62 protein-coding genes, 1 other RNA gene and 1 riboswitch (2 of these 64 only partly in view) are annotated in these 56,318 nt (G+C 49.0%); of the genes, 54 read left to right on the forward strand and 9 right to left on the reverse strand.

Annotated elements, in window-relative coordinates:
* Positions 1-173, forward strand: the final stretch of a protein-coding gene (locus HMPREF0980_RS18770) for a GNAT family N-acetyltransferase (protein WP_084002915.1). Its footprint begins 280 nt before the window's first position; the window shows 173 of its 453 coding nt (coding positions 281-453); its start codon lies beyond the left edge, outside the window; the stop codon is at positions 171-173.
* 13 nt (positions 174-186) lie between these two features.
* Here the strand turns inward: HMPREF0980_RS18770 and HMPREF0980_RS16775 are convergent, their stop codons facing one another.
* Positions 187-801, reverse strand: coding sequence for a GNAT family N-acetyltransferase (locus HMPREF0980_RS16775; protein WP_049730214.1), 615 nt, complete (start codon positions 799-801; stop codon positions 187-189).
* Positions 802-867: 66 nt separating this feature from the next.
* A complete protein-coding gene (locus HMPREF0980_RS16780) occupies positions 868-2,229 on the reverse strand; it encodes an MATE family efflux transporter (RefSeq protein ID WP_049730215.1) in 1,362 nt (453 codons plus the stop codon).
* 144 nt (positions 2,230-2,373) lie between these two features.
* Between HMPREF0980_RS16780 and HMPREF0980_RS16785 the strand changes: the two genes are divergently transcribed.
* The 15 genes from HMPREF0980_RS16785 (at position 2,374) to HMPREF0980_RS16855 (ending at position 12,334) form a co-directional block, all read left to right on the forward strand.
* A complete protein-coding gene (locus HMPREF0980_RS16785; protein WP_049730216.1) occupies positions 2,374-3,165 on the forward strand; it encodes a nitroreductase family protein in 792 nt (263 codons plus the stop codon).
* Between the two features lie 162 nt (positions 3,166-3,327).
* Complete coding sequence (rplM, locus tag HMPREF0980_RS16790; RefSeq protein ID WP_049730217.1) at positions 3,328-3,756, forward strand: 50S ribosomal protein L13; 429 nt, start codon at positions 3,328-3,330, stop codon at positions 3,754-3,756.
* Positions 3,757-3,784: 28 nt separating this feature from the next.
* Entirely contained in the window at positions 3,785-4,177 is a 393-nt protein-coding gene (gene rpsI, locus HMPREF0980_RS16795) for a 30S ribosomal protein S9 (RefSeq protein ID WP_006444354.1), read from the forward strand.
* Positions 4,178-4,637: 460 nt separating this feature from the next.
* On the forward strand, positions 4,638-5,057 hold the full coding sequence (locus tag HMPREF0980_RS16800) for a helix-turn-helix domain-containing protein (protein ID WP_049730218.1): 420 nt from the start codon (positions 4,638-4,640) through the stop codon (positions 5,055-5,057).
* Complete coding sequence (locus HMPREF0980_RS16805; protein WP_049730219.1) at positions 5,054-5,653, forward strand: ATP-dependent Clp protease proteolytic subunit; 600 nt, start codon at positions 5,054-5,056, stop codon at positions 5,651-5,653. The genes HMPREF0980_RS16800 and HMPREF0980_RS16805 overlap by 4 nt, the downstream gene beginning before the upstream one ends.
* 165 nt (positions 5,654-5,818) lie before the next feature.
* Positions 5,819-6,190 carry a GntR family transcriptional regulator gene (locus tag HMPREF0980_RS16810; protein WP_049730220.1) on the forward strand — a complete coding sequence of 124 codons (372 nt, stop codon included), beginning with the start codon at positions 5,819-5,821 and terminating at the stop codon, positions 6,188-6,190.
* A gap of 5 nt (positions 6,191-6,195) precedes the next feature.
* On the forward strand, positions 6,196-7,041 hold the full coding sequence (locus tag HMPREF0980_RS16815; protein ID WP_049730351.1) for an ABC transporter ATP-binding protein: 846 nt from the start codon (positions 6,196-6,198) through the stop codon (positions 7,039-7,041).
* Positions 7,041-7,697, forward strand: coding sequence for an ABC-2 transporter permease (locus HMPREF0980_RS16820; RefSeq protein ID WP_049730221.1), 657 nt, complete (start codon positions 7,041-7,043; stop codon positions 7,695-7,697). Before HMPREF0980_RS16815 ends, HMPREF0980_RS16820 begins: the two co-directional genes overlap by 1 nt.
* Positions 7,698-7,853: 156 nt before the next feature.
* Entirely contained in the window at positions 7,854-9,206 is a 1,353-nt protein-coding gene (locus tag HMPREF0980_RS16825; protein ID WP_049730222.1) for an MATE family efflux transporter, read from the forward strand.
* A gap of 120 nt (positions 9,207-9,326) precedes the next feature.
* Positions 9,327-9,692, forward strand: a complete 366-nt coding sequence (locus HMPREF0980_RS16830) for a DUF2089 domain-containing protein (protein ID WP_049730223.1) — start codon at positions 9,327-9,329, stop codon at positions 9,690-9,692.
* 40 nt (positions 9,693-9,732) lie between these two features.
* A complete protein-coding gene (locus HMPREF0980_RS16835) occupies positions 9,733-10,110 on the forward strand; it encodes an SHOCT-like domain-containing protein (protein ID WP_049730224.1) in 378 nt (125 codons plus the stop codon).
* An 11-nt stretch (positions 10,111-10,121) separates the two neighbouring features.
* Entirely contained in the window at positions 10,122-10,385 is a 264-nt protein-coding gene (locus tag HMPREF0980_RS16840; RefSeq protein WP_049730225.1) for a hypothetical protein, read from the forward strand.
* A gap of 109 nt (positions 10,386-10,494) precedes the next feature.
* The gene (locus HMPREF0980_RS16845) at positions 10,495-10,947 is read left to right on the forward strand and encodes a LytTR family DNA-binding domain-containing protein (RefSeq protein ID WP_049730226.1); all 453 of its coding nucleotides are present in this window, start codon (positions 10,495-10,497) and stop codon (positions 10,945-10,947) included.
* A 7-nt stretch (positions 10,948-10,954) separates the two neighbouring features.
* Positions 10,955-11,641 (forward strand): LiaF transmembrane domain-containing protein, encoded by a 687-nt coding sequence (locus HMPREF0980_RS16850; RefSeq protein WP_049730227.1) that lies wholly within the window; start codon positions 10,955-10,957, stop codon positions 11,639-11,641.
* A gap of 15 nt (positions 11,642-11,656) precedes the next feature.
* Positions 11,657-12,334, forward strand: a complete 678-nt coding sequence (locus HMPREF0980_RS16855) for a Crp/Fnr family transcriptional regulator (protein WP_049730228.1) — start codon at positions 11,657-11,659, stop codon at positions 12,332-12,334.
* A gap of 5 nt (positions 12,335-12,339) precedes the next feature.
* Here HMPREF0980_RS16855 and rd read toward each other — a convergent pair whose 3' ends face one another.
* Together rd and HMPREF0980_RS16865 are read right to left on the reverse strand one after the other, a co-directional pair.
* Positions 12,340-12,501, reverse strand: coding sequence for a rubredoxin (gene rd / locus HMPREF0980_RS16860; protein WP_049730229.1), 162 nt, complete (start codon positions 12,499-12,501; stop codon positions 12,340-12,342).
* Positions 12,502-12,550: 49 nt separating this feature from the next.
* Entirely contained in the window at positions 12,551-12,922 is a 372-nt protein-coding gene (locus HMPREF0980_RS16865) for a desulfoferrodoxin family protein (RefSeq protein ID WP_049730230.1), read from the reverse strand.
* A gap of 347 nt (positions 12,923-13,269) precedes the next feature.
* On the opposite strand from HMPREF0980_RS16865, the gene HMPREF0980_RS16870 reads away from it, so the two are divergent.
* The 17 genes from HMPREF0980_RS16870 (at position 13,270) to HMPREF0980_RS16950 (ending at position 27,018) form a co-directional block, all read left to right on the forward strand.
* Positions 13,270-13,452, forward strand: a complete 183-nt coding sequence (locus tag HMPREF0980_RS16870) for a hypothetical protein (protein ID WP_147629857.1) — start codon at positions 13,270-13,272, stop codon at positions 13,450-13,452.
* 14 nt (positions 13,453-13,466) lie between these two features.
* Positions 13,467-13,679 carry a helix-turn-helix domain-containing protein gene (locus HMPREF0980_RS16875; protein ID WP_049730232.1) on the forward strand — a complete coding sequence of 71 codons (213 nt, stop codon included), beginning with the start codon at positions 13,467-13,469 and terminating at the stop codon, positions 13,677-13,679.
* A 110-nt stretch (positions 13,680-13,789) separates the two neighbouring features.
* The gene (locus HMPREF0980_RS16880; protein ID WP_049730233.1) at positions 13,790-14,431 is read left to right on the forward strand and encodes a cyclase family protein; all 642 of its coding nucleotides are present in this window, start codon (positions 13,790-13,792) and stop codon (positions 14,429-14,431) included.
* 74 nt (positions 14,432-14,505) lie between these two features.
* Complete coding sequence (gene greA, locus HMPREF0980_RS16885) at positions 14,506-15,009, forward strand: transcription elongation factor GreA (RefSeq protein ID WP_049730234.1); 504 nt, start codon at positions 14,506-14,508, stop codon at positions 15,007-15,009.
* A 72-nt stretch (positions 15,010-15,081) separates the two neighbouring features.
* A riboswitch (TPP riboswitch) is annotated at positions 15,082-15,191 on the forward strand.
* 64 nt (positions 15,192-15,255) lie between these two features.
* Positions 15,256-16,077: a hydroxyethylthiazole kinase gene (gene thiM / locus HMPREF0980_RS16890; protein WP_049730235.1), complete on the forward strand. Its 822-nt coding sequence runs from the start codon at positions 15,256-15,258 to the stop codon at positions 16,075-16,077.
* Positions 16,064-16,705 carry a thiamine phosphate synthase gene (thiE, locus tag HMPREF0980_RS16895; RefSeq protein WP_049730236.1) on the forward strand — a complete coding sequence of 214 codons (642 nt, stop codon included), beginning with the start codon at positions 16,064-16,066 and terminating at the stop codon, positions 16,703-16,705. Before thiM ends, thiE begins: the two co-directional genes overlap by 14 nt.
* Positions 16,702-17,364 (forward strand): HAD family hydrolase, encoded by a 663-nt coding sequence (locus HMPREF0980_RS16900; protein ID WP_049730237.1) that lies wholly within the window; start codon positions 16,702-16,704, stop codon positions 17,362-17,364. Before thiE ends, HMPREF0980_RS16900 begins: the two co-directional genes overlap by 4 nt.
* 109 nt (positions 17,365-17,473) lie before the next feature.
* Complete coding sequence (gene thiD, locus HMPREF0980_RS16905) at positions 17,474-18,301, forward strand: bifunctional hydroxymethylpyrimidine kinase/phosphomethylpyrimidine kinase (RefSeq protein ID WP_049730238.1); 828 nt, start codon at positions 17,474-17,476, stop codon at positions 18,299-18,301.
* Positions 18,301-19,503, forward strand: a complete 1,203-nt coding sequence (gene cytX / locus HMPREF0980_RS16910) for a putative hydroxymethylpyrimidine transporter CytX (protein ID WP_049730239.1) — start codon at positions 18,301-18,303, stop codon at positions 19,501-19,503. Before thiD ends, cytX begins: the two co-directional genes overlap by 1 nt.
* A 316-nt stretch (positions 19,504-19,819) precedes the next feature.
* Positions 19,820-21,298, forward strand: a complete 1,479-nt coding sequence (gene abc-f, locus HMPREF0980_RS16915) for a ribosomal protection-like ABC-F family protein (protein WP_049730240.1) — start codon at positions 19,820-19,822, stop codon at positions 21,296-21,298.
* Positions 21,299-21,438: 140 nt separating this feature from the next.
* Positions 21,439-21,870 (forward strand): hypothetical protein, encoded by a 432-nt coding sequence (locus tag HMPREF0980_RS16920; RefSeq protein ID WP_049730241.1) that lies wholly within the window; start codon positions 21,439-21,441, stop codon positions 21,868-21,870.
* A gap of 19 nt (positions 21,871-21,889) precedes the next feature.
* Positions 21,890-22,210 carry an MGMT family protein gene (locus HMPREF0980_RS16925; RefSeq protein WP_049730242.1) on the forward strand — a complete coding sequence of 107 codons (321 nt, stop codon included), beginning with the start codon at positions 21,890-21,892 and terminating at the stop codon, positions 22,208-22,210.
* 104 nt (positions 22,211-22,314) lie between these two features.
* Positions 22,315-22,989, forward strand: a complete 675-nt coding sequence (locus HMPREF0980_RS16930) for a response regulator transcription factor (protein ID WP_049730243.1) — start codon at positions 22,315-22,317, stop codon at positions 22,987-22,989.
* Positions 22,977-24,239 carry a HAMP domain-containing sensor histidine kinase gene (locus tag HMPREF0980_RS16935; protein WP_049730244.1) on the forward strand — a complete coding sequence of 421 codons (1,263 nt, stop codon included), beginning with the start codon at positions 22,977-22,979 and terminating at the stop codon, positions 24,237-24,239. The genes HMPREF0980_RS16930 and HMPREF0980_RS16935 overlap by 13 nt, the downstream gene beginning before the upstream one ends.
* Before the next feature lie 73 nt (positions 24,240-24,312).
* Complete coding sequence (locus HMPREF0980_RS16940) at positions 24,313-25,191, forward strand: ABC transporter ATP-binding protein (protein ID WP_049730245.1); 879 nt, start codon at positions 24,313-24,315, stop codon at positions 25,189-25,191.
* Positions 25,191-26,429, forward strand: a complete 1,239-nt coding sequence (locus tag HMPREF0980_RS16945) for an ABC transporter permease (RefSeq protein WP_049730246.1) — start codon at positions 25,191-25,193, stop codon at positions 26,427-26,429. Before HMPREF0980_RS16940 ends, HMPREF0980_RS16945 begins: the two co-directional genes overlap by 1 nt.
* The gene (locus HMPREF0980_RS16950) at positions 26,386-27,018 is read left to right on the forward strand and encodes a hypothetical protein (protein WP_049730352.1); all 633 of its coding nucleotides are present in this window, start codon (positions 26,386-26,388) and stop codon (positions 27,016-27,018) included. Before HMPREF0980_RS16945 ends, HMPREF0980_RS16950 begins: the two co-directional genes overlap by 44 nt.
* A 90-nt stretch (positions 27,019-27,108) precedes the next feature.
* Here the strand turns inward: HMPREF0980_RS16950 and HMPREF0980_RS16955 are convergent, their stop codons facing one another.
* Entirely contained in the window at positions 27,109-28,212 is a 1,104-nt protein-coding gene (locus HMPREF0980_RS16955) for a hypothetical protein (RefSeq protein WP_049730247.1), read from the reverse strand.
* A gap of 203 nt (positions 28,213-28,415) precedes the next feature.
* Between HMPREF0980_RS16955 and HMPREF0980_RS16960 the strand changes: the two genes are divergently transcribed.
* The 7 genes from HMPREF0980_RS16960 (at position 28,416) to HMPREF0980_RS16990 (ending at position 35,880) form a co-directional block, all read left to right on the forward strand.
* Positions 28,416-29,129, forward strand: coding sequence for an IMP cyclohydrolase (locus HMPREF0980_RS16960; protein ID WP_049730248.1), 714 nt, complete (start codon positions 28,416-28,418; stop codon positions 29,127-29,129).
* Between the two features lie 14 nt (positions 29,130-29,143).
* Positions 29,144-30,322 (forward strand): phosphoribosylaminoimidazolecarboxamide formyltransferase, encoded by a 1,179-nt coding sequence (locus HMPREF0980_RS16965; protein ID WP_049730249.1) that lies wholly within the window; start codon positions 29,144-29,146, stop codon positions 30,320-30,322.
* Between the two features lie 148 nt (positions 30,323-30,470).
* The gene (locus HMPREF0980_RS16970; protein ID WP_049730250.1) at positions 30,471-31,463 is read left to right on the forward strand and encodes an effector binding domain-containing protein; all 993 of its coding nucleotides are present in this window, start codon (positions 30,471-30,473) and stop codon (positions 31,461-31,463) included.
* 94 nt (positions 31,464-31,557) lie between these two features.
* The gene (locus tag HMPREF0980_RS16975) at positions 31,558-32,955 is read left to right on the forward strand and encodes an NAD(P)/FAD-dependent oxidoreductase (protein ID WP_049730251.1); all 1,398 of its coding nucleotides are present in this window, start codon (positions 31,558-31,560) and stop codon (positions 32,953-32,955) included.
* A 154-nt stretch (positions 32,956-33,109) separates the two neighbouring features.
* A complete protein-coding gene (glmM, locus tag HMPREF0980_RS16980; RefSeq protein ID WP_049730252.1) occupies positions 33,110-34,456 on the forward strand; it encodes a phosphoglucosamine mutase in 1,347 nt (448 codons plus the stop codon).
* A gap of 216 nt (positions 34,457-34,672) precedes the next feature.
* On the forward strand, positions 34,673-35,113 hold the full coding sequence (locus HMPREF0980_RS16985) for a MarR family winged helix-turn-helix transcriptional regulator (RefSeq protein WP_049730253.1): 441 nt from the start codon (positions 34,673-34,675) through the stop codon (positions 35,111-35,113).
* A complete protein-coding gene (locus HMPREF0980_RS16990; RefSeq protein WP_049730254.1) occupies positions 35,110-35,880 on the forward strand; it encodes a sulfite exporter TauE/SafE family protein in 771 nt (256 codons plus the stop codon). The genes HMPREF0980_RS16985 and HMPREF0980_RS16990 overlap by 4 nt, the downstream gene beginning before the upstream one ends.
* Before the next feature lie 15 nt (positions 35,881-35,895).
* Here HMPREF0980_RS16990 and HMPREF0980_RS16995 read toward each other — a convergent pair whose 3' ends face one another.
* On the reverse strand, positions 35,896-36,738 hold the full coding sequence (locus HMPREF0980_RS16995; RefSeq protein ID WP_049730255.1) for a YitT family protein: 843 nt from the start codon (positions 36,736-36,738) through the stop codon (positions 35,896-35,898).
* Positions 36,739-36,898: 160 nt separating this feature from the next.
* Between HMPREF0980_RS16995 and HMPREF0980_RS17000 the strand changes: the two genes are divergently transcribed.
* The 7 genes from HMPREF0980_RS17000 to HMPREF0980_RS17030 all read left to right on the forward strand — a co-directional run bounded on the left by HMPREF0980_RS17000 (position 36,899) and on the right by HMPREF0980_RS17030 (position 43,269).
* A complete protein-coding gene (locus HMPREF0980_RS17000) occupies positions 36,899-38,014 on the forward strand; it encodes a 4-hydroxybutyrate dehydrogenase (RefSeq protein ID WP_049730256.1) in 1,116 nt (371 codons plus the stop codon).
* A gap of 61 nt (positions 38,015-38,075) precedes the next feature.
* Positions 38,076-39,383 carry a phosphopyruvate hydratase gene (eno, locus tag HMPREF0980_RS17005; protein ID WP_049730257.1) on the forward strand — a complete coding sequence of 436 codons (1,308 nt, stop codon included), beginning with the start codon at positions 38,076-38,078 and terminating at the stop codon, positions 39,381-39,383.
* A gap of 109 nt (positions 39,384-39,492) precedes the next feature.
* Positions 39,493-39,735 (forward strand): preprotein translocase subunit SecG, encoded by a 243-nt coding sequence (gene secG / locus HMPREF0980_RS17010; RefSeq protein ID WP_040435760.1) that lies wholly within the window; start codon positions 39,493-39,495, stop codon positions 39,733-39,735.
* Positions 39,736-39,827: 92 nt separating this feature from the next.
* Positions 39,828-42,002, forward strand: a complete 2,175-nt coding sequence (rnr, locus tag HMPREF0980_RS17015) for a ribonuclease R (RefSeq protein ID WP_049730258.1) — start codon at positions 39,828-39,830, stop codon at positions 42,000-42,002.
* Positions 41,968-42,435, forward strand: coding sequence for an SsrA-binding protein SmpB (smpB, locus tag HMPREF0980_RS17020; RefSeq protein ID WP_049730259.1), 468 nt, complete (start codon positions 41,968-41,970; stop codon positions 42,433-42,435). The genes rnr and smpB overlap by 35 nt, the downstream gene beginning before the upstream one ends.
* A 36-nt stretch (positions 42,436-42,471) precedes the next feature.
* A complete protein-coding gene (locus HMPREF0980_RS17025) occupies positions 42,472-42,708 on the forward strand; it encodes a hypothetical protein (protein WP_049730260.1) in 237 nt (78 codons plus the stop codon).
* A gap of 18 nt (positions 42,709-42,726) precedes the next feature.
* Entirely contained in the window at positions 42,727-43,269 is a 543-nt protein-coding gene (locus HMPREF0980_RS17030) for a zinc-ribbon domain-containing protein (RefSeq protein ID WP_049730261.1), read from the forward strand.
* A gap of 91 nt (positions 43,270-43,360) precedes the next feature.
* Here HMPREF0980_RS17030 and HMPREF0980_RS17035 read toward each other — a convergent pair whose 3' ends face one another.
* Positions 43,361-43,786 carry an Hsp20/alpha crystallin family protein gene (locus tag HMPREF0980_RS17035; RefSeq protein WP_049730262.1) on the reverse strand — a complete coding sequence of 142 codons (426 nt, stop codon included), beginning with the start codon at positions 43,784-43,786 and terminating at the stop codon, positions 43,361-43,363.
* Positions 43,787-43,986: 200 nt separating this feature from the next.
* Here HMPREF0980_RS17035 and ssrA point away from each other — a divergent pair.
* Positions 43,987-44,337: a transfer-messenger RNA gene (gene ssrA / locus HMPREF0980_RS18780) on the forward strand.
* A 41-nt stretch (positions 44,338-44,378) separates the two neighbouring features.
* On the opposite strand, the gene HMPREF0980_RS17040 is transcribed toward ssrA, so the two are convergent.
* The gene (locus HMPREF0980_RS17040; RefSeq protein ID WP_049730263.1) at positions 44,379-46,928 is read right to left on the reverse strand and encodes a winged helix-turn-helix domain-containing protein; all 2,550 of its coding nucleotides are present in this window, start codon (positions 46,926-46,928) and stop codon (positions 44,379-44,381) included.
* A 283-nt stretch (positions 46,929-47,211) separates the two neighbouring features.
* On the opposite strand from HMPREF0980_RS17040, the gene HMPREF0980_RS17045 reads away from it, so the two are divergent.
* Both HMPREF0980_RS17045 and HMPREF0980_RS17050 read left to right on the forward strand, forming a co-directional pair.
* Complete coding sequence (locus HMPREF0980_RS17045) at positions 47,212-47,544, forward strand: four helix bundle protein (RefSeq protein ID WP_049730264.1); 333 nt, start codon at positions 47,212-47,214, stop codon at positions 47,542-47,544.
* A gap of 30 nt (positions 47,545-47,574) precedes the next feature.
* On the forward strand, positions 47,575-53,859 hold the full coding sequence (locus tag HMPREF0980_RS17050) for an InlB B-repeat-containing protein (protein WP_049730265.1): 6,285 nt from the start codon (positions 47,575-47,577) through the stop codon (positions 53,857-53,859).
* 86 nt (positions 53,860-53,945) lie between these two features.
* Here the strand turns inward: HMPREF0980_RS17050 and HMPREF0980_RS17055 are convergent, their stop codons facing one another.
* Complete coding sequence (locus HMPREF0980_RS17055) at positions 53,946-54,272, reverse strand: sporulation initiation factor Spo0A C-terminal domain-containing protein (protein WP_084002919.1); 327 nt, start codon at positions 54,270-54,272, stop codon at positions 53,946-53,948.
* A gap of 294 nt (positions 54,273-54,566) precedes the next feature.
* On the opposite strand from HMPREF0980_RS17055, the gene HMPREF0980_RS17060 reads away from it, so the two are divergent.
* The 4 genes from HMPREF0980_RS17060 to HMPREF0980_RS17075 all read left to right on the forward strand — a co-directional run.
* A complete protein-coding gene (locus HMPREF0980_RS17060; RefSeq protein ID WP_049730267.1) occupies positions 54,567-55,130 on the forward strand; it encodes a hypothetical protein in 564 nt (187 codons plus the stop codon).
* Between the two features lie 21 nt (positions 55,131-55,151).
* Positions 55,152-55,409, forward strand: a complete 258-nt coding sequence (locus tag HMPREF0980_RS17065; protein ID WP_049730268.1) for a hypothetical protein — start codon at positions 55,152-55,154, stop codon at positions 55,407-55,409.
* Positions 55,410-55,581: 172 nt separating this feature from the next.
* Positions 55,582-56,286, forward strand: coding sequence for a response regulator transcription factor (locus HMPREF0980_RS17070; RefSeq protein WP_084002921.1), 705 nt, complete (start codon positions 55,582-55,584; stop codon positions 56,284-56,286).
* A protein-coding gene (locus HMPREF0980_RS17075; RefSeq protein ID WP_049730270.1) for a sensor histidine kinase crosses the window boundary here: on the forward strand, positions 56,287-56,318 show its 5' end (the start). It continues 1,378 nt past the right edge of the window; the window shows 32 of its 1,410 coding nt (coding positions 1-32); its start codon is at positions 56,287-56,289; the stop codon falls past the right edge of the window. It abuts the gene before it with no gap.

A 56,318-nucleotide genomic window follows, 5' to 3' on the forward strand; every position in this document is an offset into this window, starting at 1 on the left:
AGGCAGACAGAATCTGGCTCACCGCCAAAGTGCCGGGGTTCTACAGGAAGTTCGGCTTTACGGAAGTTCCAATGGAAGATGCACCTTTCGAGACAAAGTGCATTACTTGTCCACAATACCACAATGGCTGCGACTCCGAAGTGATGGTATATTATTATAAAGCGAAGAGATGAGTATGGGATTGCATTAACCTGTCAGCTTGCTGTATAAAAGACATTGAAGTTCCACTTTCTTAGAACCGATTTCCAGTATGATATCCCTTTCGCCTGCACGCACGAATCCCCTGTGTTCATAAAACTGATACGTACAGGCATTATCGGTATATAGAAAAACTTCTTTCCCCTTTTCCCTGCGTTCAAATTCGCGGAGCAGCAGGCTGCCGGTTCCTCTGGCGGTGCTTTCAGGGTCGGCGGCCAGAAAGATGATTTCACCATCCGGGATTTTGCTGCTGCGATACTGCAAAAACAGTTCCCTGTTTGCCTCATCATAAACGCTCACTCCGTCTTTGGCGAAGAGATGCTGCAGAATATCAAATACTTTAACATAGAATAATTTTCCAAAAGTACGATATTTTTTATCTTCTCCCTTCATGTCCGCAAGCAGGACTCCGGCAAGTTCATCTTCCGCATATGCTGCGATCACCTGCGTAGCCCTGTTCAATTCCAGATACCAGAAATATCTCCCATATAACTTCAGCAATACTTCGCTGTCCATATACCAGTTGAAGTGCATGCCCGTATTGGCAAATGCAATGGCCTTTCTGTAATCTTTTTTTCTTAATTCTCTGATTTCTAAGTTCATAAAGCGTTCCTCCATAGAATGGTGTTTAATAAAAGGGGCCAGACCCCGAAGAAGGTCTGTCCCTTTTTAAGAGGGGTCTGGCCCCTTTTGTTCCTTTCGTTTTAAGAAAACAAGGAACCAGATAAGCAGGATGATTCCCTTGCATATGCTGGAGATGGTTATGCTCCACCAGATTCCGTTCAGTCCGAGCACCGTTCCGGTGAGCAGCATGGCAAAAGGAATCCGGGCGGCTGTCAGCACGATGCCGACGACGGACGGCGGTACCGTACGTCCAAAGCCTGCGAATGCCCCTGCAGTCGTAATCTCCACGCTCATGAACAGCTGTGATACGCCGAGAATCATGAGATAATCCACGCCCATCGGCAGGACGTCCGGCTCTGAGATGAAGATACGGAATATGGGCGCCGGGCAGAGGATGAGCAGCAGCGTACAGATGACGCCCCACACGAGGACTACGCCCATGGCTGAAGTATATCCCTTCTTGATTCGGGCACGGTTGCCGGCCCCATGGTTCTGCGCCACGAAGGAATTGACAGCGGCAGCGAAGCCCTCTGCGGTCATCCAGGAGATGGACTCAATCTGTGAACCTACCTTCTGGACGGCGATAGCGGCATCCCCGTATCCGGCCACGAGCCGGGCGATAATCATGGACATGCCAGTGAAGATAATACTCTGTATGGAAGTCGGCAGCCCAATCTTGATAACCGGCATCATATACTTCCTGCTCGGCTTTTCTGTGACCTTCATATTACGAAATACCTGCGTGTCCTTTGACGCAAAGTAAAAGAACATCAGTGTAACAATGAACTGCGCGATTACCGTAGCAATGGCGGCCCCCATGACTCCCATCTCGGGGAAAGGGCCGAGTCCGAAGATAAGGACAGGGTCGAGCACGATATTGATGACAAGGCCCGCCGAGGTTGCCAGGAAAGATGAGCGGCTGTTGCCAATCGCGGTAAGTATGCCTGTAAATGTCTGGTTCAAAAAGGAAAATATAACAAAACCGCACGTAACCTGCAGATAAATTCTGGCATCAGCGATGACGGCAGAGCTGTTCAGCCGGAAGAACCCGATAAGAGGGCCATTCAGCAGAACACAGAGAAGCCCGTATATGATGCCGCAGAATGCCGTGAGCTGGAACGCATTCGCCGCATAGCGTGAAGCGTCGGCCTTCTGGCCGGCTCCAAGTGCATGTCCGACATTTACCTGACCGCCCATCTTCGCAAGCGTTGCAAAGCCGTTAGAGAGCCACATGTACATACCTGCAGCGCCGACCGCGGCTACGGCGTTGCTTCCGATACGCCCAATCCATATCATATCTGTCAGATTATAAGCCATCTGTACGAGTGAGGTTGCCATAATCGGCAGGGCCAGCCGTGTCAGGGAGGACAAGACGGGTCCATGTAATAAATCAACATTTTTTCTCATTTCCAAATACCCCCAAGGTAAGATATTATAACATAAAACAGCCTGAAAAAGCAAAGGACAACGAGAGAAAATGCAGTAAGAAATGGCGAAATATGGATATTTATGTTATTATATTGTTGAATGATTTCAGGAGGTTGATATCAGATGATACACATTGATTATGAAACTTGTACCGGGTGCGGCGCCTGTAAGAGAGACTGCCCGGCCAATGCAATTAAGATAGCGGAAGGGAAGGCAGCTGTATGTAAAGACTGTCTGCACTGTGGACACTGTGTCGCCGTCTGTCCTGTAAATGCAGTGTCCATCCCGGAGTATGACATGGCTGAGGTAGAGGAATACGAGAAAGAAAAGTTCACCGTAGATGCGGGCCATTATCTGCGCGCGGTAAAGTTCCGCAGAAGCATCCGCAGCTTCAAGCCGGAGAAAATCGGGCGGGATAAGGCAGAACGTGTACTCAGCGCAGGCCGTTATACTGCGACGGCAAGGAACCGCCAGGCGTGTACATACGTGTTTATCCAAGACAGGCTGGATGAGTTCAAAGAGCTTGTCTGGAAGGAGATGCCTTCTATATTGGAAAGCCTGAAAGAAAGTGCGCCGGAATATGCTAGGACATTCGAGTACTTCTATATAAAATGGAAACGGAATCCCGAAGATGACACATTCTTCTTCAACACGCCTGCGTTTCTCGTGATTGCTTCAGACAATCCGCTGGACGGAGGGCTTGCCGCGGCGAACATTGAAAACATGGCCGTGGCGGAGGGCATGGGAGCGCTGTACAGCGGGTATATGATGCGGGTAATCAGCAGCAGCCGCATCCTTCAGGAGTGGCTGCAGACAGGCGGCAAGCGTATTTCCTGCTGCATGCTGCTCGGCTATCCGGCTGTTACATACAGAAGGACCGCGCCCCGGAAAAAAGCTGACATTATCTGGAAATAGATGGCATAAAAAGGTTAAAAAGAGGTTGACACACGTGGGTGCGTATAATATAATAAAGCAGTATGACATGAGATGAATCAGTTTGAACCAAAGCCCCGGAGCAAACTGACTTCTGAATATAATAATTTTAATTGGATGTTAATTATCACAGGAGGTTAACCAATGAAGACTTATATGGCCAATCCAGACAAGATTGAAAGAAAATGGTATGTAGTTGACGCTGCGGGATATACATTAGGACGTTTAGCATCAGAAGTAGCTAAGGTTTTACGAGGAAAGAACAAGCCGCAATTCACACCGCACATCGACACAGGTGATTATGTAATCGTAGTAAACGCAAAAGACATCAAAGTGACAGGCAAGAAGATGGAGCAGAAGATGTATTATAACCATTCCGACTATGTAGGAGGATTCAAAGAGACTACATTAGAAGTTATGATGGATAAGAAACCGGAAAAAGTGATTGAACTTGCTGTAAAGGGAATGCTTCCAAAAGGACCTTTGGGAAGATCAATGATTAAAAAGCTTCACGTATACGCCGGACCTGAGCACGAGCAGCAGGCTCAGAAGCCGGAAGAGCTGAAATTTTAAGGGAAGGTTTGAAAGGAGGATATAGAAAGTGGCTAACGCAAAATTCTATGGAACAGGAAGAAGAAAAAAATCAATCGCAAGAGTATATTTAGTACCTGGAACAGGCAACATTACAATAAATAAAAGAAGCATCGACGAATACCTCGGTCTTGAGACTTTGAAGGTCATCGTACGCCAGCCATTGGTTGCAACAGAGACGGACGGTAAGTTTGATGTCATCGTCAATGTAAAGGGCGGCGGTTACACCGGACAGGCAGGAGCAATCCGCCACGGTATCGCAAGAGCACTTCTGCAGGCAGATGCAGATTACAGGCCGGTACTTAAGAAATCCGGATACCTGACACGTGATCCTCGTATGAAAGAACGTAAGAAATACGGTCTCAAAGCAGCACGTCGCGCTCCACAGTTCTCAAAGAGATAATCAATTGCATATTTTATTGCATGGTAAACCCACAAACATTGTGTTTGTGGGTTTTTTTGGGTGATAACGGTGGTAAACTTATATTGTCAAGCATATATAGTCAACTATATATGCTATAGAATGAAAACATTTCCATTGAAAGATATCTCTGTTTTTAAAGAGGCCTGTACAGTGATGAATGATACATTGGCATGGGATATCAGGGGAGCCGAGATAATACGAAATGTTTGGATATTGACCCGGACACACTGTATGAATTACTGATGGCGGTGGAAAAGATAGCATAATATATGGTTTGGTGACAGTATGCGCACATATGAGCGTATTATTGCATGGTAAACCCGCAGACATCAAGTTTGTGGGTCTGCGGCCTGTTCGGCCTGAAAGGCTACAGCATTTTTTATTAAGACACGCTCCCCAGAACTTGTTATAATATTAAAAGGCATAGGGAGGCGATATAATGGAAAAGCAAAAAGATGTTGTACAAGAAGTCATAGATTATATAGAAACGAATTTGGAGGAAAAACTTGACTTAGACCATATAGCCGAAAAAGCAGGCTATTCGAAATTCTATCTGAACCGGATTTTTGCAGAATATACAGGTGTCACGATTCATAAGTATCTGCAAAATCGCAGGCTGACGGTGGCCGCAGAAAAGCTGGTTAAAACAGATAAGCCAATCATAGAGATTGCCTATGATGCAGGATATGATACACAGCAATCATTCTCATATGCTTTTAAGCAGGTGTATCTATATCCCCCTAAAGTTTACAGGGATATGGGGGTTTTCCTGCCGATACAGAGCCAGATTTCTATGAGCTGTGCTTCTATCTTCAGATATTACAAACACAATACTAAAGTCGAGGAGATTGCAGCATGAGTACAATACCTTATGTTATTGAGCAGACGAGCCGTGGAGAGAGGAGTTATGATATTTTTTCACGACTATTGTCAGATAGAATTATCTTTCTAGGAGAAGAAGTCAGCGACACTTCTGCCAGTCTGGCCGTAGCACAAATGCTTTTTCTCGAAGCGCAGGACCCCGACAAGGATATTCAGCTGTATATCAACAGCCCGGGCGGTTCTGTATCGGCGGGATTTGCAATTTATGACACCATGCAGTATATCAGATGTGACGTTTCAACCATATGTGTGGGACTAGCGGCAAGCTTCGGCGCGTTCCTGCTGGCAGGTGGTACGCATGGCAAACGTATGGCATTAACCAATTCGGAAATTATGATACACCAGCCTGCTGTACATGGCAATGGTATCAAGGGTCAGGCCAGTGATATAAAAATAATGTCTGAACATATTCAAAAAAACAAGCAGAGGCTAAATCGTATATTGGCAGAAAATACCGGACATACAATAGAGGAAATCAAGCGGGATACTGAAAGAGACAATTTCATGAGTGCAGCGGAGGCATTAGAGTATGGTTTGATTGATTCCGTTATCTCTAAGAACAGTAACGAATAAGGTCTGCCATCCTCGTTCCCTTGTTCTTCATATGGCACAGCCGCCTGTGCAGCTTCGCGCTGCACAGGCGGCTTTTGCTATACCTGTAAAATATAAAGTAAACAGCATATAACAGTTGACAACAGATGCACACTGTTATATACTGTTTATACAAGGAGGGATGACATGAAGTTGATTATAAATAATTCATCCATGCAGCCCATATATGAACAGATTGTCACCCAGATCAGAGCGATGATCATGAGAGGTACATTAAAGGAAGATGAGATGCTGCCGTCTGTCCGCGTCCTGTCCAAAGAATTGAGAGTAAGCGCGCTCACGGTAAAAAAGGCATATGATGCCCTTGAACAGGAAGGATTTGTCGTTACTGTCCATGGTAAAGGAAGCTTTGTGGCATGTGCCAACCAGGAACTAATGCTGGAGGAAAAACGCAGAGAGGTAGAAGCCGATTTGGAAGCGGCAATCCGGAAGGGAAAGAGCTGTGGGATGAATCATAAAGAAATTACAGAATTATTTCAAATTATCTTGGAGGAATAGCTATGCTGGTGAAGATGGAACATGTGAAAAAACATTATAAGGGCTTTGAACTTGACTGTTCGCTACAGGTCCAAGAAGGAAGGGTGACCGGGCTGATAGGCCCCAATGGCGCCGGCAAGAGTACGGCCTTTAAAGCGATACTGAATCTGATAGATGTAGACGCGGGCGGCATTGCAGTGCTTGGAAAGGCAAACGACCGGCTCACCCAGGATGACCGGGAACAGATTGGCGTCGTGCTTTCTGATTCGGGATTCAGCGGTTACCTGTCGGTAAAAGATATCATACCGGTAATGAACAGCCTTTACCGCAGATTTGACCGGGCAGCTTTTGAGAACTTGTGCAAAGAGTTCAATATTCCGTTCGACAAGAAGATAAAGGAATTCTCTACAGGCATGAAGGCGAAGCTGCAGGTAATCAGCGCTATGTGCCATGACGCCCGCCTCCTCATCATGGATGAGCCGACGGCAGGACTGGATGTGATAGCGCGGGATGAGCTTCTGGACCTGCTTCGTGGATATATGGAGCCAGGAGACCGTGCTATCCTTATCAGCTCCCACATATCCAGTGATCTGGAAGGATTGTGCGATGACCTGTACATGATTGACGGAGGGAAGATCATACTCCACGAGGAGACAGATGTACTGCTCGATGAATACGGCGTGCTGAAGCTGACAGACGAACAATATGAAAAGCTGGATAAGGAACATATACTGGCCTGGAAGAAAGAAGGGTTTGGCGTGAGCTGCCTGACTGCCCAGAAGCAGTTCTATATGGAGAACTATCCGGGGATAGTGATTGAAAAAGGAAGCATTGACAAAGCAATTACAATAATGATTCGGGGTGAAGCATAATGAAAGGCTTATTAATTAAAGATATCAGATTGTTAAAAAACCAGAAGCACTTTTTCCTCATCGTCTGTCTGGTAGGTGCCATGCTGATGTTTACGAGCGAGGAACCGTCCTTCGTAATCAGCTACACGACTTTTGTATTCTCGATGTTTACACTGAGCTCCATCAGCTATGACGAATATGACAATGGGATGGCTTTTCTGTTCAGCCTTCCCATCAGCCGGAAGAAGTATGTAAGAGAGAAATATATATTCGGCCTTCTGCTCGGGGGAACGGCATGGACGGTTGCAACGGCCGTAGTATCTGCCTATATGATGTGGAAAAAGCAGGCTATAGACTGGACGTCTTGGCTTGCCACGGCCTGCATATATCTGGCGCTGTTTCTGGTATTTCTTCTCATCATCCTTCCGATACAGTTGAAATTTGGGGCAGAAAAGGGCAGGATAGCTATGCTGGGGGCAATGGGAATCATATTCTTGTCAGCATATGCAGGGGTGAAGATTGCAGGTAGGATTGGTATCGATATTGACACTGTACTTATGAGATTTACAACGGCAGGCACAGGAGAAATTGTCGCGGCATCAGCAGCCGTCTGCTGTGTGCTGGCAGTGATATCATATAACATTTCTCTGGGTATTATGAAAAAGAAGGAATTCTAATGGTGCATACCGGAATAAACTAGTGTATAATATAGTTAAATATGGATTGGTGGAGACGGCGTGGCCGATAATTGTATAATGCTTCTTCCTGTGCGGTACTGCTGCACAGGAAGAAGTTTTTTCTATCCAATCGTGACAGCCAAAGGGGGAATTGATATGGGAGAAGGTCAGGAGACCGCCCAGTATGACAAGATGACAAAGACTCCGGTACCGAACCTGATAATTAAGCTCGGTATTCCGACGGTGGTGAGCATGCTCATTACGAGCATATACAATACTGCAGATACCTATTTTGTCAGCAGGCTTGGCACGAGCGCAAGCGGGGCGGTAGGTGTCGTATTCAGCCTGATGGCCGTGCTGCAGGCATTTGGCTTTATGTTCGGGCACGGAGCCGGGAGCATCATATCAAGAAAGCTTGGCAAGAAAGATACTGAGAGTGCCAGCAGATTTGCATCGACAAGCTTCTTTCTGTCCATGGCGGCCGGCGCGGTGATAGGTGCCTGCGGTATCACATTCCTGACACAGTTCATGCGTCTGCTCGGAAGTACAGAGACGATACTGCCGTACGCGAAGCAGTACGGGTTCTACATATTGCTGGCAGGGCCTTTCATGACAGGAAGCTGTGTGCTGAATAATATCCTCAGGTATGAGGGCAGGGCAGCCTATGCCATGGTCGGCCTCACCGCCGGGGGAATCCTCAATATGGCAGGCGACCCGCTCCTTATGTTCGGGCTGAACATGGGAGTGGCCGGAGCGGGGCTCTCTACGGCAATCTCGCAGATGATCAGCTTCCTGATTCTTCTGGCTATGTTTTTGGCAGGAAAGACAGACAGCAAACTTTCGGTGCGGCTCATAACAAAGGACATTCATGATGTGGCACGCATCATCACCACCGGTTTCCCAAGCCTGATCCGGCAGGGATTGGGGAGCATATCCACCTTGCTGCTGAATCACCAGGCGGCAGTATACGGAGATGCCGCTGTAGCCGCCATGAGCATCGTCAACAGAATCTGTATGCTAATCTTCTCTGTCGGTCTCGGTCTTGGCCAGGGATTCCAGCCGGTTGCTGCATTTAACTATGGTGCAGAAAAATATGACAGGGTCAAAAAAGGCTTCTGGTTCACAGCGGCGGCCGGAGAGGTGGTTATCGGCACTCTGGCTGCAGTATGCCTCCTCGTATCATCGCAGGTGATAGGAGTATTCCGTGATGACCCGGAAGTTATCCGGATTGGCGTGTTCGCCCTGCGGTGCCAGTGTATCGCGTGTTTTTTCCAGCCGGCGGCGGTATGTACGAATATGATGTTCCAGAGCGTGGGAGAGAGCGGGAAGGCTTCGTTCTTGTCGTCGCTGCGCAGCGGCATCTGCTTTATTCCACTCATATTGGTCCTGCCTGCGGTATTTGGCCTGAGAGGCGTGCAGACGGCGCAGACGGCAGCCGACATCCTGGCATTCCTCATATCTGCGCCGCTCGCCATCTCGTTCCTGCGTAAGCTGGACAGTAAAGAATAAAATAGTAAAATTAAATAATAATATTAAAAATGTCAATATAAAAATTAAAATAATTAATTATAATATTGACATTTTTGATTTATAGGGATATATTAGTAATATGAGAAAGGAAGTGGACGTATGAAAAAGGTAATCAGCCAGTGTCCGGTATGCGGCGGAGAGCTGAAAGTGACCCGCCTGAAATGCGCGGAATGCGATACGGTGATAGAAAATGATTTTACATTGAGCAAATTTGATTACCTCTCCGGTGAAGAGCTGTATTTTACCGAGACATTTATCCGGTGCAGAGGTAACATCAAAGAAGTGGAAAAGGAACTGGGCATCTCCTACCCGACAGTCCGGGCTAAGCTCGATGGTGTCATCAAGAAGCTTGGATATGAGGGAGATGCCGGCCAGGATGAAGAGATGCAGAAGCGCGAGGCCGTGCTGAAAGCGCTGGAGCAGGGCCAGATAACGGCAGAAGAAGCGATACGGAAGTTGAAATGAGAATAGAAATGAAATGAAAGGATAGGAAAGGAGCATTATTATGGATGAAAAATTAAGAATTTTAAAGATGGTAGAGGATGGTACGATTACAGCAGAAGAGGCTGCGGAACTTATGAATGCAATGGGAGTGGAGGAGACGAAACAGACGCCGGCCAGGATGAATTATGATAAGAAGATGTTCCGCATCATCGTGGATGGCAGCGGTGACAAGGTGAACATACAGTTCCCGGTCGGCGCTATTAAAAAGATACTAAAGGTGACGGGGCGGCTTCCGATTCCGGAGAAAGACCTGCAGGGAGTGAATCTGGAAGAGATGATGGATGCCATATCCGAGTGCCTGGACAGCGAGATAGAGGGCGACTTTATCAGCGTGGAGGCTTCAGATGGAACGAGAGTGAGAATATATGTGGATAAGTAGAGGGCAGGTATATGAAAATAATTATAAGGACGGAAGGGCTCAACCTCCGTATGCCGGTTCCGCTGCGAATGGCCGGGTACATTATAAAAAGGATTCCCCAGCCTGCCATCGACAAGATGTTAAGCGATGTCCCCGAACCGTACGCATGCCTTGCCACTAGGGAGAATCTGATTATGATCGTGGAAGAGTGCATGGATGTGCTGAGGGAAAACAAGGGGCTGGAAGTCGTACATGTGGAAGCAAAGGACGGCACGTTCGTATCCATCAGGCTGTGATATGACAGGAGGACTTATCTACCACTTACGTGCAAATAATTACCACTTGCCGGATTAAGGTTTACTTTCGGACCTCATTATGGTTATATAGGACCAGGGAGAGGGACAGATGAAGATACGAATTGAGATTGAGGACAATTTAAAAGAAGCAGAGATTATTATCCGAAGCAGCTCGCTGGATGAGGAAGTACAGAAAATCCAGAAGGCAGTCGCGGATATCGTATCCATGGAACAGAGGCTTGTGTTCTATAAAGGGGATACTTCTTATTATCTTTCGATTGAGGATGTACTGTTCTTTGAGACAGAGGAGAACGAAGTACATGCTCACACGAGAAAAGAAATATTCAGGACGAAATACAGACTGTATGAACTGGAAGAGATACTGCCCGGATTCTTTATGAGAGTATCCAAATCCACAATCCTCAACACGAGGAAGATCTATTCCATGACCAAGTCGCTCCCGGCTTCATGCACGGTAGAATTTCAGGGAACACATAAGCAGGCATATGTTTCCAGGTATTACTACAAGCCGTTAAAAGACCGATTAGAAGAAAAGAGGTAGACATATTATGAAAAAAGAACGAATATTCTGGGGATTATTTTTTATCGTAAGTGGTATCTTATTGATAGTAAGCCGTATGGGCGTGCTCGGTGACATAGGAGTATTCAGCCTTCTGCTCACTGTATTTTTTGTGGCCTGTCTCATAAAAAGCGTCGTCCACAGAAGCATAACAGGAGTGTTGTTTTCCATTGCATTCCTCTGCATCATTTATGCGGGCCCGCTGGGCATAGAGGCCATAACTCCGTGGCCGGTACTCGCAGCGGCGCTCCTCGGAAGTATTGGGTGCAGCTTTTTATATCATCCAAGGCGGAGCTATTATCATCATCACATAGACAGCGGGGAATCCGTAGAGACGGTGGATTGCGCGCAGATGGAGTTCTCCACGACATTTTCCGGGAGCATCAAATATGTCAATTCTGATGATTTCCAGAGCGCTAATCTTCACTGTGCGTTTGGCTCGCTTAAGGTGTACTTTGACAATGCCGTGATCCAGAATGGGGAGGCAGTACTTCATCTGGATGTATCCTTTGCCGGTGTGGAACTATATGTTCCGAGGAACTGGACTGTGGTCAACAAAGCAAGTGCGGCTTTTGGAGGCATCGATGAGAAGAACAGTAATCATTCCTCAGGGGGACCGGTCGTAAAGCTGACGGGTAAAGTGAGCTTCGGCGGGGTCGAAATCATATACGTATAAAAGAGGGATCAGACGATGAAAGTTGAAAAGCTCAGCCTGTTTCAGAATTTGACAGAAGACGAGATAAAGAGAAGCCTTCTCTGTTCCAAAGCATTTGTAAAGACGTATGGAAAGGATGAATATGTGTTCCGGCAGGAAGATACGCCGGAACACCTGTATTTTGTCCTGGAGGGGGAAGTGGAGCTTGGCCAGATAAATGCGCTTGGAAAGCAGAACTATGTGGATTTTGTTAGGGAAGGGCAGGGGTTTGGCGAAGTGGACCTCTTCCTGGAACATGAGAGTTATGCGTATTTTGCGGCTGCGAGAAAAGAGACGGAAGTGCTGGCGGTATCGAGACACTTCTTCTACAGTACGTGTGAAAAGAACTGCGCCCACCACAGCAGGATTATCTTCAACATGATGCGGCTGTTTGCCCAGGAGGCAGAGAAGAATGCTAAGAAAATCCATCTGCTTACGTGCGGGACACTGAGGCAGCGGATAGCCTGCTACCTGACAGACTTAAGTGCGGGGCGGGAGGAAATGAGACTTCCCATGAACAGAGAAGACCTTGCAGCATATCTGAACACTACAAGGCCTTCTCTGTCAAGAGAATTATCCTGGATGCAGGATAGAGGAATCCTTAATATTACAGGAAGAAATCACGTCCATATCCTAGATTTTGCTCTGCTTCAGGACGAGCTGGAAGGGATGTAAAAAAGTTACTCTTCTACGATGAATACATCCTTTCCGAGTCCGCAGATCGGGCATACCCAGTCGTCCGGGATATCTTCAAATGCGGTTCCCGGCGCGATGCCGCCGTCTGGATCTCCGACCTCAGGATCATACACATATCCACATGGTTCACATAAATATTTTTTCATTTTAACTACCTCCATATTATCTTTCTTATCATTATAGTATAAAGAAGGGCTACGCCCCGGCTTTCCAAAGTCCGTGCAGATTGCAGTATTCATAGGCCGCGATAAATTCGTCCCCGTCCTCCAGCGTGAAGACAGCTTTTGGCTCTTCACCTGGGGTAAGCCTGCGGTACTGTCCGCCCATCCTCGTCTCGATAAAGATGACAGTGATGGAGTGCTCCTCCAGCATCGGGTGTGAGACAGAACCTATGGATACTTCTACACTGTTTCCATTGATGGTTACGACAGGTACGTGCTTTTCCTGTGCCGCATCCGTCGTGTTCGCAGTAAGTTCCTCGATTTGTGGTGCTTTATTCTGCTCCGTGGCTGAAACAAGTTCCAAAAATATATTTTGAGAGTTCTGGTCTTTGTAAAAATTTCCCATGTAAAAACCTCCTTCATTTTATTTCATTTAGTTTATGTTCTTTCTGATAATAGAATACATAAAAACGAAAATGATTTCCGTAACATTTGTTACGAAATCCTAAAGTTTTGGATTTTAATAAGGCGAAAATATAAATTTCAATAAAAATAATTCCTATGTTTTTAGAAGCTTTAACGGGCAAAGGAGGAATAGAGCTTGAGGAAGGAGCTTAAAATGGATTCTACTGGCAGTTCGTATTTTGGTTATCGTTATCTTTATTCTTCTTTATGCTTATGAAGATAAAAAAAAGCAGGAAGCCATTTTCAGACAGGATGATCAGATGCTTTCTGATTATAGGAATATTATTCGTGGCAGGTGCAGTTTTGTTCCCGTTTTTTCCAAACTATGCAATGCCTAACTTTCTTCTGTTTTCTACAAAGGGTATATTTGTGGACGGGTGGCCGTTTATAGGTGGTATTGTGCTGATTCTCGTCAGCCAGATTATGAAATATGGTCTTAGATACCAGAAAAAAATCGATACGCTTATATAGCAGGAGGTAGAGGAATGGCGATAATATTACGGCTTGACCGGATGATGGCAGACCGCAAGATGTCATTGAACGAACTGTCAGATAAGGTCGGCATCTCTAATGTGAACCTGTCGAACCTTAAGACGGGAAAGGTAAAGGCGATAAGATTCTCTACGCTTGAGGCCATCTGTGATGTGCTGGACTGCCAGCCCGGAGACATATTGGAATATGAAAGGGATGAAAAATAATAAATCTTTAAGATTTAAGTCCCGCAATCTTAATAAAAGGCTGGTAAAATATACCTGTTGGATTGTTGTTGCCAACAGGTACATGTCATGCAGAAAGGAAGGGATAATCTGTGGAAATTATCGATCTTACCTATACGTTAGACAAAGATACTCCAGTGTGGCCGGGGACGCCGAAGCCAAGGTTCGGCAGTCTGTGCGGCTATGGAAATGACGGCTTCAGGGAAACTGCTCTGACGCTTACCTCCCACACGGGCACTCACATGGATGCGCCCGCCCATCTGTTTGCGAAGGGAAAGACGCTGGAACATTTTCCGGCGGCCCAGTTCCTGGGCAAAGCAGCGGTCATTGACTGCACCGGAATCAAAGAGGGCGAGTATATCACATGTAAATACATAGAACCGGTGAGAGAGCTGGCGGATGCAGCTGATTTTCTGCTGTTTTGGACAGGTTGGGAAGAGTTCTGGGGACAGGAGAAGTACATGAGACATTCTCCGGGGCTGGAGGCTGAAACGGCAAAGTATATTGCCAGGACCGGAAAAAAAGGAGTAGGTATAGATACGATGAGCATCGATGCGGCAGCCGCCAGAGAGCTTCCGGCGCATAAGGTGCTTCTTGGGACGAACCAGATGGTAATCATAGAGAACCTTTGCCGTCTGGGAGAACTTGGGTCCGGGCTCGTAGATTTTATCGCACTTCCTTTGAAGTATGAATGTGCGGATGGCGCACCTGTCCGGGCGATAGCACATATTTGATAAAAAACTGGACAAATTCTCATCTCCGGCGATACAATAGTAAAGATGAACAGTGAGAAAGGCAGGAGATTCTTTTGAGAGAACAGTTGACAGAAAGTGACGTAAGCAAAATAAAGGAAGAGATAGTATACCGCAAGCTTGTCGTGCGTAAAAAAGAGCTGGAGGCAGTGAAGGAAGCCAGAGCCCAGGGGGATCTGAGCGAGAATTTTGAATACAAGGCGGCGAAGCAGGACAAGAATCGGAACGAAAGCCGCATCAGATACCTGGAAAAGATGCTGAAGACCGCAAAAATCGTCTCGGATAAGTCTCGTGAGGATGAAGTCGGAATCAACAATACGGTGGTAATCTATTTTGAAGAAGATGACGAGACAGAGACGTACCGGCTCGTCACGAGCGTACGCGGCAATTCTCTGGAAGGGCGTATCAGCATAGAGTCTCCGCTCGGGAAGGCGGTTCTTGGACATAAGGCAGGGGACCGGGTCAAGGTGAAGACGAACGGAGAGGAGGGATACTACATCGTTGTAAGAGCTATTGATAAATCGACGGATGAGAGCGGGGACGAGATACGTAAGTTCTGATTTTTTCTTTCCTGTCTCAATCTTCCGTTGCAAATTCTGGAAAACGTAGTATAATGAAGGATGTAAAAACAACATAGCAACAAGGGGGGCTCGCGGAAAGCGGGCTGAGAGTAAGCTGTCAGTGCTTTGACCCGTAACCTGATTTGGATAATGCCAACGTAGGGATATAGCGTGAGTATTTTTAACGGATATGTCAGACTTTGGCATATCCGTTTTTACTATTTTAATATCAAAGGAGGAAGAAAAATGCTGGGAATCTGTTTGGACGAGGTGAGAAGACAGGGCACGCTCGTACATAACATCACGAACTATGTAACGGTCAACGATGTGGCTAACGTGCTCCTTGCCTGCGGGGGAAGCCCGATCATGTCGGATGAGGCGGAGGACGTAATTGATATCACTTCCATCTGCAGTGGACTGAATATCAATATCGGAACGCTCAACAAAAGGACGATAGAAGCCATGTTCATTGCGGGAAAGAAGGCGAAGGAACTGGGGCACGTCGCGCTGCTGGACCCGGTAGGTGCCGGTGCGGGCAGCCTCCGCACAGAGACTGCGTTGAAGCTGATGCAGGAGATAAGTTTTGACGTCATCCGGGGCAATATATCTGAGATTAAGACGCTGGCGCACGGAAGCGGCAGTACGAAAGGTGTAGATGCAGATGTGGCTGACGCGGTGACGGAGCAGAACTTGGAGGATGCCATAGCCTTTGTAAAAGCATTTGCTGCGAAAGCGGGTTGTATTGCAGCCGTGACAGGGGCCATCGACCTTGTAAGTGATGGCTCGGACTGCTACGTGATACGTAATGGCCGCCCTGAGATGGGAAGGATTACAGGGACCGGCTGCCAGCTGTCCGGCATGATGACGGCATTTGCAGCTGCTAATAAGGAGCAGAAGCTGAAAGCTGCTGCCGCCGCTGTGTGCACGATGGGACTCGCCGGGGAAATCGGATGGAGACATATGCAGGAAGGGGAAGGAAATGCCACGTACCGGAACCGGATTATCGACGCGGTATACAACATGGATGGAAAGACGCTGGACGAAGGAGCAAAGTATGAAGTGCGATAGAGAGAGTCTGCTGCTGTATGCAGTGACGGACAGAAGATGGCTTGGGGCAGATACGCTTCCCGGACAGGTAGAAGAGGCGATAAAAGGCGGGGCGACCTTCATTCAGCTGAGAGAAAAGAATCTGGATGAGGGCCGGTTCCTGCGGGAGGCGGAAGAGGTGCAGCAGATGTGCAGAAGATATGGCGTTCCGTTTGTCATTAATGACAACGTAGGTATAGCCGCCTCGATAGATGCGGATGGAGTACATGTGGGGCAGAGTGATATGGAGGCAGGAGATGTACGGGACAGGCTCGGACCGGACAAGATCATCGGAGTATCTGCACAGACAGTAGAGCAGGCGCTGCTTGCCGAAGAGCGGGGTGCGGATTACCTTGGCGTCGGAGCAGTATTCGCTACCGGTTCCAAAGCCGATGCCGTGGAGGTGGACCATGACACGCTCAATCATATCTGCAGGGCGGTAAAGATTCCGGTCATCGCCATAGGCGGAATTGATAAAGATAACATAGACAGTCTCGCCGGCAGCGGAATATGCGGCGTTGCGGTCATCAGTGCGATATTTGGCGCCGGTGATATCAGAGGGGCGGCCAGGGAGCTGAGGACTGCTGCTGAGAAGATGGTGGAAGTATGATTAAGGGAGCGATATTTGATATAGACGGAACGCTTCTCGATTCTATGCCTGTATGGGACGAAGCAGGTGAACGCTATCTAAAGTCGCGAGGCATCGTTCCGGAACGAGCGCTTGGAAAAAAGATGTTTTCCATGACGATGGAGGAAGGAGCCCGTTACCTGAAGGAGACATATCAGATTCCAGAGGGCACGACGGTCATTGCGGATGGAATCAACAGACAGATCGAGAAGTTCTACCTGTATGAGGCAGAGCTCAAGCGGGGGGCGGAGGACTTCCTTGCATATCTTAAGGGAAAGCCGGTACGGCTTACGGCGGCTACATCCAGCGACAGGTATCTTGTGGAGGCCGCTTTCCTCCGCCTTGGAGTTGAGAAATATTTTGACAAGATATTTACATGTACCGAGACCGGTGCGGGAAAGGATGAGCCGAAAATATATCTGGAGGCGGCCTTCTGCATGGGGACAAAGCCGGAAGAGACTCTCGTGTTTGAAGATGCATTGCATGCGATAGAAACATCCGCTGCATCAGGCTTTAAAACCGTTGGGGTATACGACGCTTCAAGCGGACACAGGCAGGAAGAGATTCGCCGGAAGGCACATATATACATAAAGGAATACAGAGACTTTGATACATTTTGGAACTCAGCATCTGTATGCTGATGTGAAGCGGCTGATTGGGGGCACCACCTTCAGCCGCTATATAAAATTAATGCTAGACACACACCCTCAGCTGTCATGAGGAGATATTACGAAGAAAAGAGGAAGAGAAATGAGAACAGCATTAACAATCGCTGGAAGTGATTCCAGCGGAGGCGCCGGCATCCAGGCAGACATTAAGACGATGACTGCGAATGGCGTATATGCCATGAGTGCGATAACCGCACTTACTGCGCAGAACACGACCGGCGTAACAGGGATAATGGAAGTAACCCCGCAATTTCTAGAAGAACAGCTCGACGATATATTTACAGATATCCGTCCCGATGCGGTAAAGATAGGGATGGTATCGGCGGGTCCGCTTATCAAGGTGATTGCCGCCGTGCTGAAGAAGTATGAGGCTAAACGTGTGGTTGTGGATCCTGTCATGGTAGCAACGAGCGGTTCCAGGCTCATAAGTGACGATGCCATAGAGGTGCTCAGGACTTCGCTCCTTCCGCTGGCAGACGTGCTGACTCCTAATATACCGGAGGCGGAAGTCCTCTCTGGAATGCGTGTAAGGACAGAAGAGGATATGGCGGCTGCCGCGGAATATATCGGCAGAACCTACCGCTGCGCCGTGCTCTGTAAAGGAGGACATCAGCTGCATGATGCCAATGACCTTCTGTACCGGGACGGCAGATGCCTTTGGTTCAGGGGGAGGCATATTGATAATCCGAACACCCATGGTACCGGCTGCACGCTCTCAAGCGCCATCGCTTCCAACCTTGCGAAGGGATATGGCATGGAGGCGGCAGTGGAGCGGGCGAAGGCGTATATCTCAGGTGCACTTGCCGCCATGCTGGACCTCGGGCACGGAAGCGGCCCGATGAACCACGCGTTTGACCTGGAAAGCGAGTTTATCGAGACCTTGGGTGAAGATAAGGAGGTATGGCTGTAATGGAAAAGAGACGAACTTCTATCTTTGAAAACGGTTTGATCTGGTTTGGCGCAGGAGTTTCCATTGCGGAAATCCTTACCGGCACGTATCTGGCACCTCTCGGGCTCGGGAAAGGGCTGGCAGCCATCCTCCTTGGCCATATCATCGGATGTACGATGCTCTTTTTTGCGGGGCTGATCGGAGCCAGGACAAGAAAGAGCGCCATGGAGACGGTTAAGATGAGCTTCGGACAGAAGGGAAGCCTGCTGTTCTCTGTTCTGAATGTACTGCAGCTTGCGGGCTGGACTGCTATCATGATATATGACGGGGCGCTGGCCGCAGACGGAGTGACGAATACAGGCGCGTGGATATGGTGTCTCATAATAGGAGCGCTCATCCTGCTGTGGATTGCCATCGGCATTACGAACCTTGGAAAGATCAACACGGTAGCTATGGCCGCTCTTTTCGTGCTGACGCTTATCTTGAGCAAGGTCATATTCTTCGGCGGCGCTCATGCAGGAATTATCTCAGCAGAAGGAATGACGTTCGGCGCGGCTGTGGAGCTGTCCGTAGCGATGCCGCTGTCCTGGCTGCCGCTGATCAGCGATTATACGAGGGAGGCCCGAAAGCCGGTAAAAGCGACGGCCGTAAGTGCCGTCGTATACGGTATCATCAGCTGCTGGATGTATGTGATCGGCATGGGAGCGGCCTTATACACAGGCGAGTATGACATCGCCCAGATTATGCTGAAAGCCGGTCTTGGTGTCGCCGCACTCATAATCGTTATCTTCTCTACGGTAACGACCACCTTTCTGGATGCCTATTCCGCAGGAGTATCCAGCGAATCTGTCTTGCCTGGGCTGAACGGAAAGCATGTGGCGGCAGTCGTGACAGCCATCGGAACCGCCGCCGCCATTCTGTTTCCAATGGATAATATCACGGACTTCCTCTACCTGATAGGGTCTGTGTTTGCTCCGATGATAGCGATACAGATAGCGGACTTTTTCCTGCTGAAAAGAGACAGCAGCAAGATGCAGGCGGATAAATCCAGTCTGCTCGTCTGGCTGGCCGGATTTATCGCGTACCGTATCCTTATGGACATGGATATGCCGGCAGGGAACACGCTGCCTTGTATGGTGATAACGGTCCTGTTGTCAATTGCCGCAAAGAAGATGACAAAGAGAGATGCAGATGCGGGAACACTGTCCGCATTAGATGATTGACTTGGCACGATGTATCTGATATAATCACAGCAGATTGTAACAGATGGGAGATGAAAGGATGAATTCAACTTTTTGCTAATAATGTATAAGCATAGAAAAGGCTGTCAGACGATACCCGCATATCGTTTCTCTTTGCTATGCACAGAGCAGGAAAGTTGATGCATCCATCCGTCTATAACATATACTGGTATCTTCCGGCCTGGCCGCCGGGGGATTGAGCTGCGTATAGAAGGCTGTAGGAATGTATTTTCCTGCAGCTTTTTCTATTAGTCACAATTGAAATGAATCGGACCTTTTGAATAGGAGGTACATGCATATGTCGATGATTAACGTAACAGACCTTAGCTTTGCTTATGAAAGCAGCTATGACAGTATATTTGAACAGGTGTCTTTCCAGATAGACACGGATTGGAAACTTGGATTTGTCGGGCGGAACGGCCGCGGCAAGACGACTTTTCTAAATCTGCTGCTCGGTAAATATGAATATGAAGGAACGATATCAGCCAGCGTGGATTTTGAATATTTCCCTTACGAAGTGGATGACCCGGACCGCATGACAATTGATATCGTACAGGAGAGGAAGCCTCACATACAGCTCTGGGAGATGATGCGGGAGCTGAATCTGATGGAAGTGGCGGACGACGTGCTATACCGGGAGTTTCGTACGCTCAGCCATGGTGAGCGTACGAAAGTGCTGCTTGCGGCATTGTTCCTTGGGGACAATCAATTTCTGCTCATAGATGAGCCGACCAATCACCTGGACAACAGTGCGAGGGAAGCGGTGGCCAGATACCTGAACCGCAAAAAGGGATATATACTCGTATCCCATGACCGGCATTTTCTAGACGCCTGTACCGACCATATATTGTCCATAAACAAGCAGAATATCGAGGTACAGAAAGGGAACTTCAGCACTTGGTACGCAGGGAAGGAAGCGAGAGACCAAATGGAGATGGAACAGAATGAGAAGCTGAAGACTGAAATCAAACGCCTTACAAGAGCTGCGAAGCAGACGGAAAACTGGTCCGACAAAGTAGAAAAGACCAAGAAGGGGCAGCGTGTGGCAGGACTGCGCCCCGACCGCGGCGCCATCGGCCATAAGGCGGCAAAGATGATGAAACGGTCTAAGGTGCTGGAGAGAAGGCAGTATTCTGCACTGGAAGAGAAGTCAAAGCTGCTGAAGAACATTGAAACAGCAGAGAAGCTGAAGCTGTATCCGCTTCAGTATCATACGGACCGGCTGGCGCAATTCAGAGACGTGTCTGTCCGGTATGGGCAGAAGGAAGTGTGCAGCGGCATTTCTTTTGAAATCCGACTTGGGGACAGAATCTGTCTGTCCGGGAGAAACGGGTGCGGCAAATCGAGCATCTTAAAGAGGCTCACAGGCGAGGACATCACCTGTGGCGGACAAGTGCAGATCGGGAGCGGCCTTAAAATATCTTACGTGCCGCAGGACGCTTCTTATCTAAGAGGAAGCCTGAAAGAGCTGGCTGACGATTATGAAATAGAAGAAAGCCTGTTCAAGGCGATGCTGCGCAAGCTGGATCTTGAAAGAATCCAGTTTGAAAAAGATGTATCCGACTACAGCGCCGGACAGAAGAAAAAGGTGCTGCTCGCAAAGAGCCTCTGCGAACAGGCGCATCTGTATGTCTGGGACGAACCACTTAATTATATCGATGTACTGTCTCGCATACAGGTGGAAGAGCTCATACTCAATGCCGGCCCGACAATGATATTTGTAGAACATGATGAGGCATTCCGCGAAAAGATAGCGACGCATGTCTGTACATTCTGACTATAAAAAAATGTCTTGAAAGACTTGGCATGAAGGGAAATCTGGTATAGTATTTTAGTAGTGTCAGCCGTCGCAAGCGTATAAGAGTCACGCCGTCTGCCAATACTACTGTTAAAAAGTGGAAAGGCGGAGATACGCATATGAATGGAAACGCAGAAATGTTAAATTATGTTTACCAGAATACACAGATGGGAATCGAATCTTTAAAGCAGCTGCTTGAGATCGTGGAGAATGAAGGGTTCAGAAAATGCCTGGAGAAGCAGCTTGGCGGCTATCAGGACATCAACACAAAAGCAAAGAAGATGCTGAATGAGAACGGCTATGACGAGAAAGGCATTCCGGGGATGGAGAAAATCACTTCCTACCTGATGATCAACATGAAGACGCTGATAGACAAGTCGTCATCCCATATTGCAGATATGCTCATCAAAGGAAGCAACATGGGCATCGTGGAGGCGACGAAACAGCTGCACCAATATGAAGGGGAGGCGGAGAAGGATATCATATCTCTTATGAAAGAGCTTCAGAAGATGGAAGAGCATAACCTGGAAGAACTGAAAAAATATTTATAGTATACGGAAGTGAGATAAATTGAAAGAGAAGAACATCTTTGAGAAAATCTACGATGTGGTCGGTCAGATACCGGAAGGGAACGTAGCGTCTTACGGACAGATAGCGGAGCTTGCAGGGAACCGGCGGTGGGCCAGGGTGGTAGGCTACGCGCTGCATATCGTTCCTGATTCGGCGGATCTGCCGTGCCACCGGGTTGTGACGAAGGAGGGCCGCGTATCGGATGCATTCCTGTCCGACGGCGTTAACCGGCAGGTTGAGCTGCTTGAAAAAGAAGGCGTTGCGCTTGCCGACGGCAGAGTAGACATGGAGAGATACCAGTGGAAGAAACGCATATTCTAAGATATGTGTAGAGAAAATATAGTGATTTCTGTGTTATAATTACCCGGAGCCGGATGTTTAAAAAACGGTTCCGGGTAATTGACTATTAAAAAGGGGCAGGGATTATGGGATATAAGATATTGATTGCTGATGATGAACCAGGAATCATACAGCTGTTGAAAGATTATTTTGAACTACAGGACTATGAAGTAATAGAAGCAAGGAATGGAGTAGAGGCGCTGGAAAAGCTGTCACGCGGGCCGGATATCATACTGCTGGATGTCAGTATGCCGGGAATCGACGGCTTTGAAGTGTGCAGAAGGATACGTGCACATATATCATGCCCTATTCTTTTTTTGACCGCGAAGGTGGAGGAGCAGGACAGAATCAATGGCCTCAAGCTTGGAGGAGACGACTATATCATGAAGCCCTTCGCCATCGACGAGCTCGGCGCCAGGGTGGAGGCCCATCTTAGAAGAGAAGAGAGGAAGCGTGTCAATGGCTCCATTTTGCTGGCCGACAGGCTGGCAGTACATTACAGCGAGCGCAGCGTCTATTATGACAGCGCCCGAATCAACCTTACGAAGATGGAATTTGATATCGTAGAGCTCCTGTCCATGAATCCGGGACAGGTGTTCAGCAAGGACCAGCTGTATGAGAGGACGAGAGGCTATGACGGCACAGGGGACAGCAGCATAGTCACGGAACACGTGCGGCGTATCCGCGCAAAGCTGGCGGCGTATACGGAGAAACCATATATTGAGACCGTGTGGGGAGTGGGATATAAATGGATTGGATAGAAGAAAAGGCAGACAGGCTGAAGACATGGGTACGCAACCTTTCATTCAGAAAAGCGATGCTTGCCTATATTGCGGCAGCGGCAATTGCCACGGCCGTATTGTCATTTGCCACGATGACAGTCTGCTACCGCTTTGAAAGCATCATATGGAACGAGTATGCGGATAAGACGCAGAAAGAGAGCCTGAATGACGTGCCGCTGTGGCCGGACTGGTCCATAGCGGCCGGATGGCACGTCTGGGCGGACAGTTTTGACGGATTCCGGGACCATGACAGACGGCTCATGCAGCTGCTGGATACCCTGCGTGTCTGGTGCCCGTTTATTTACGGGTTCGCAGGTACGGTGGCTGCAGTTTTTCTCTTCTACAGGAACCGCCTGAAGCATCCGTTCGTCATATTGAGCGAAGGGGCCGAGGCCATACGGCAGAATAACCTGGACATCCATATACACTATGACAGCGAGGATGAGATGGGACAGCTCTGCCGTTCTTTTGACGGCATGCGGGAGGTGCTTGTCCATAACAAAGAAGAGCTCTGGCAGATGATTGAGAGCCAGAAGAAGCTCAATGCTGCGTTTGCCCACGATCTGAGGACGCCGCTTACAGTGCTGAAGGGATATTCGGGTTTCCTTGCGAGATATATACCGGAAGGGAAAGTGAGCGAACAGAAGATGATCGATACGCTGGAACTCATGACATCCCACCTGGACAGGCTGGAACAGTTCAGCAGGACGATGAAGGGCATACGAAGCATGGAAGAACGGCCCGTAAACATCGAGGAGACAAGTGTCTCCAAAATCTGTGCAGAGATTGACGAGATTATCTTTGCGTTGAACCAGATAAAAGATATAGAGATCAGCTTCAAGCATGGTGAAGGGGTACAAGCCGTAAGAAAAATATATGCAGATAAGAATATCGTGGCGGAAGTATTTGAAAATCTGCTGTCCAACGCGATACGGTACGCGTCGCATAAGATCAGCGTGTCAACGGAATATACCGGTGCAGGTGGAGAGCTTCTGCTGACCGTGGCGGATGACGGGCCTGGTTTTTCAGAAGAAGATCTGGAGAAGGCATTGCTGCCATACTACAGGGAGCATGGGAAGAACGAAGAGCATTTTGGAATCGGCCTCCATATCTGCTCGCTTCTGTGTGAGAAGCATGGAGGAACCTTAAGCATCGCGAACAGTATTTCCGGCGGTGCTGTAGTCACGGCCTCTTTCAATTGTCTTTATAATGTATATAGAGAATCTTAATTTTTTATAGGGAGAATATAGTGATTTCCTGTTTATGATAAGAGCATCAAAGACAGAGAAAGGGTGCGGCTAAATGAATACAGAGATTAAGATAAGACACTTGAACCAGTTCTATGGTAAGAAGCAGGCATTAAAAGATGTCAATCTGACGATTGGAAAGGGGATGTTTGGGCTTCTGGGCAGAAACGGCGCCGGGAAGACGACGCTGATGAAGGTGCTGGCAACTCTCCTTCCAAAATCACAGGGTAAGATAAGTATCTGTGGAACGCCGGTGGAGAATGCGGCCAGAATACGCAGCATGACAGGGTATCTCCCACAGGAATTCTCCATGTATCCGAATATGACAGTATATGAAGCTATGGACTATCTGGGGGTGCTGTCAGGACTGAGCAGGGAGGAGCGCAATAGCAGGATACCTGGGCTTCTGCGCAAGGTAAATCTGCTGGACGACCGTAAGAAAAAGGTAAAGGCACTGTCGGGGGGGATGAAGCGCCGGCTCGGCATCGCCCAGGCGATTCTCCACAATCCGATGGTGCTCATAGTTGACGAACCGACCGCGGGGCTGGATCCCGAAGAGCGGGTGCGCTTCCGGAATCTGCTGTGCGAGATTGCCGAGGAGAGAATCGTCATCCTGTCAACCCATATCGTAGGTGATATCGAGGCCACGTGTGAGCAGATTGCAGTGCTGAATGAAGGAGAGATCCTGTATCATGGGTCTGTGGCTGAACTGACGGCCATGGCGGAAGGAAAAGTATACTCTGCCGAGATCAGCAGGACAGAGTTGTCTGAGCTAAAGAAAAAGTATATCGTGACAAGCATGCTGACGCTTGGCAATAATGTCATGGTCCGCTTTCTGGCGGACAGGGCTCCGTTTTCATCCGCCCATCGTGTAGAGGCGGGAGTGGAAGATGCATATATGTATCTGATGCGCGGCGAGAGGGGGGAGGAATAATGTTCAGGTCATTATTTGCCAAAGAATGCAGCCAGACGGTAAGAAGCCTTATCTACTGGCTTACGGTCATCATACTTTCGTTATTCTTTTTCTCCCAGCTTGGAGATATCAATATTACAGGCAAACCTGTAAAAGGGCAGGAGAGTTACGGTGTCAAATACAGCGATGACGAACAGACAATAATGGAAAATACGCTTGGCAGACTGGCCGAAGAATATTACAGAGAAACATACAGTACGTATCCAATCGGATTCCACAAGTCTGTAAAGCCCGATGAGGAAGAGAACAGAAGAATCGGGGAAATATTAGAAGAGACAGCAGGAATCAAGGATATGAAAGTAATAGAGGGCTTGATGGCGGAGCACTATAATACAGGCGGCATGATTATGACCGGCTTGGCGGTTCCGCCTGCCAGAGGACTTTCCTATGAGCATTTTCAAAAGCTGATGCAGGAAGTGGACGACATACTGGGCGGGGGTTCCAGCTACGGCAAAGATATGCTGAAATCTAATGCCATGGTAGAGATGACGTATGAGGATGCCATGGAGGAATATGATACGCTGGTAGAAAAGGACCGCCTGACAGGTGGCTATGCCCGGCTTTTCTGTGATTATATGAGCGTCATGCTGTCGATACTTCCGGTATTCCTGGCGGTAACACGGTGCTTAAGAGACCGGCGGGCAAAGATGCAGGAACTGATAGCCGTAAGGAAAGCATCTTCGGCAGCAATTATCATAAGCCGCTATCTGGCGATGGTTGTTATGCTTATGATTCCAGTGCTTGTTCTGTCATGCTTCCCGCTGGCAGAAAGTATCCGATATGCTTCGGAGGCCGGGATATCCATCGACTATCTTGCTTTTGTCAAATATAGCTTTGGCTGGCTCCTGCCGTCCATTATGACGGCTGCGGCAGTCGGGCTCGTTCTGACCGTCCTGACAGATACGGCGCTCGGCGTGCTCGTGCAGGGAATCTGGTGGTTCATATCCATCTTCAGCAGCATGTCAGGCATGAGTGGCGGAATGTATGGTTGGAATTTTGTACCGAGACATAATACCGTGGGCAACTACAGCGGCTTTCATGATAACTTTGCGCAGCTTGCGGCAAACCGGACTCTGTATGCAGTCATATCTATAGTACTTGTTACAGTCACAGTATGGATTTATGCGAAAAAAAGAAGGGGGAAGATGGATGTCCATGGAAAAATATTTGCAAATCGGAAAAATAAATCTAAAGCATAATATATTGCCACATCTGCTTGTAACCGCTGCGATACTGTTCCTTTCCCCACTCGTTCTCGGCGTATCAAACCTTGAGGCACCGGATACGGCCAAGGTTCTGGAAATGTATGTAGCACTGACAGGTATCATACTTCTGACTCCGGTATTTCTTCCGGAGCAGAATAAGGACCTGCGGGATTTAGTGTATTCCAAATACGTGAAGGCGTCATCGGTATATCTCGTGCGTATCGTGGAAGCGGTCATTGCAATGGGAGTATTCCTCGGCATCTACATGTGGATGCTTGATAACAACAACTGCCAGATGGACCTTATAAAATATTTCGGAGGAACATTGGCGGAGATGCTCTTCCTTGGAGGCATTGGGATTCTGTGCTACGGGCTGTTTGACAACCTTGTCATCGGGTATATGGTTCCGATATTTTACTACATCGTGGCTATGGGGAGCGGTGACAGATATCTGAAGATGCTCTATCCCTTCTCCATGGCAAGAGGAAGCTATGAAGAAAAGATATATCTGCTTATAGCCGGAGTAGTCATGATAACGGCCGGAGTTGCCCTGCGCAGCCGGCGGCAATCCGCTGGCCAGTAACCTTACACAGCCGCTTTCCCGCTTGCCAGTAAAGTAGATAGCCGTCTGCTCCGTACCTCCCTGACGGCGTCCACTTTACGATTCCCTCAATTACTGTGGTACCGGGCAGATTGTCTCGCCCAGATTATAGAGGTCGCTTCCCGCTTCCTGTGAAGCCAGTATGGAGGAGAGGCTGAGTTCTACTGTCATCGTAGTCTCTTCTCCGTAGGCAGGCGATGCGGCGTATGATTCAAATATCTCTACATATGCGGCGCTTGCCTCCTCGATACTGTAAAAGGAACGGGCAGAGAATTCTTCATATGCCTGTTTGACGCTGTTGTTCGGCGTGACGGTCACATCTACCGTATAGTTGAACAGACTGTCGATCTTACGCGGGATTCCGACAGAATATTTACATTGCTTCAATATGTTTTTGTAGGCGGCAGAACAGCGTTCCTCATACTGGGACGAAAGGTCTGACGGAGGGTCAAAAGTCCCGTCGGCCTCATACCATGCCTGCGCCTCTTCTTCCGTTTTTCCGGTATGCTTCATATACTGCGTAAACTCACCTTTGAAAGATGCATCGAGATAGGCCTGCAGCAGATCACGGGCATTCAGGATATTGCATACGGCGTCATAAGGAGCCAGGCAGTTTTCCAGAGAAGCGGAAATCAGTTCCTCATACTCTTTATCCGAGACGGAGTAGGAGTCCCCTTTCTTTTTCACCTCTAATTCAGTGGTTGTCTCCACACCATATTCCGGATTCTTTTCCACAGCGTCAGAAGCCGTTGCAAGCAGGGCGACGGACTCTTCTGCGAGATTGGTTCCCTGCATGGCCTCCACATAGGCATCATTCGCCTCTTTGGTCGTCTTGGCAATATCCAGCGGCGAGAAGGTTACTTGGACTTTGTAATTGCCATCCTCTTTCTTATCCGCAGATGCCACTTCAAATTCTACAGAATTAAAAGCTGTCTGAAGAAACTTAAGATAAGGATCTCTCAGCTCCTCCGGAAAGGTAAGCGCATACATATTTACGTCCGATAATTCTGTCAGCTGGTCATCCAAAAGAGATGAAAACCGGTCCGTTTTGTCTTTTTTCATGGCGGTTATCTGCTCTCCCAGGTATTCGTCGGCAGATTGTCCGCCACAGCCCGTCAGCAGTACAGATGCCGCCATGCATACGACAAGCAGCACCGAAAGCAGCTTTTTCTTCATATTTGTAACCCTCCTCATTATATTAACTCTATTGTAACATTGCCGTGTGCTGTATTCAATACCCCAGGCATTAGAAGAAGAGGTGCAAAAAACGGAAAATATATTGGAAATGCATTCATATTTTATATATACTTGTTGAACTGCCGGTATTTAATAGGTATAATGAAGAAACACGATAAACCAATGAAAAAGGAGATGTATTCATGGAGATGCTATCAATTGAAAGGGAACTGCAGGAAAATTCTTATCCGGGACGCGGCATCATTATTGGGAGAAGCGCAGACGGTACGAAGGCAGTGGCCGCTTATTTTATTATGGGCAGAAGCGTTAACAGCAGGAACCGCGTCTTTGTAGAGGACGGCGAGGGGATACGTACACAGGCATTTGATGATTCAAAGCTGACGGATCCAAGCCTGATCATCTACGCGCCGGTCCGGGTGCTTGGCAATAAAACGATAGTGACGAATGGTGATCAGACAGACACGATCTACGAGGGGATGGACCGGCAGATGACATTTGAGCAGTCGTTGAGAAGCCGTGAGTTTGAGCCGGACGGCCCGAACTATACACCTCGTATCTCTGGCATCATGCATGTGGAAAATGGCGGCTATAGCTATGCGATGTCCATACTGAAAAGTAACAATGGCAGCCCCGAGTCATGCAACAGGTTCACCTATGCATATGAGAACGCGGCTCCCGGGGAAGGCCATTTTATCCATACGTATATGCATGACGGCAATCCGCTGCCAAGCTTTGAGGGTGAGCCGAAGCTCGTCTCTATCCCCGACGATATGAATGCATTTACAGATATGTTATGGGACAGCTTGAATGAGGACAACAAAGTATCGTTGTTTGTCCGTTATATTGACATAGCGGCAGGCACGTATGAGACGAATATCAGAAATAAGAATCAGTAAGGAGCAGGAGACGAATGAAAGAGTTAGAGTTGAAATACGGATGTAACCCGAACCAGAAGCCATCCAGAATCTATGTGGCGGACGGCGGCGAACTGCCGATACAGGTACTGAACGGAAGACCGGGATACATTAATTTTATGGATGCGTTCAATGGATGGCAGCTCGTCAGCGAGCTTAAGAAGGCGACGGGCCTTCCCGCAGCCACATCGTTCAAGCACGTATCCCCGGCAGGAGCTGCGGTAGGGCTTCCTCTGAGCGATACGCTTGCTAAGATATACTGGGTAGATGACCTGGGTGAACTGTCTCCGCTTGCCTGCGCGTACGCAAGGGCGAGGGGTGCCGACCGTATGTCATCCTTCGGTGACTTTATATCTCTGTCCGATGTCTGTGACGCGGACACCGCGCGGCTCATCAAGAGGGAAGTATCTGACGGTGTCATCGCGCCTGGATATGATGCCGAAGCGCTGGACATACTGAAGCAGAAGAAGAACGGCAGTTATAATGTCATACAGATTGACCCGGATTACGTACCGGCGCAGCTGGAACACAAGGAAGTATTTGGCATCACGTTCGAACAGGGAAGAAATGAACTGAAGATTGATGACGCATTCTTTTCCAATATCGTGACAGATAACAAAGAGCTTACGGATCAGGCCAAGATGGATCTGGCAATCTCTATGATTACGCTGAAGTATACCCAGTCTAATTCCGTATGTTATGTAAAAGACGGCCAGGCGATCGGCATCGGCGCAGGGCAGCAGTCCAGGATACACTGCACGAGGCTGGCCGGCACGAAGGCGGACAACTGGTGGCTGCGGCAGTCGCCGCAGGTACTGGATCTGCCATTCGTAGATACGATCAGGCGTGCAGACAGAGATAATGCTATCGATCTATACATCGGCGAAGACTACATGGATGTACTATCTGATGATGCATGGCCGAACATCTTTAAAGTAAAGCCGGACGTGTTCACAGCCGTAGCAAAACGGGCATGGCTTGACAAGATGACGGGCGTGTCCCTCGGCTCCGATGCATTCTTCCCGTTCGGAGACAACATCGAGAGGGCTCACAGAAGCGGCGTAACATACATCGCTCAGCCGGGAGGCTCCGTTAGAGATGACAATGTTATCGATACATGCAACAAATATGATATGATCATGGCCTTTACAGGAATCAGGCTGTTCCACCACTAGGGCAGGTGACGGAGGCAGGTAGTCCGGCCGTTGCAGTACAAAGCTGCAGCGGCCGGATATTTTTTGCCGCAGCATGGAGGCGGCATTAGATTTTCGCTTGACTCTGACACCGTGTCGCCCTATATAATCTGTTACGAGGAGGTGTAATATGGAAATGATGACGATAAGCCAGGTATCAAAAAGTCTTGGAATCTCTACAAGAATGCTGCGCTATTATGAACAGGCAGGGATGATTCAAAGCTTCAGGAGGGAAGGATATGCCTATCGGTTATATGATGAGACGGCTGTCTCCCGGATCAAGCAGATTCTGCTTCTTAGAAAGCTGCGTATCCCGGTAAGCCAGATAAAACTAATACTAGAAAATCCGGACGCAGTTACTGCTGTTGAAATATTCCGTCAGAATATGAGTGAGCTGGATGAAGAGATAACAGCCCTTTCCACTATCAGGGAGATACTAGGCCATTTTGTGGAGGAACTCAGCAAGACGACCGCATTGCCGCTTTACAGCATTATTCCGCAAGACGATACGATACTGGCTTCTATCGAATCCCTGGGACTGGTCAGCATTAATTTTAAGGAGGATCAAACGATGGAAAAATTAAAAAAAGCGGATGAGAACCTGTCAAAAATCAGCGATGTAAGGATTATCTATCTGCCACCGGCTGCAATAGCCGCTGCCCACCATATCGGGGATGACCCGGAGATGCATGCGAACATGCTCATAGACAATTTTGTGAGGGAACAGAAGCTGCATAGAATAAAGCCTGATTTGAGACGTTTCGGATTCAATCATCCGAACCCGACGGATGCAAGCGGCTTCCACGGTTACGAAGCATGGGTGACGGTTCCTGAAGATGCAGAGGTGCCCGCGCCGCTCGTGAAGAAACAATTCGCCGGAGGGCTGTATGCGGCACATATGATTGCCTTTGGCAATTTTAACGAGTGGGATGCATTTCTGGACTGGATAATGAAGAATGAACGATACGAGTTCGCCGGGGACCTGCAGGACCAGGAACATATGTGCGGACTGCTGGAAGAACATCTGAACTATGTTACACACGTGGAACAATCTGTTACAAACTTAGAGGAACTGCAGCTTGACCTTCTGATGCCTGTAAAGCTAAAACAAAGTGGCAGATAATTGCTATTTTACAGTGGAGATGATATGATTATCAGGGTGGAAAGCCCATGCTTACAGGAGAAGACAATATAAGGAAAGAAAGTGGTGTGACAGCATGAACGAGTATGATGTGATTATAATAGGGGCAGGTCCATCCGGGATATTCTGTGCATATGAGCTTATGGAAAAATGTCCTGGCATGAAGGTGCTCGTCGTTGAAAAAGGCAGATCTATCGAACAGAGGCAATGTCCGAAGCGGAAGACGAAAGTGTGTGTCGGGTGCCAGCCATGTTCCATAACGACAGGGTTTGCAGGGGCGGGAGCCTTTTCCGACGGAAAGCTCTCCCTTTCTCCGGATGTAGGCGGGACGCTGCCGGAGATTTTAGGCTATGAGAAAGCAGAAGGACTGATACATGAGGCGGACGGCATATATCTGAAGTTCGGGGCGGATGAGAAAGTATACGGCATCGAGGATTATGAGGCCATTGAAAATATCAGGGCCAAAGCGATTCGCGCGAATCTGAAGCTCATCGAATGCCCAATCCGCCATCTTGGGACGGAAGAAGGATATAAGATATATACACGGCTCCAGGACCACCTGATAAAACAGGGCGTAGAGATACGGTTCATGACGATGGTGAAGAACATTATCGTCAGAGACGGTGCCGCCAGAGGAGTCGTGACAGAGGACGGAGAAGCATTCTATGCGCCGGAGATCGTGGCCGGAATCGGCAGGGAAGGTTCCGAATGGTTCTCCCATATCTGCAGGGAGCATGGAATCGAAACGAGGAACGGAACGGTCGATGTAGGTGTCAGGGTAGAGGTGCGCGACGAGATCATGAAAGAGCTGAATGAGAAGCTGTACGAGGCCAAGCTCGTCTATTATACGCCAACGTTTGACGACAAGGTACGTGTATTCTGCACGAATCCGTCCGGGGAGGTGGCGACGGAGTATTACGATGACGGGCTGGCGGTCGTTAACGGTCATGCGTACAAGTCTAAGGACAGGAAGACGAACAACACGAACTTTGCATTGCTCGTTTCGAAGAACTTTACTGAGCCGTTCAAATCCCCGATCGAATACGGCAAGCATATCGCACAGCTCGGAAATATGCTGTGCGACGGGAAGATACTGCTGCAGAGGTACGGAGACTTCCGAAGGGGAAGAAGGACGACGGAAGAGAGGCTGAACCGGAACAACATCGTGCCGACGCTGAAAGACGCGGTGCCGGGAGATCTGTCTCTCGTATTCCCGCACAGGATTATGGTGGCGATAGATGAGATGATACAGGCGCTTGACAAAGTTACGCCGGGCATCGCTTCGGACGAGACGCTATTGTATGGTGTGGAAGTGAAGTTCTATTCCAACAAAGTCGTCGTAAATGACGCGTTCGAGACGAACATACGAGGGCTGCGCGCCATGGGCGACGGTGCCTCGATAACGAGAGGGCTGCAGCAGGCGTCCGCGAACGGGCTGTATGTGGCAAGAAGCATACTGGGCACGGAAGGATAAGATGCTCATTGGGAGGTGCCAGAAGGCACCTCCTGTTTTTTTGTCTGAATGGGTTGTATATTGAGAAAAAAACTTATATAATAGTAAAGGCACAATTGCTGATTGTGCAAAAAAAACGGTAAATATGTCAAATGACATGAAGGAGACTTTTATTATGGGTAAATATTTTGGAACAGACGGATTCCGCGGAGAAGCCAATGAAGTATTGACGGTGGAGCACGCTTTTAAAGTGGGCAGATTTCTCGGATGGTATTACGGACAGGACCATAAGGCGAAGGTTGTCATCGGTAAAGATACGAGAAGAAGCAGCTACATGTTTGAATATGCTCTTGTAGCAGGCCTGACTGCGTCAGGGGCTGACGCGTATCTTCTGCACGTAACAACGACTCCAAGTGTATCTTATGTGACGAGGACAGACAATTTTGACTGCGGAATCATGATATCCGCGAGCCACAATCCGTTCTATGACAACGGCATCAAGGTCATCAACGGAAAAGGCCATAAGCTGGAGGCAGAGGTAGAAGAAAAGATTGAGACATATATTGACGGCGGGTCGGGAGAGATTCCACTTGCAAAGCAGGAGAAGATTGGCCGTACGGTAGATTATGCCGCAGGAAGGAACCGTTATATCGGATATCTGATTTCCCTGGCCACCCGCTCATTCGAGGACATGCGCGTCGGGCTTGACTGTTCTAACGGAAGCGCGTTTGCCATAGCAAAGAGCGTGTATGACGCACTTGGGGCAAAGACTTACGTCATCAACAACGAACCGGACGGGACCAATATCAACACGAACTGTGGATCTACCCATATCGAAGTGCTGCAGGAGTATGTGAAAGAAAAGAAGCTGGATGTGGCGTTCGCCTATGACGGTGATGCAGACCGGTGCATCGCGGTAGATGAGAACGGCAGCGTAGTGGATGGAGACCTTATCCTCTACATATGCGGGAAGTACCTTAAGGAAAACGGACGACTCAACGGCGATACGATTGTTACGACCATCATGTCTAACCTGGGACTTTACAAAGCATGTGACAAGGCAGGGCTCAAATACGAGAAGACGGCAGTCGGTGACAAGTACGTATATGAAAATATGGTACAGAACAACTTCTCCCTCGGAGGAGAGCAGTCCGGACATATCATCTTCAGCAAACACGCGACAACGGGAGACGGTATCCTGACCTCCCTCATGATCATGGAAGTCATATTGGAAAAGAAGATGAGCCTGTCCAAGCTGGCAGAGGAAGTGAAGATATATCCGCAGCTTCTTAAGAATGTGCGCGTGTCAGATAAGAAGACCGCAAGAGAGAATGCTGAGGTTGTCAAAGCGGTCGAGGCAGTTGCAGAGGCACTTGGCGATGATGGGCGGATCCTTGTCAGAGAGAGCGGCACAGAGCCGGTCATCCGCGTTATGGTGGAAGCTTCAACGGATGAACTGTGTGCAAAACATGTCAATGCGGTCATCGATGTGATGGAGCGGCAGGGGCTTGTCATAGGTTAATATAGAAGAATACGGACACAGGGCAGACAGCCCGGGATGGCAGACCGCCGGCACCATAGCCGGCACCGCCGCCCGGGCTGTCTGCTTTTCCCAGTAAGGCAGCTTAACAGATGCTTGACATAAATAAAAAAGAAGTTTAAAATGGTTCATTAGAGAACGGTTCTGAATAGAACTATAAATAGTACAGGCGTAAGCCGAAAGGGGAAGGAGAAAATTATGGACACAGGAGAACTATTGGCTTTAACGCACCGTTTTGATATATTATACAGCCGGAAGATTACGGAAGTGGCAAGGAGATACGGGATGACAAAAGCAGAAGCAGATGTACTTCTCTTTCTCTACAACAATCCCGGATATGACACTGCCCGGGATATCGTGGAGATCCGCCATATTGCCAAGTCATACGTATCAAAGGCGGTGGAACTGCTCATACAGAAGGAATGCCTCGCTGCCAAAGAGGACGGCAAAGACCGGAGGGTGATTCGTCTGAGGCTTCTGCAGGGGGCATCCGGCGTAATTGGGGAAGGTAAAGCGGCACAGAAAGCCGTAACCGATGCCGTGCGCAGAGGGATCGAAGAATCGGATCTGAAGGTATTTGAAAAGGTTCTCAGACAGATGTGCAGTAATATAAAAGAAGAATTGGGGGATATGTTATGATAGCGAAGATCGTGGTCTGCCTGGCGGCAGGGATGGGGGCAGGAATCGGTACAGGGCTGGCGGGACTGTCTGCCGCTGCGGTGATATCCCCGATGCTCATCACCTTCCTTGGCTTTGGCGCGTATGAGGCCGTGGGGATTGCGCTGGCATCGGATGTGCTGGCATCGGCAGTGTCGGCATATACATATGGGAAACATAAGAATCTGGATATAAGAAATGGTATCGTTATGCTGTGCGCCGTCCTTGCATTTACGATGGTGGGAAGCTATGTCGCCTCCCTGCTTCCGAACACGACTATGGGCAGCTTTTCCGTATTCATGACATTGCTGCTCGGAATAAAATTTATCGTCCGGCCCGTAATGACGACCACAAATAAGCAGGAAGAAAAAAGCAGAAGGGCGAGAATCATCCAGTCCCTCCTGTGCGGCATGGTAATCGGCTTCATATGTGGATTTATCGGCGCCGGAGGCGGTATGATGATGCTTCTTATGCTCACCGGCGTTCTCGGATATGAGCTGAAGACCGCTGTGGGGACAAGCGTATTTGTCATGGCTTTTACCGCCTTCACAGGCGCTGCTTCTCACTTTTCTATCAGTGGAAGCCTGCCCGACATCCCGGCGCTTGTACTATGCGTCCTGTTTACCTTTGCCGGGGCACAGCTGGCTGCGCGCTTTGCCAACAAGGCGCCGGCCAGGACGCTGAACCGGGCGACCGGAGCGGTGCTCACCGTACTCGGCCTGGCCATGATAGGTGTCAAATTCTTATAACTTCTGTGACGGAGGCTATATAGAATGGAATCCCTTCCCGATGATTTCGCTCGTATTTGAGATGAGCAGGAAGGCCTCCGGGTCATTTTCTTTGATGAAATTCCTCAATTTGACAGCTTCCATTCTGTTGAGGGCGGTGAAGATAATATACTTGTCCTCACCGGAAAATGCACCTTGAGCAAGCACGATAGTAGCGCTCCTCTTCAGAGTATTATTGATAAAGTCGCAGATTGGTTCTGGATTATTGCATACGACGTTGAAATATTTGGACAGGTTCAGACTTTCCATGAAACCGTCTATCATAAAGGAACGTACGGCAAGGCCGAGGAAAGAATAAAGCCCCGTCTCTATGTCGAACACGAAGCAGCCTGCAAGTGTAATTACAAAGTCGGTAGCCAGGAGTGCCTTGCCGATATCCGCGCTTGTGTATTTTTTCATAATCATGGCAATGATATCAGTACCGCCGCTGGAGGAGCCGATATTAAACAGTACGGCGGAACCAAGGGAGGGCAGCGCGATTGCAAATGCCAGTTCCAATACAGGCTGGTCTGTGAGAGGATGGGACAAAGGATAGATACGTTCCAGCAAGGACAGGCAGACGGAAAGCAGAATGCTGCAGTATGCTGTCTTTGCTGCGAACTTTTTTCCAAGAATGACAAATCCGATGACAAGCAATATCATATTGGCTATGAATGTAAAGTCGCTGGCGGATATGATGCCTGATTTGGCTACGAGCACAGCCAGTCCGGTTATGCCGCCGAAGGTGAAGTTGTTGGCAAATTTGAAAAAGTAGATGCCTACAGCCATGATAAGAGTGCTGCCCGTAAGCAGGGCAAAGCTTTTCGTCTTTGATTTCATCTGTACATTCCCCAATGCATATTTGTTTTGAATTCATGAAGATTGTAACGCCGGCATATGGAAAAGTCAACGGAATAATGATATATTTACATTATATGCATCCGGTAGAGACATACGGCTGAATGCGACATAAATTACGTTAGAAAAGAGGTCATTGAGAATGAAATTGTTCCAGCAGATATCCAGAATCGAAAAGCTAGATTCGGCAGAGGACTTTGTGAGAGAATACGAAATTGGAAAGGGAGATTTTATACTGGCAAGCAGAACGATATACGACAAGTATTTTAAACCTCTGGGCGTGGAAGCGTGTGTGAAATATAAGGACAGCTACGGACAGGGGGAACCGACAGACAGTATGATGGATGCCCTGGCTGCCGACTTCCGCTGTTCGGGATGTACGAGGATTACGGCAATCGGCGGAGGGGCTGTCATCGATATGGCGAAGCTGCTCGTCCTGGACGGGGAAGCTTCTGTAAAGGATATCTTCCAGAAAAGGGCCGCCCTCAAGAAGAAATATCCGCTTATCGCAGTACCGACCACATGCGGCGCGGGGTCAGAGGTGTCCAATGTATCGATTGCCGAGATGACGGGGCTGCACAGCAAGCTCGGCCTGGCTGCCGATGAACTGTATCCGGACCACGCGGTGCTCATCCCTCAGCTTTTGAGCGAGCTTCCTTACGCTTTCTGGGCGACAAGCGCGATAGATGCATTTATCCATGCGATAGAATCTTTCGTATCACCGAAGGCAAACCTGTATACGGAGCTGTTCAGCAAAAAGGCGATGGAGATTATAATTGACGGCTTCCGGAGAGTGGCCGTGGACGGACCGGACGCTCGGGGCGGCCTTATGGATGAATTCCTTACGGCAAGCAATCTGGCCGGAATTGCTTTTGGCAATGCAGGTACAGGAGCAGTGCACGCGATGTCATATCCTTTGAGCGGCGTGTATCATGTGACGCACGGCGAGGCGAACTACCAGTTCCTTACGGCAGTTTTCAGCGCATATCAGAGATTCAGGCCGGAGGGCAGATTGAAGGAGCTAAATGTGTTCCTGGCAGGAATGCTGGACTGCGGCCAGGAAGAAGTATATACGGTGCTTAAAAATCTGCTGGATAAGATAATGAAAAGAAAGCCTCTGCGGGAGTATGGGATGAAAAAAGAGGAGATTGAAAGTTTTGCCAAAAACGTGGAAGCAAGCCAGCAGCGTCTGCTGGGCCAGAGCTATGTAAAATTTTCCTGGGAACAGATGGCAGAAATCTACAGCCAGCTATATTAGATAAACTGGAATCATAACATTTGAATCGGCACATAATATGCTCCATAAGGAGGATTGAACTATGTATAATTGTCTACCGATTACAGATGTATACGCAAGAGAAATATTAGATTCCCGCGGGAATCCTACTATAGAAGTAGAAGTACTGGCAGGAGAAGAGCATATCGGACGTGCCAGCGTGCCTTCCGGCGCGTCGACCGGGCAGTACGAAGCAGTAGAGTTAAGAGACGGAGGTTACCGTTACGGCGGCCTTGGTACAGAACAGGCGGTGAACCATGTCAATACAATCATCGCCCCGGTAATAATCGGAATGAATGTCTTTGGGCAGGCAGAGATTGACGACGCACTCATTCATCTTGATGGTACGGAGAATAAGAAGAACCTGGGCGCAAATGCCCTGCTCGGCGTGTCGATGGCCGCAGCAAGGGCTGCCGCCGAAGCGCTCGGACTGCCTCTGTATTCTTATCTTGGCGGAGCGAATGCCAAAGAGATGCCGGTACCTATGATGAATATCATGAACGGCGGAAAGCATGCGGATAACACGATTGATATTCAGGAGTTCATGATTATGCCGTCGGGTGCGTGCTGCTTCAGGGAAGGGTTACGGATATGCTCGGAGATATACCACACGCTTAAGAAGAACTTAAAGAAAGAAGGATATAGTACGGCGGTAGGAGATGAAGGCGGCTTCGCCCCAGACCTTCCGGATGCAAGGGAAGCGCTGCGTTTCATTACGGACGCTATCCGCATGGCAGGCTACAGTCCGGGAGAAGAGGTTGTGATTGCGCTGGATGTCGCGGCAACAGAGCTTTATGACCGCAATTTCAAGAAATATGTCTTTGAAGGCGAAGGCAGGATGCACGGCTACAAGGTTATCCGTTCCGTGGAGGAACTTATTGACTATTATGAAGATCTTGCTGAAGAATTTCCGATCGTGTCCATCGAAGATCCGCTTGACGAGGAAGACTGGGAAGGCTGGGAACTGCTCACGACCCGGCTCGGCCTTAACATGCAGCTCGTGGGCGACGACCTTTTTGTGACGAACACGAAGCGTCTCAGCAAGGGTATCGAGACCGAGGTTGCCAATGCCATACTGATCAAGGTCAACCAGATCGGTACGCTGACAGAGGCATTCGACGCGATAGAGATGGCCAAGAGTGCCGGATACAGGACAATCATATCGCATCGGTCGGGGGAGACAGAGGACGCAATCATTGCCGACATCGCCGTGGCGTTCAATTCAGGACAGATCAAGACGGGTGCGCCGTGCAGGTCAGAACGTGTTGCAAAGTATAACCAGCTTCTCCGCATTGAGGAAAGGCTCGGGGATACGGCCAAATACGAGAACCCATTTAAATCAGATAACTAATCCGTAAGATATATGAAAACCTATAGGCAAATCTAATCGTAAATTTAACTTGCCATATTCGTCCTGTTGTGCTAGAATAAACATGGTTTATCCGCAGGAGGTGTTTGAAGTGGAGATTTTAAAGACAATATTATTGATTATATTTGCAATAGACTGTATCGCGCTGGCAGCCATCGTGCTGCTGCAGGAAGGAAAGTCGGCCGGGCTTGGAACAATAGGCGGCATGGCTGATACGTACTGGGGCCAGAACAAGGGACGTTCCATGGAAGGAGCGCTCGTCAAGTCGACCAAGTTTCTTGCGATTCTGTTCATTGTATTGGCGGCAGTGTTGAATTTAAAAGTATTTGCTTAAGAGAAGTATTTTTTGTGAAATTGATGGGACACTCTTGTAAAAGAGTGTCTTTTTATTCCTGTTACAGAAATTTGCCGAAGGGAGCGTGCACGATGGATAAAGCGTTTGAAAAGAGGAAAAAGGTGGTATATGATCTGCTGTGCGATGAATTATATATCCCGATGAAGTTCAAGGAGCTTGCCATGCTGCTGCAGGTTCCGAAAGAACAGAGAAAAGAACTGAAGGATGTGCTGAAATCGCTGGAGGAAGAAGGTAAGATCCACCTGACGAAGAAGGGAAAATACCGTAAAGGAGAAGCGAAGCATCTGACAGGCATCTATCAGGCCCATCAGAGGGGCTTTGGTTTTGTTGCCGTGGAAGGCGAAGAGTCGGATATCTTCGTCGGAGAAGACGATACGAACGGGGCATTCAACGGCGACACGGTAGAAGTGGCTATAACAAAGGAGCCTGATGGAAAGAGACGGGAAGGTAAGATAGTCAAGGTCGTTACCCGTGGAGTCACGAGGCTGGTAGGGCTGTACCAGACGAAGCATGGCAAGAATTATGGCTTTGTCATACCCGACAACCAGCGTTTCGTCCAGGACATATTTATTCCGGAAGAGAAATCCAAAGGTGCGGTAGACGGACACAAGGTAGTAGCGGAGCTGACGTTTTACGGCGAACCAGGCCGTAAACCGGAAGGAAAGATTGTGGAGATTATCGGGCATGTCAATGACCCGGGCACCGACATCATGTCCATCATCAAGGGGTATGATCTGCCCGTGGAATTCCCGGAGAAGGTGCTGAATCAAGCGGAACGTGTTGCGAAGCCGGTCAGTGAAGCAGACATGGAAGGCAGGAAAGATATCAGGGATTGGCAGATGGTGACAATTGACGGGGAGGACGCCAAAGACCTCGACGACGCGGTCTCTGTCACCAAAGAAGGTGAGAGCTATATCCTTGGCGTCCATATTGCCGATGTCACGAACTATGTGCAGGAAAACAGCGCCCTCGACAGGGAGGCTCTGAAGCGTGGGACAAGCGTGTATCTCGTAGACAGGGTGATTCCTATGCTGCCGCACACGCTGTCCAATGGCATCTGCTCGCTGAATGCGGGGGAGGACAGGCTGGCCTTGAGCTGCATTATGAAAATTGACAGCAGAGGGATTGTCGTGGACCACGAGATTGCAGAGACCGTGATACATGTAGAAGAAAGGATGTCATATACGAGCGTAAGGAAAATCCTTGCCGATAAAGACGAGGAAGAAATAGGCCGCTACCGGAATCTTGTCCCGATGTTTGAGCGGATGCAGGAGCTCTCAACCCTTCTGAGGAAGAGACGGCAGACGAGGGGGTCTATTGATTTCGACTTTCCGGAAACGAAGATGATTCTTGATGAAAAAGGAAAGCCGGTGGATATACAGCCTTATGAGCGGAACGTAGCTACGAAGATTATAGAAGACTTTATGCTGCTTGCCAATGAGACGGTGGCTGAGGACTATTACTGGCAGGAGCTTCCATTCGTATACCGCACCCATGATGCGCCGGATGATGAAAAGATAAGGGCGCTGGCGACCTTTATCAATAATTTCGGTTATTCCATGCATATCGGCCCGAATGAAGTACGGCCGAAAGAGGTACAAAAGCTGCTTGCTAAGGTGGAAGGTTCGCCGGAGGAAGCTCTTATCAGCAGGCTTGCGCTGCGCTCTATGAAGCAGGCGAGGTACACGCCGGACAACAGCGGCCACTTCGGCCTTGCAGCCGGATATTATACCCATTTTACCTCCCCGATACGGCGGTATCCTGATCTGCAGATTCACAGAATAATAAAAGACAGCCTGCGGGGACGCATGGATGGAGAAAAGACGGAGCATTACAAAAAAATACTTCCAGAGGTGACAAAGCACGCAAGCGAGATGGAGCGCAGAGCGGACGAAGCGGAACGTGAGACGATCAAGCTCAAGAAGGTGGAATATATGGAAGAGCACCTGGGTGAGGTGTTCGTGGGTGTGATATCCAGCATCACAAAATGGGGCATGTATATCGAGCTGCCTAACACGATAGAAGGCCTTGTCCATGTGGCCAATATGAAAGACGACCATTATGAGTATTATGAGAGCCGGTATGAGATGGCCGGAATCCATAAGGGCAAAGTGTATAAGCTTGGGCAGCGCATCTCCGTCCGTGTCACAGGCGCAGACAGGCTTATGCGGACGATTGATTTTGAGATTGCAGATGAAGGAGAGATGGGAGATGGCGAAAAGCAATGGGAAGATGATAGCCAATAATAAGAAGGCGTATCATGATTATTTTATCCTGGATACTTACGAGACGGGCATAGCCTTGCACGGGACAGAGGTGAAATCCCTGCGCATGGGCAAATGCAGCATAAAAGAGTCATTTATCAGGATAGAAGACGGGGAAGTATACATCTATGGCATGCACATCAGCCCGTATGAAAAGGGGAATATATTTAATAAGGACCCGCTCAGGGTCAGAAAGCTGCTGCTCCATAAGTCGGAAATCAACAAGATGCTTGGGAAGACGAAGGAGAAAGGCATTGCAGTGATCCCTCTGAAGGTGTATTTTAAAGGGAGCCTTGTAAAGGTAGAAATTGGTCTTGCCAAGGGGAAGAAGCTATATGACAAACGTCAGGATATTGCCAAAAAAGACCAGCAGAGGGAGGCCCAGAGAGATTTCAAGGTGCGCAACCTTGGATAGACGGTGGTATCGGCGGGACAAGATGGAGGATATGAGATGGTACCTGTTAATAAAGGAGACCTGCGGAAGCTGGTCACACAGACTACGGTGGAGACGTACGAAGAACTGACACCACAGCTTATTCAGCTGATAGAGAGGACAAAGCACGATGAGGAACTGACAGAGGCTCAGAAGCAGGATGAAATAGCGCTGCATATGATGGGATATATCAAATCATGCACGAATGAAATCATCATCGAAGTGCTGTCGGAAATACTAGGACTTACAGAATAAGGACACGGAGGATAAGAAATGGGTTATTGTATAAAATGCGGCGCAAAAGCCGACGATGGAACTAGATACTGTCCCCAGTGCGGAGCAGAGATACCCCCACAGGGGCGTCAGGAATATACATACGGGCAGGATATGAACCGGCACGAATACTACGGGCAGAGCAACAGCGCTTCGGGTATGGGTTATGAGAGCAGACACGACGGCAGAGCATATTTTGACATGCATGACGTGCGTACGAATAAAGCCATGGGGGTACTGTCGTATATCGGCATATTAGTACTGATACCAATCCTTGCAGGAAACAAGAACTCGGAATATGTCAGATTCCACTCGAACCAGGGACTCGTACTCTTCATCGTGTCCGTGGTAGTAAATCTGCTGTCCGGCAATTGGGTATTCGGCCTCCATTCCTTTATCAATTTCGGAGGCTGGTGGTTTGGCTGGATATTTGATTTCATAGAACTTGCATTATTTATCATTGCAATCATGGGTATCGTACATGCATGCAGAGGAGAAAGAAAAGAACTGCCGATAATCGGACAGATTCATCTGCTTAAGTAAAGCGGATGCCGGCAGGGAGGCAAGGGGGCAGGGGAGCATCCGCTCCGATGCGTCCGGCTCCCCTCCCGTAGCCTAATCTGCTGCCCTCTAATTACTCGATTGTAATCAGTTTTGGCTGTTCTTCAACTTTCTGCACCTCTTTCGGAATCTGCAGAAGAAGCACGCCGTCGCGGAAGGACGCCCTGATATCATCCTGGGTTACCTTGTCACCGACATAGAAGCTTCTGTTACAGCTTCCTGTGTAGCGCTCTTTGTGCAGACAGTTTCCTTTTGCATCTTTTTCTTCTTTTGTCTCATCCCGGTTTGCCGTAATGGTCAGATATCCGTCTTTTAAATCTGCCTTGATATCCTCTTTGGCATATCCGGGGAGTTCCATCTCAATCATATAGCTCCCGTCTTTTTCATGGATATCCGTCTTCATAATCTGTGAAGATGAATTCTCGAACGGACGGGAAAAGAACGGATCCTTGAACATATCATCAAATAAGTTGTTTATGCTTCTGTTTGCAAGTAACATAAGTCATTCCTCCTTGTTTATATATACTGTTGTATTTGTTTTATTTGCTATACATTATATATAACACTAATTGTTAGCACTGTCAATAGGTGAGTGCTAATTTTTTAAAATTTTAGGCTGCCCTTGACATTTATTATATCTCAACATATAATTAATTATGCTATATACGAGATGTCTGTAGGCCAGGTACACGATTATCAGGGCTTGTACTGGTTTCGACGGGGGTCTGGAAGTTGGAGAAGCCATCCGTAGCGGGACACTACGTTAAAAGTTCCAATTAAATATAAACGCAGACAATAGAGAATTAGCGTACGCAGCCTAATTAGGCTGTAGTCGGCCTTAGGTTTTCCACCGCTTAAGAAACCGGCTTCAAACAGGTGGAGCACTTCGTTTCCAAAGCTTTGAGGGAATGGAAGAACTTATGAAGCTACTAAAACCGGAAGCCTGTCATTAGGCGGCCGGCAGAGGGAATGTCAATATAATGACTGTGATGGGAGATGCTTCGATGGAGGGGCTTTCGGACGCGGGTTCAACTCCCGCCAGGTCCATTAAAAAACGCCGTAGTTACGGCGTTTTTTTCGGTTTCGCTAAATTAGATAATCTTCAGTTCTTTTGCCTTTAATACGGCATCCATTGCGTTATGGACTCCCAGCTTCTCATAGGCTATCGAAAGGTGCGTCTTTACCGTTGGGAGTTTTAAGTTTGTCATATCCGCAATCTGCTGCGCACTGTTGCCTTGGGCCAGAAGCTCCATCACCCGTTTTTGCTGGCGGGACAATTTGATGATGCCGGTATCTTCCTGCAGATGGTAGGCTACACCTTTCCGTCTTTTGGAAACCTGGTATGTACGAAGCAGCACCGCATTCACATAAGCGGGAAGCAGAGGCCCGGTATAGGTGCTTTTTGTAATCCTTGCATAAATTTTCCGGAGAATCGGGAGTATGGAGAGTCCTTCCTCTGCAAAGAGACGGATGAAGCCATATGGCTGCATACGCTCCAGTGCCCTTTCCAACAGTTCCTGTGCCTGGGTACGAGACTTCTGCGCCCACAACAATGCGGCATGCAGGACTTCTGCTTCAGCGATGTCGGCAGGCCGGCGGTAATGGGAGGCAAAGTCTTGTATGCGCAGCAGCAGTTCTTCCGCCTTTTTTGCCTCACTGCGCACCAGATAGGCCCGGGCAGTGACGAGGTACTGGAAGAGCTTGTATAATTGCAGATGCCCGGTATCTTCGGTGACATAATACTGGGCAAGCCATATATTAGCGGCATTCACACTGCCGTCCCACAGCTTTAGACGTGTCTTGTAAGCCTCGAAATTGGGCATAAAATATTGCTCTTTCGCCACTAATTCCCCCAGGTCTTTCAGCACAGGCTCCGCCTTTGCCGTATCCCCCATAGCCTGGCAGATGCTGTGCAGGACAATCAGAGAGCAGAAGACACCTTCTTTGCTGTTTTCCGGTGTCAGAAGGCTGTTACAGTATGTGGCGTGTGCAAGCGCATCCTCCAGCTGGTCCCGTTCATAGGCAAATCCAGCCATCAGGCCCGGCTTTACATACACCCATTCCGTGCCAAGAACCTTACCGAAAGTGTTGGACAGTTTGTCAAAAATCTGATCTCCGGCCAGCAGCAGGTCACAGTAATCGCGGTTGCTGCGGTGCATATACGGGAAATTATGGGCAAATGAAACAATGGATTTTGTGACTTTTCCATTGGAGAAACTTTTGATAAACCGTCCCAGCCATCCAAACCGTTTGATTTGGGACACGAAGCTTTCCCGATGGTCCACGCTGTAAGCAAGCGCCACATATTCCATGTATTCCGGAGTATGCAGGGCAATGGAAGGGACACTTTTGTACAAGGCATCCAGATGAATCTCCATGCTTTCGTAATCTCCGGTCACATAGGCATACCATACACGGGAAATCCGAAGGGCCGGATATTCACGGAAAGCTTCGTCAGGGAAATCCCGGAAAAAAGTGGCAAAGTACTCTATATTTTCTACCATAACCCGGTTGCTCTCATCAAACACATAGGAATAGAAATAAGGGCCGATTCCTTTGTAATCCCCGCTTTTCAGCCAGTACTGCAGGCTCATCAGGTGGTTCTGCTGCTCGTTAAAGTATTGGGCGCAGATCTTAAAAAGTGCCTCCTCCACTTCCGGCATCGCATCACGGCGCATGTTACAGAGAAAATCCAGAAACAGATGGTGGTAGCGGTAGAGGTCGTCTCCAAGATGGATGACGAATGCGTTCTCCGCACAGAGCCGGTCCAGAAGTTCTTTACTGTCGTTCCTCTGCGTGAGCCGGTCTGCCAAAGCAGCAGGCATCTCGCTAAGAACGGATGTCCGCATACAAAAGTCTTTCAGATCATGATCCCATCGGTCCCATATCTGCCGTTTGATAAAATTCTCCAGAACCTGATCTTCCACATCTCCATCGATGAGCCCACTCTGGGCGATGGCATTCACGCCGATTGGCCATCCACCGGTCAGCGCCTGGGCGTTCTTCAGCTCCTCCGGTGAAAGAAAATGGCCCATGCTCTGAAAATACCCCCTGATTTCAGGAGAAGTAAAACGAAGATCTTCCGGCCGGATGATGGAAACCTGTTCCCGGGATTCCTGGTCAAGCAACTCGTGGGAAGGCTCGCTCCGGGTGAGGATACATACCGTAAAAGAATGAGGGAGCCGCTTGAGGACAAGGGGCAGGGATTTCAGAATTTCTTCATTGCTAATCAAGTGCATGTCATCCAGCACCAGGGAAAACTTCTGCTCTGCCGGGTAAAATTCAGACAGCATCTGAATCACATGTTCCACAGGGGAGGTGGAGAAGGCAGGACTTATTAAAACATCGGCCATATTCTGATTCTGAGGCTGGACGGACATGATTCCGCGGGCAAGAAGCTTATAAAATATAGAGATGCCATTGTCGTAGGCGTCCAGTCCGATCCAGATGGCTTTTCTGTCTGTGTCCGCCAGCCAGAGCAGCGTAGTCACTGTCTTTCCGTAGCCGGCGGGAGCGCAGACATATATCATCCGGCGTTCAGCAGCCTGATGAAAACGATTCAGCAGTTCCCGGCGGGGAGCGCAGACATCCGGAAGTCTTGCAGGTTCAAATTTATCATTTAATAAGCAGGTCTCGTCCAAGTGTATCACCTCTTGTGTTTTTGTTTATTTTATCATGATACCATACAATCAGCAATCAAAACCTCATACTCGTATGAGTGAGGGCTTTAGAGATCTGAAGTGGACTTGTCCACTTTGTTCTAAAACCTTGTACTTGGAACAACTTTTAGCAATGTCCAAAAGGAAAGCCGAAAAAAATAGATGAAAAACTTCATACTGATACGATTCTGCGTTCTGCATTTTACAGTTATGATATATGGTATATCCGGAAGGGAAGCGGACTGAAGTGAAGGGGGCAGAGCCTATGAATCAAGAGTTGGAAATGCAGGCCATGGATTTTGCAATCCATGTGGCAGAGCTTGTGAAATATCTGAGAGAGGAAGGCGGTAACTTTCCGCTTTGTGACCGGCTGCTTACGGCGGCAACCGGGCTTGGCTGTGACTGCCGTGCCTGGAGCAGGGAGGGCAGTGGCCGTGTACTCGGCCGTGCGCTTCTGCTGACAGAGGAAATTGATTATGTCCTGGAGATAGCACTGAGGGCAGGATATCTGAATGACAAACAGAGCAGACCAATCCGGGAGGATTGCAAGAGACTGAGGCGCCAGCTGGAAACGTGTGCCCGGGAAATAAGAGAATAACATAGAAAAGAACGAAAGGTGGTTTCTTACATGAGAAGAATCAAAGAGCATTACCGATGGCCCGCTCTGCTGCTGTGCGTATGCATGCTGGCGGGTCTGTCCCCATTTACCGGGGAGACATTTGCACAGAAAGGGGAAGATTCTGGCAATGTGCAAAACAGTGCCGCAGTACCGGATAATGCACTGGCCGACGACGCCTATAAAGATTTTGGCTTTCAATCCCTGCCGGACCAGGAGGCATTCTCTTCCTCCGAACACCCACTGGACGGTTTCGAGGGCACAGCCATGTCACAGCTCTACGTGGGTTACATGAATAAAGAGAAGTCACAAAAAGGCAAGTATGCGGTGTATAACACCATGTCCAGCCGCAGCAAGGAGGGCGCAAAGATTAGTGGCAACGGTGCTTCGGGATATCTGGATGCCGCCCCTGTCAGCCCGGCCTCTGACTATGCGGACATTAATGCTGGCGGGCCGGTAGAGAGCGGCGACTACCGCACGCTCAATTCCGTGTCTCTTGACATGGGCAGCAACAGTGACGGTTCAGGCGGCAAGCGGGAGGTCATATGCGAGTCCATCCTGCTCACAGGCAAGGAGCGAAACGTAAAAGGCGCCAAAAAGACGAGCTGGCTGTGCGTGCGCACGCTGGTCCACTCCGGCAATGGTTACAAACCTGCAGGCATCCGTTATGTCAAGCTGGCAAAAGACAATAAGAGCATGGGCGATATGGACGTGCGTGCCGCGCAGGGGCTGAATGCCTTGACGGCGGGAGATTATGACGGCAACGGAGTAGACGAGCTGGCGGTGTACGTGCCGTCTTTTACAGAGCCTTACATCCAGCTTTATACGATTGGGGAGGACGGAAGTATCACCGAGGGAACAAAGATTATCCTCAACGAGCTTGCCGCTGTCAACGACCCGCAGCAGTACCGGTTCAGCTTCACCGGGTGGAACCTGCCCATCGTAAACCTTACGACTGCCACACTTTCGCGTGAGGTCACCAAAAAGGACAGCCTCGTCATCAGTACGTGCCTGCCGCGCAGCAACGCAAAAGCCTATAAGGGGCGCAGCCAGCTGCCTGCTCTGGCCGTCTACGAGCAGGACGCAGGACGTATGAAGCAGACATATTTAGACCATCTTAGTTACGGCAGCTACTACATGCGCTTCCCGGCAACCGTGGAGGCAGACCTAAACGCAACCGGGACCCATGAACTTGTAATTGCAGGTTATGTGGATACGTGGACAGATACCAATAATCAGGAGCTGAAGAAACAACCATTCCAGAAGTACTGCGTTAACATGCTTGTGTATGACAAGGATACGAAGTCCTACAAGATGACATACTCAAAGCCATTGGAGTATACGCCTGAAAACGATGTAAAAAAAGTGATGGCCGCGGACAGCGGATATGCCATGAGTGAGCCTGTGGCACTTGCAGCGGCGGCTTTAAGCGAAGTTACAGATAACGATTACCTTTTCCTTGAAGGGGCTGTGCTAAGCTTCCGGGAGGCGGCGGGCGTGAAAAAGGACGACACCGAGCAGGAAAGGCTTTTGGCCGGCTCTCTCGTTAAGCATATGGAAATGAGCATGAAACCGAGTGAGGTCACGGTCAGCCACGCGGTTTCCGGCCGTTTCGCCGCAGACCACCCGGGCAGCGAGCAGATTGCCCTTGTGTGGAACGACAACTATCACAATCCGAACGCAGTGGCGGACTGCAACCTCACCTGGATTTGGATGGACGGCGCGAACAATGTGGTGCAGCAGGACACCAACTACCAGTATCTGAAGGGGCGTGACGCCGATGGCAGCGGCACATTCCTGACGCTGTCGAAGGTGAATGATACGGCGAACCGGGCGGTTTATAGATATAAGGACAAGCAGTACGGCTACAGCGCCCCTAATGCGCTTATGTCTCTTCCTGCCATCCCGTACTGGAAGGAGCTGCCCTATGGAAATGGGGTGGGGGATGTATTTTTCTCGGTAGGAAATGAGCTGGAGGGCTCGGCTGGCGGCAGCCTGAGTGTTTCGGCAGGAGTCACCGGTTCTATTACCGCTATGATGGGCGCGGGCATGGCGGGAAATAAGGTCATCGGGGGTCTGGAGGTGGATATGGACGCCGCATTTGAGCAGTCGGTATCGCTGCAGGCGGGGCTTTCTGTGGGCAATACCCAGACGTACAGCGCGCCGGGTGATAAGAACCATGTGCTGGCGTATGTGACGCCTATGGTGACTTACGAGTATGAGGTGTGGGTTCCGGCCTTTGAGGTGACTCAGGAGACAGCGAAAGAGTATAAGAGGCTGACGGGAAGTGACGTTCTGAAAAATGAGGACGGCGCTGTGTACAAGGTGGGCGATACTGTGCCGGCGGGCTGGTACAGCTACAATATGCACGTTCCTTATTCGCCTACGTATACACTGCTTACGATGGAGCAGTACAATGAGGCGTATACAAAGCATGGTCTTGGAACGGGCAAGATTGATATGAGCGCCTATGACTTTACCGTGGGGGACCCGACGACTTACAAGAAGGAGTTCAAGGATATCCCCCATTACGATCCGGCGCTGAAGATGGTGTCACATCCTAAGGACGTTATAGATGGTGATACGACGAATGGGATTGAATTTGACGCAGGCGCCAGTGTAAGCGGCAGCGTGACGGCGGGCCTTAAGGTCAGCGGGTCTGTACTGGCCAAGGTGGAGGGAGAGGTGAATTTCTTCGGAGCCGGAAAGCTGGAGGGCTCCGTAGGCCAGACTGGCGGAATCGGGGAAAGTATCACCGGCGAGGTGGGCTTTACCGTTTCTATCGGCACGGGGGCAACCATCAATCCGCTGCCTAAGGGCTACGGGGATTATAGTTTTCAGACGACCATGGGCGTGTGGCCCTGTGCAGGACATGGCTCTCTGCTTACGACTGGGTTTATCGTAGAGGAGAAGGCGTACATTCCGCCTCTGCCGCCGGAAAATCCTTATGTATATGAGACGGGGATGCAGGAAAATGGGAAGGCATTTGTGGTGCTGGCGTGGGAGCAGCCGGGTGAGGATGACTACCGTCTTGCGAAGGAGTATGAGGTCTTTTGGAAGAACACCGGGGCAGATGCGGCGGATTACCAGTCTGCGGGCAAGGTGGAGTCTCTGAAGCAGAACTTTATGATGATTACAGGACTGGAGCCTGGTACAACTTACGATTTCGCATTTCAGGCGCTTGGATGGAATAAGCCGGATGGAGGCAGGACCCGGCCCATAACTGCCACCACAGCGAAGGCCAGCACGCTTTCGATTAGCAATTCTTTGAAGCCGGAGGATGTGTATGCGGAGCCGATGGACGGCCAGATTCAGGCATCGCTCGAGGCGCAGGCTGTGGACACAGATTCTAATAATACCATCTCTTACCAGTGGCAGAGATATGTGGTGGGGGAGAGTCAGGACTATCTGGGCGAGTGGGAAGATATGTCCGGTATGTCGGGCGGGACGCGTTCATATGAGAGCGTTGTGTGTCCGCTTAGTCTGCCAGAGGCGGAGGCGGACGGTGCAAAATACCGCTGTGTTTTCACTTCTAAACCGGAGGGTGCGCCTCACAGCGCTCATGTACAGCGTGTGGTGTCCCGGACGGCAACGGTGCATGTCGGTAAGGATCCTCGTTTTTCCGTATCCCTTTCGGCAGAGGGAACGGGAGATGGCGGGGTGGGCGGCAGTGAGCTGCTGCGGGAACGTACAGGTGCGTATTTTCTGCCTGCCGGCAGGAAGGTAAACTTGAAGGCGGAGGTGTCCAAGAAGGATGCTGCGGCTGTCAGCGACGGAACCATTTCCCTCTTTTACCGAAAGGACGGTGGTGAGGAAAAAGTGCTGAAAGAAGGCCTTACACCGTCGGCTGGCGAGGCGACGTATGAGTGGGAGCCTGAGGAGACGGGCTACTATGATTTGACTGCTGTTTATATTGCACCGGGAGGCGGTGCGGCGACAGGGATAGATGACTCCCGGGGTGCTGGCGTGCAGCCGTCGGCTGCCGGGCTGACGGAAACGCCGGAGGGCGAACCAGCAGGTACAGCTGGGAACACGCCGGAGGGCGAGACAGCGGATACAGTCGGGAATATGCCAGAGAGCGAGACAGCGGATGCGGTCGGAACTACGCCGGAGGGCGAATCAGCAGGTACAGCCGGGAACACGCCGGAGGGTGAGACAGCAGGCACGGGAGCGAATACGCCGGAGAGCGAGTCGGCAGATACGGCCGGTAACACGCCGGAGAGCGGGGCGAATGCTGCATCTGGTACGAATGGGGCGGACAGTGCGCTGGCTGCAAGTGCTGTGAACGGGCAGCATATAGCTGTGTCTGAGCCGGTGTCTCTGCATGTGGGAACGATTCGGGACGAGGTGTATGTTATCCGTTATGAGCTGAACGGAGGGGAAAATAACGCAAAGAACCTCCCTGCCATCGGACGGAATGCTGTGCCGCGTGTGCTTGCAGAGCCGACCCGTGTGGGCGCTGCGTTTGAGGGATGGTATGAGGATGCAGGATTTACAAAGAAGGTGGAGGCTCTTGAGCCGGAGCATATCGGGAATGCAATAGGCGGTAAAGGCGGGCCGTATGTACTCTACGCAAAATGGAAGGCCGTGGAGTATAAGGTCGACTATGAACTGGACGGTGGAACGAACCATCCGGATAACCCGGACAAATACACGCTGCTCGACGGCATCACCCTATGCGATCCGGAAAAAACGGGCTACCGTTTCATGGGCTGGTATTTTGAAAGCAGCAACCCGTCCGGCGTGGACGTGGATAAGTCAACGGCTGTTTATTCCTTGCCGCTTTTGGACAAAAAAGGCGGATGGGTGGCTGCAGACCTGACTTTGCGCGCCAAGTGGGAGGCTATCGAATACCCCATCACCTACCACACCATGCTTGCGGCGGGCAAGGGTGAAAACCCGGACAGGTATACTGTGGAAGATAAGGTGAAGTTGAAAGAGGCGGATTACGCAGGCCGTTATGGCTTCGAGTCCGCCGGCTGGTATACGGACAGGGAGTTTAAAGAACCGATCGACACGATAGGCCCGGGAAGGACCGGTCCCCTTGACCTGTATGCCAAGCCGAACTTCACGGCCAGAATCGTCTGGTTTGATGCGATGGGAGGTGTATATGGAGGCGAGAATCCGACGTATATTCAACAGGGTAGTATGGTAGGGATTAGCCTGGGCAATGCCGAGCGCCAGGGATTTGAATTTAATGTCTGGAGCGAGAAGGCTATCATGAAGGACGGCGAGTGGGTGGCGGACTTGGACGCGCCTCTACACCATGCAGGCTTCCCCTTTGCTCCAACGAATCAGTTTTGCACGCTGTACGCCGCATGGAATCCACTCCCCGGGCAAGTGGAGATACAGTGGCTCAATCCGGTGAACGGAGAGGAGATTGATTGGAACTATGGCGTAAAGGGAACAAATATAGAAGAGCCCAAATCCACCCCATCGTGTTACGGTTATGCGTTTGACGGTAAGTGGTACAAGGACAAGGAGCTCACTAAGCAGTGGAATTTCGACAATGATGTGGTTCCTGCGGACACAGGAGATACGTTAACGCTGTACGCGGGATTCCGGGAAGCATATTATACGGTTGCCTTTGAGCCAAATGGAGGTTCAGCAGTGCCTAAGCAGCAGGTGCAAGAAGGGAAAGTAGTGAGAAAGCCCAAGGATCCGGTCAAACAAAACGAGATTTTTCTTGGCTGGTACGAGGACGATGTGCTTACCATGCCATATGATTTTACCTCAGAGCTGCAGAATGATATCACGCTGTACGCCAAGTGGCGCGGCCGCGGGCCCATAAAGTCCGATCCAGGTGACAATAAGATTCTCGGTATAGAGGATGGCCGGACATACGCTATTGGCTCTGTGCTCGATTTCACGGCAGCCGGCACAGGCATGGACAATAATTTCCCGATAGAGGACGATGAACGGTACGTTCCGAGAAGCTGGTCGGTGAATCCGTCCGGCACCTGGAGCGCAGCACCGTATGCGGCTTCATTTGACACAAAGGATATGGCGCTTGGGAAGCATAAGCTTACGGTGACTTTTGGGCTTGAACGGTATGAAAACGGTGCCTGGAAAGAAAAGGATAATCAGTCAGAAACTGAGATATCGTTTGTACTTGCAGAAGATGTACCTGAGCCCGGCGGGGAACCATCGTCTACGCATGGGGGAAAACCTGGGGACGCATCGCGCACAGGAGACGAGAATGCTCCGTGGCTATGGGCGCTGTTGGCGGCAGCTGCCCTTATGGGCGGCGGTGTGCTGGTAATCGTGAAAAGACGTGGCCGTAAGAAACGGCGCTGATAGATGAGAAAAGCTTGAACAGGGGGGCCTTCTTCTTAAGGGCCCCCCTGCTGTTCGGATATACCGGTATGTCTTCGATGGGAGGGCTAGCCTGTCTGAGACAGATAGTTGTAGAGAATATCGATGAATTCTCCGTTTGCCGGCTTCTGTTTCAGCTTGTACCCGGCAATTTTAATCAGAAGTTCGCGGTTTCCTTTGTACCAGCAGTTTGATATGGCAGTGCGGATACAGTGCTCTACGTTGTCCCTGGAAGTGCCGAAGTGTTCTGCGATATCTACATACAGCGTCTTGTAGACAGAGAGCAGGTATTCTTCACTTGATAGACAGAGCTGCAGCGCGTAGAGGAGGAAATGGAATCCCTTCAGCGTGGACCTTACACCGAGCTTCAATAATAGTATTCTTATCTTTTGCATAATGCCTCCTTGTGACCTTACGGATATATTGTAATCAATACATGATCAAAAGGAGGATAGCGGACATAAACAGACATTAATAAGTCATAAACGACGATAACAGACGATAACAGAAATGTTACTATATAAAGACAACAATCTCCCCAGATGCAGGTATATAAACATATATAATATTTAACAGACAAAAATCTGCAATTTGCAGTTGAGTACAGATTAATACTAGGGTAGTACTTTATAATAATCAATATATAGATAGAGGGTGGTGATTCCGATGTACTGGTATTTGGAAGTGTTATGACAGCAAATGCCCAGGAGTCTGATACGGAGGACAGCATTGCCGCCTTAGCACAAGAGGCAGCGGCAAGAACTACTGAGAACTATCTGATAATTAAAGATATAGAGACTGGTGAAGAAACAAGAATAAACCTTGGAGATTCTGTGGTGACAGTTGAGAACATTGGAAATGGTATCAGAGTAACCGATACTGTTGATTTAGAAGAAGCGTTAGGAAAAATTCCAATGCCAATGATTGATCAAAGTGTTGCCAATACATTATCAGGATGGCGGGGAACTGTCTCAATTACCTATACAGATGACGGAACATGGGCAAGTTTAAATTATATAACGGGAAATTGGAGAAGAGTTAGTGGATCTTATAATATGACGAATGCAGGTGCTACGTATGGGCAGTCTCTAGAGACAAATTCCCGTAGCGCATCTACTACTTTTGGATCTCAATTCAGTGCCAATACCACATGGCCTAAGGGGAAATATGGTAGAGGTCATTTCTTGGGTGGAAATATTAGTGGCCGTGTTAATGGGAAAATTATTACTGTTGTCTGCAATCATAATCTTTAAGGATATTAAAGGAGCATATAGATGAAGAATAAAAAGCGTTTAATTCAAACGGAATCTTTAGAGTATGTTTTAAAAATCAAAAATATATTAAGCGATAACAATATACAATATACGGATCGCATAAAAGCAGGTAATGGATTGGGACAGTTCTTTGCATTATTGCTTGTCAGCGGCAGAGGCAGTTATGGGTTAAACGATGAACACACGCAGCATTATTCCATTTATGTGCATGAAGAAAAATATGAACAGGCAATGGAGCTTATCCACAAACTTGATTAACGTGATATATAACGGAAACAGCAAGTGACAAACATGTTTTCTAATCTGACCGGATATTCCAGGTCCCGGAGCTTAAAACTCCGGGACTTTTCTTTGCGCGGTATGGTATAATACAAGAATCAGACGGTGGACAAAGGGCACAATAACAGATAATGAGGAAAGGGGTTTGGCTATGTCGGATAAGATTCTGATCGTTGATGATGAAAAGGATATCGTAGACCTGCTGGAAGAGACATTATGTATGGATGGCTCCTATGAGATACGGAGAGCTTACACCGGTGGAGACGCGTTACGTATCTGTAACGAGTTCGCGCCGGATGTTATCCTATTGGATATCATGCTTCCCGATATCGACGGTCTGGAAGTATGCCGACAGATTCGAGGCTTTTCCTATTGCTCTATCTTGTTCCTGTCTTCCAGGGATGATGATATTGACAAGATTCTGGGCCTGTCAGGCGGAGGTGATGACTATATCACGAAACCATTCAGCCCCAGGGAAGTAGCGTTTCGTGTCAGGGCACAGCTGCGCAGACAGAAGTATCAGGGCCATGTGCAGGAACAGCCGGAGAAATACCTGGCTGCGGGCAGGCTGATGATAGACCGTGAGGGCTGCCGGGTGCTCAAAGACGGGAAAGAGCTGGAACTAACCGGCCGGGAATTCCTTCTGCTGTCGTACATGGCTGAAAATGCCGGAAGAATCATCAGCAAGGAACAATTGTATGAACAGGTGTGGGGGGAATACAGCAGCATCTGTGACAACACGATTATGGTCCATATACGGCATATACGTGAGAAGATAGAAGATAACCCATCTGACCCACGAATGCTTGTCACGATTAAAGGGCTGGGATATAAGTTAAAGAAAAGGACTGATTAGATGAACAAATCCGGATACCGTACGAGCCTGCA

This window comes from Dorea sp. D27, from assembly GCF_001185345.1.
Lineage (GTDB): Bacteria > Bacillota > Clostridia > Lachnospirales > Lachnospiraceae > Extibacter.

Excerpts from the sequence above, each read along its gene's own strand:
- HMPREF0980_RS16820 (WP_049730221.1), top strand. The coding sequence starts at position 7,041 with ATGAAAGGCTTATTAATTAAAGATATCAGATTGTTAAAAAACCAGAAG.
- thiD (WP_049730238.1), top strand. The coding sequence starts at position 17,474 with ATGAGAACAGCATTAACAATCGCTGGAAGTGATTCCAGCGGAGGCGCC.
- HMPREF0980_RS16805 (WP_049730219.1), top strand. The coding sequence starts at position 5,054 with ATGAGTACAATACCTTATGTTATTGAGCAGACGAGCCGTGGAGAGAGG.
- HMPREF0980_RS16840 (WP_049730225.1), top strand. The coding sequence starts at position 10,122 with ATGAAAATAATTATAAGGACGGAAGGGCTCAACCTCCGTATGCCGGTT.
- eno (WP_049730257.1), top strand. The coding sequence starts at position 38,076 with ATGTATAATTGTCTACCGATTACAGATGTATACGCAAGAGAAATATTA.
- HMPREF0980_RS16810 (WP_049730220.1), top strand. The coding sequence starts at position 5,819 with ATGAAGTTGATTATAAATAATTCATCCATGCAGCCCATATATGAACAG.
- HMPREF0980_RS16990 (WP_049730254.1), top strand. The coding sequence starts at position 35,110 with ATGATAGCGAAGATCGTGGTCTGCCTGGCGGCAGGGATGGGGGCAGGA.
- HMPREF0980_RS16975 (WP_049730251.1), top strand. The coding sequence starts at position 31,558 with ATGAACGAGTATGATGTGATTATAATAGGGGCAGGTCCATCCGGGATA.
- HMPREF0980_RS17045 (WP_049730264.1), top strand. The coding sequence starts at position 47,212 with ATGAATCAAGAGTTGGAAATGCAGGCCATGGATTTTGCAATCCATGTG.
- HMPREF0980_RS17000 (WP_049730256.1), top strand. The coding sequence starts at position 36,899 with ATGAAATTGTTCCAGCAGATATCCAGAATCGAAAAGCTAGATTCGGCA.
- HMPREF0980_RS17065 (WP_049730268.1), top strand. The coding sequence starts at position 55,152 with ATGAAGAATAAAAAGCGTTTAATTCAAACGGAATCTTTAGAGTATGTT.
- cytX (WP_049730239.1), top strand. The coding sequence starts at position 18,301 with ATGGAAAAGAGACGAACTTCTATCTTTGAAAACGGTTTGATCTGGTTT.
- HMPREF0980_RS16830 (WP_049730223.1), top strand. The coding sequence starts at position 9,327 with ATGAAAAAGGTAATCAGCCAGTGTCCGGTATGCGGCGGAGAGCTGAAA.
- HMPREF0980_RS16940 (WP_049730245.1), top strand. The coding sequence starts at position 24,313 with ATGAATACAGAGATTAAGATAAGACACTTGAACCAGTTCTATGGTAAG.
- HMPREF0980_RS17025 (WP_049730260.1), top strand. The coding sequence starts at position 42,472 with ATGGTACCTGTTAATAAAGGAGACCTGCGGAAGCTGGTCACACAGACT.
- HMPREF0980_RS16930 (WP_049730243.1), top strand. The coding sequence starts at position 22,315 with ATGGGATATAAGATATTGATTGCTGATGATGAACCAGGAATCATACAG.
- HMPREF0980_RS16825 (WP_049730222.1), top strand. The coding sequence starts at position 7,854 with ATGGGAGAAGGTCAGGAGACCGCCCAGTATGACAAGATGACAAAGACT.
- HMPREF0980_RS16920 (WP_049730241.1), top strand. The coding sequence starts at position 21,439 with ATGAATGGAAACGCAGAAATGTTAAATTATGTTTACCAGAATACACAG.
- rplM (WP_049730217.1), top strand. The coding sequence starts at position 3,328 with ATGAAGACTTATATGGCCAATCCAGACAAGATTGAAAGAAAATGGTAT.
- HMPREF0980_RS16800 (WP_049730218.1), top strand. The coding sequence starts at position 4,638 with ATGGAAAAGCAAAAAGATGTTGTACAAGAAGTCATAGATTATATAGAA.
- HMPREF0980_RS16835 (WP_049730224.1), top strand. The coding sequence starts at position 9,733 with ATGGATGAAAAATTAAGAATTTTAAAGATGGTAGAGGATGGTACGATT.
- HMPREF0980_RS16960 (WP_049730248.1), top strand. The coding sequence starts at position 28,416 with ATGGAGATGCTATCAATTGAAAGGGAACTGCAGGAAAATTCTTATCCG.
- HMPREF0980_RS17060 (WP_049730267.1), top strand. The coding sequence starts at position 54,567 with ATGACAGCAAATGCCCAGGAGTCTGATACGGAGGACAGCATTGCCGCC.
- HMPREF0980_RS16845 (WP_049730226.1), top strand. The coding sequence starts at position 10,495 with ATGAAGATACGAATTGAGATTGAGGACAATTTAAAAGAAGCAGAGATT.
- HMPREF0980_RS16950 (WP_049730352.1), top strand. The coding sequence starts at position 26,386 with ATGGAAAAATATTTGCAAATCGGAAAAATAAATCTAAAGCATAATATA.
- HMPREF0980_RS16995 (WP_049730255.1), bottom strand. The coding sequence starts at position 36,738 with ATGAAATCAAAGACGAAAAGCTTTGCCCTGCTTACGGGCAGCACTCTT.
- HMPREF0980_RS17035 (WP_049730262.1), bottom strand. The coding sequence starts at position 43,786 with ATGTTACTTGCAAACAGAAGCATAAACAACTTATTTGATGATATGTTC.
- HMPREF0980_RS17030 (WP_049730261.1), top strand. The coding sequence starts at position 42,727 with ATGGGTTATTGTATAAAATGCGGCGCAAAAGCCGACGATGGAACTAGA.
- HMPREF0980_RS16955 (WP_049730247.1), bottom strand. The coding sequence starts at position 28,212 with ATGAAGAAAAAGCTGCTTTCGGTGCTGCTTGTCGTATGCATGGCGGCA.
- thiE (WP_049730236.1), top strand. The coding sequence starts at position 16,064 with ATGAAGTGCGATAGAGAGAGTCTGCTGCTGTATGCAGTGACGGACAGA.
- HMPREF0980_RS16780 (WP_049730215.1), bottom strand. The coding sequence starts at position 2,229 with ATGAGAAAAAATGTTGATTTATTACATGGACCCGTCTTGTCCTCCCTG.
- rnr (WP_049730258.1), top strand. The coding sequence starts at position 39,828 with ATGGATAAAGCGTTTGAAAAGAGGAAAAAGGTGGTATATGATCTGCTG.
- HMPREF0980_RS16775 (WP_049730214.1), bottom strand. The coding sequence starts at position 801 with ATGAACTTAGAAATCAGAGAATTAAGAAAAAAAGATTACAGAAAGGCC.
- smpB (WP_049730259.1), top strand. The coding sequence starts at position 41,968 with ATGGCGAAAAGCAATGGGAAGATGATAGCCAATAATAAGAAGGCGTAT.
- rd (WP_049730229.1), bottom strand. The coding sequence starts at position 12,501 with ATGAAAAAATATTTATGTGAACCATGTGGATATGTGTATGATCCTGAG.
- HMPREF0980_RS16850 (WP_049730227.1), top strand. The coding sequence starts at position 10,955 with ATGAAAAAAGAACGAATATTCTGGGGATTATTTTTTATCGTAAGTGGT.
- HMPREF0980_RS16900 (WP_049730237.1), top strand. The coding sequence starts at position 16,702 with ATGATTAAGGGAGCGATATTTGATATAGACGGAACGCTTCTCGATTCT.
- HMPREF0980_RS16945 (WP_049730246.1), top strand. The coding sequence starts at position 25,191 with ATGTTCAGGTCATTATTTGCCAAAGAATGCAGCCAGACGGTAAGAAGC.
- HMPREF0980_RS16965 (WP_049730249.1), top strand. The coding sequence starts at position 29,144 with ATGAAAGAGTTAGAGTTGAAATACGGATGTAACCCGAACCAGAAGCCA.
- abc-f (WP_049730240.1), top strand. The coding sequence starts at position 19,820 with ATGTCGATGATTAACGTAACAGACCTTAGCTTTGCTTATGAAAGCAGC.
- HMPREF0980_RS16865 (WP_049730230.1), bottom strand. The coding sequence starts at position 12,922 with ATGGGAAATTTTTACAAAGACCAGAACTCTCAAAATATATTTTTGGAA.
- HMPREF0980_RS16875 (WP_049730232.1), top strand. The coding sequence starts at position 13,467 with ATGGCGATAATATTACGGCTTGACCGGATGATGGCAGACCGCAAGATG.
- HMPREF0980_RS16985 (WP_049730253.1), top strand. The coding sequence starts at position 34,673 with ATGGACACAGGAGAACTATTGGCTTTAACGCACCGTTTTGATATATTA.
- HMPREF0980_RS16970 (WP_049730250.1), top strand. The coding sequence starts at position 30,471 with ATGGAAATGATGACGATAAGCCAGGTATCAAAAAGTCTTGGAATCTCT.
- HMPREF0980_RS16855 (WP_049730228.1), top strand. The coding sequence starts at position 11,657 with ATGAAAGTTGAAAAGCTCAGCCTGTTTCAGAATTTGACAGAAGACGAG.
- HMPREF0980_RS17070 (WP_084002921.1), top strand. The coding sequence starts at position 55,582 with ATGTCGGATAAGATTCTGATCGTTGATGATGAAAAGGATATCGTAGAC.
- HMPREF0980_RS17050 (WP_049730265.1), top strand. The coding sequence starts at position 47,575 with ATGAGAAGAATCAAAGAGCATTACCGATGGCCCGCTCTGCTGCTGTGC.
- thiM (WP_049730235.1), top strand. The coding sequence starts at position 15,256 with ATGCTGGGAATCTGTTTGGACGAGGTGAGAAGACAGGGCACGCTCGTA.
- HMPREF0980_RS16785 (WP_049730216.1), top strand. The coding sequence starts at position 2,374 with ATGATACACATTGATTATGAAACTTGTACCGGGTGCGGCGCCTGTAAG.
- glmM (WP_049730252.1), top strand. The coding sequence starts at position 33,110 with ATGGGTAAATATTTTGGAACAGACGGATTCCGCGGAGAAGCCAATGAA.
- HMPREF0980_RS17055 (WP_084002919.1), bottom strand. The coding sequence starts at position 54,272 with ATGCAAAAGATAAGAATACTATTATTGAAGCTCGGTGTAAGGTCCACG.
- HMPREF0980_RS16935 (WP_049730244.1), top strand. The coding sequence starts at position 22,977 with ATGGATTGGATAGAAGAAAAGGCAGACAGGCTGAAGACATGGGTACGC.